We start from the raw sequence: 57671 nt of genomic DNA, 5'->3' as shown, positions 1-57671 counted from the left end.
TCGGTGCGGGGTGCGATCGCCCTTTTAATCGATTATTAACAGTTAATTGTTAACACTTGAAGCCGGCGGCCCGCTAAAGCCGGCACTTGCTCTTGTGCGTCGGAAACTGCAAGCCTCGTGCAGCGGGCGAAGCAAGACCCGGCTTTTCGGGAACAGTTGCTCAGGTGGGAGAAAACGGCTTCGGAGTGCGATCGCTCGCTGTTCGGTAATGGGGGAAGCGGTGCGGTTTGGGATGCCCTTTTCTGGGAATGAATACACACAAAGTCTTACCCCCATTAAAAATCTTCCAACCAGATCTCGATCTAACGTTGCGGTTAATTAGAATATAGTTCAGTGTCCTCCTTCAAAAGGTTACACAACTCATCCAAATCTTTCTTACTATGTTCAATCAGTTTTTCACCTCGCTTCTGTAGGTACTCAATATTACTGGGACTTGCGTTGTCGATTTGATCGTGACCATTATCGCTACTCAATTGAAGTTGAAAACGATAGTAGTTTCGGTTATTTTCTTGATCTCCTTTAGTCACCATTAGCTGAGCGAGTTCATACGCAACCGATTCACTTTGGCCATCTAGAACAACGTTAAGTAAGGGAAGTGCCCATTTTATTTGTCCCCAATTTTTCACGTCTCTATACTTATATTTCTTAGTGAGTGAGCCAGTACCCAAAGAAACAACAAGGGTTTCAGTACGTTGTAGTTCTTCACCAGTCTTTTTCTTGTAAGAAATCATCGCCTCCATCATTGCAACTGAAGAAGGATTATTTGCAAAAATTCCGCCGTCTACCAAAGCGTAATATCCCTCATCGGTATGATGTCCCGTTTCGAGTTGGTAGGGTGGAAAGAATGTGGGTGCAGCAGAAGTTGCCATTGCTGCTTCCCACATTTTGAATCCCGTACATACTTTCCGGCTATCAAAACTCTTGATTTCCTCTGCGTCCCGATTGCTTGTAAAAAAAATTGGTGCTCTGAGTTCGATATCATAGCTCGGAATGAAAATTTCTCGTAATGCCTCTTCAACCTTAGCTTCACCTAAAAGATCCTTTAAAACTTGTTGCCTACCTTTTGGGTTGTGCTTGGGTTGTAGCAAATCATCAAAATCCAGTGGAACATACTCATTAAAAATCTTTTGTCCATATTTGCTATAGAAATTTACAAGTTCGGCAGCGGTATACTCGGGTTCACGATTGATGCTAGAGTCTGAGTTCTTTCTCGTTAAACCCAGTGCTAAAATTCCTCCTGTTGAAGTGCCTGCAATAAAATCAAACATTGTTGCTATGCGTTTTCCTGTGCGTTCTTCAATGTAGTTGAGAATGATCGCAGGAATAATACCCCGAATACCACCACCATCAATTGAGAGAATTCTTCTCTTGAATTTAGTACCCATTACATTTACTCCTTTAGATATTGCTTAAATTCTCAATTGAAATGAACCAAACTCATACAGCATCAAAATACCAACAGCCAACGTCATCATATAGTTTCCGGTTGCATCGAAATAATCAAATCGAGTCAACAGTTAACACTCAACCATTGAGTTTTTCAACCCCGATTCAACAGCCAACACTCAACAATTATTTCGCTCGTGCAACCGGAATTTATATGAATCCAACCCGTAATTAGTTCGGTAACTTGCTGAGGGCGTGCCAAGTTCTGTAGCCGACAATTCCATCTTGCGGTAAAGCCTTGCTGAGTTGCAATTGTCGCACTGCTACATCTGTCATCGCCCCGAAGAATCCGTCAATGGAGCCGAAATAGTATCCATTTATTTTCAAGACATTCTGAACAATTTTAACAGCATTACCAGAACTGCCCTTCATGACTACCGGCATATTCACAGGTGCACCAGAGTATAGTGCTTCCCAAGTGATAGGGCCGACAATCCCATCTTCTTTTAAAAAGACGCGGTGTTGATAGCCTTTGACGGCGTTTTGAACTTGGACGCCGAAAATACCGTCAATCGGCCCGAAATAATATGCCCAATGATATAGAAGCTGTTGTAGTTCCTTGACAGCTTGACCTGTTGAACCAGTTTGTAAAGTGGGTTTGTTTACTCCAGTGGTTTCAGCAAATGCCAGAGTTGATTGAGCAGTAGTATCGGCGACGAGCGCCATAGTTTCATTGTTCAAGCTTCTTTCTTCGGTGTACATAATGTGGTTGCTCTCAAGATTTAAGTTTTGTTCTTTGATATTTCAGGTATAACTGGTGGGATTTGTTAATGCACAGTCACTTTTTCGAGTGTCACTCATTTGAGTGTCACTCGTTTGAGTGTCACTCGTTTGAGTTAGTCCCAGTGTTAACTGTTAATATCTCTTCCGGCTGCGCCGGAATGATATACTGAAAGAATGTTAAGAGTGCAAGGAAGACAAGTTATGCCTAAACGTCTAAAGTTGGAGCCTCCTCAAACTCCCGAAAGAAGAGTTGTCTAAACTTTATCGTCAAGCATCGGCTCCAATTGAACGGACGCGCTACCAAATAATTTAACTTTTGGCAAGCGGACGAGTTATAGAAGATGTTGCTTCGGTCACGGGCTAATGTCGTAACTCGATATATCGCGAAAGTTCGTCGTTACAACGAATTAGGTGCTGAGGGATTGAAAGACAAACGTCATCAACATCGCGGGTGTCAACCTTTACTTCCTCAAGCGGAACAAGCACAAATGAAGCAAAATTTACAAACTCCTTCCGCTGATGGAGGATTATGGAATAGTCGTAAAGTGGCTGACTGGATAAGTAATTTACGCTCACCGTCCTGTCAGTGTCCAAAGATGTTGGGACTATCTACGTTTGTTAGAGTTAAGGTTACGAGTACCACGACCAGAACACGAACTATCTAACCCAGATGTCCAAGCTTCTTGGAAAAAAAACTCCGCAAACGAGTGCAACAAATTCAATCTCAGCATCCATTGGCAACAATAGAAGTGTGGGGAATGGATGAACATCTTCTGGGACTAAAAAGCCAGCATCGCACGCTAACTCTTGAGCAAGGGTGGAAGAGCAGGCATGATTAATTTTCCGAGGTGTCTAAAGGATTGTTTCTGTTTACCAATCTTGGCTGCGTAGCCGGCGACCCGCTAAGGCCCGCACTTGCTCTTCTGCGTCGGAAACGGCAAGCGATCGCAACAACGGCACAACTCCCGGATTTTCGGGATAATGTTCAATAATCGCTTCAAGTGCTGTAAATCGCGGATTGTAAGGAAAAGAACCGTTTTGATTGTCAACATCGCTCAAAGCCCGATCGCGCAAAAACTCAAACATTTCCGGCTCGTCTTTCCATCCCCGCATTAACTCTACCAGGGCGATCGCCCGCACCTGCGAATCTTCATCTTTTTGAGCTCTAATTTTCAGCCACTCGAAAGTTTGAGACTGATTGGTCCACCCGCGCACTAACTTTTGCAAAGCGATTTGCCTGACAGCCGGACTCTCATCGCCCTCTGCTTTAGCCTCCAGCAGCATCCAAGTTTCAGGATTGTCTGGCCAGTTGTAAGCGAGTTCAAGCACCGCCGCTTGCCGCACCACCGCTTCCCCAGAATCGAGCTGAATTTTCAGCCAAGACAAGGTTTCCGGGTCGTCGGGCCACCCCCGCACGATCGCCCGTACCAGCACGCTCAGCAGGTGAGAATCATGCTCACAGTCTACCCGGCTTTTGAGGAAAGGCAGCGTCTCGGCCCGGTGAGACCAGCGTTTTGCGATCTCTTCCACCGCAGTTTCTCGGACGTTCAGGTGTCTGTCTGACTCGGCGAGATTTTGCAACCAGCCAAAGACTTCGAGACTGCCTGACGCCAGTGTGGCGACAGCTTCCACTACTACTTGCCGCACAGTCCAGTAATCCTCGGAATCAGCTATTTTTTGCAGCAGGGGCAGGGTTTCTGGGTGGTCGGGCCAACCTGTGGCTATCTGTTTTAGGGCTATTTCGCGCAGGTCGGCGTCGCGATCGCCCAATGCTATATTTTTCAAAAAAGTCAGAGTTTCGCGGTTCCCGGGCCAGCCAGAGGCAATTGCTTGCACTGCTGCGCGCCGGACGCTGGAACTCGCGTCGGACTCGGCTTTAGTTTTCAGGAGCGGGTAAATGTCGGGCTTGCCGGGCCAGTGCGAGGCCAATTCTTCTAAGGCTGCTGTCCGCACTTCTTTGCTGCTGTCGGATTCGGCTAGGGTTTTCAGCAGCAGGCAAACGTCGCCTGCGGCAGGCCAGCCCGCTGCCAACTCCCGCACCGCTACTGTTCGCAAGATGGAACTTCCTGTCTGGGCAAGGTTTTTGAGCAGGGAGGCCGTGCCTAAAACGCTGTGCCAACCTCTGGCTATTTCTTGCCACGCACAGACTCGCACTCCCAAATTTTCGTCGGATTCGGCGGCGTTTCTCAGGAGCAGCAAGGTATCTGTGCGATCGGGCCAATTAGAGGCCAACTGTTCGAGTGCTGCGGTGCGGACTGCGGGACTTTGATCAAACTCAGCCAGGAAACTCAGCAGCAGCAAGGTATCGCTGCTGTCTGGCCAACCAGAAGCCATTTCTCGCACACAGGTTGATCGCACTGCCCAGCTTTGATCGGATTTGGCGAGGTTTTTGAGCATCAGGTAAATTTCTGGCTGATCTGGCCAACCACGCGCTATTGCTTCGACTGCTGTGGCTCGGACTTCGCCACAGTCGGTGGAGTGAGCGAGTATTTTCAGCCAGGGGAGGGTTTGCGGGTCGTTTTTCCAAGTTTGGGCGATCGCCGCGATCGATCGATTGCGAATTTGATAAGTTTCCTGCAATTCTTGAGCGCTTTGATAAAGAATCAGGAAACCCGTACCGTATTGCGATAACTTTTTTAAAGCGTTTAACAGTTTTTTGGCGGTTTTTTTATTAACATCATTTTTAACTTTTAACAGGCATTGCGCTGCTAAAAACAAATTAATAAATTTTTCTTGTTGACCGTTTTGATCCGTGAGATATTCTATAATTTGGCTCGCTGTTTCTTTGTCGAGCCTAGCTGCAATTTCTCTGAGCACTTCGTGCAAAGATTCGTCCCGCCAGTGCTGGCCGAAAACTTGTATGTTGAGTTCGCCCCAAGTCAGTTGACCGATTTTGAGTTGGGCATGGATTAACTCTGCTACAGTCTGGGGATTATTTTCGGAAACAAGTTTTTTTAACAACATACCGATACCCTGCCCCTGAAGTTTGTTTGCATTGAAAATCCTCGCATCAGCTCCGATATTAGTTGAGATTTTTTGAGCGAGCCTGAAGTATGGAACCAATCGACTCTATTTTAGACGAAAAATACTGAGTCGGGAGGGCCCCAATGCAAAATCCGCCAGCACCCACAGGAATGTTAGGTGTTGGCGGAGGGCGATCGAAGAATTAAGCAGCGAAATCTAGCTAACAGCTACTTGGACGCGATCGGCAGCAACCCGAACCGTAAAAGTCGGAATTTTTACCGTTTCATCGTCCAAACACTGGCCCGTAGCCAAGCTAAAGTTTTGCTTGTAAATGGGAGAAGCAACTTTGAGAGTGCCGTTGCGATCGCCCACAAGTCCCCGCGACAACACAAAAGCCTTGCTAAACGGATCGTAATTGCTAAGCGCATAAACTTCATCCCCGTTTCCGACTCGGAAAATCGCCACTTGTTCCCCTGCAACTAAAGCGCAAACTCCAGTATAAGGGGCGATCGCATCAAGAGAACACACATCTACCCAAGTTGTTACTGTATCGGAAACTTGTAATGATTGAACCATTTTCTTTTCCTGTTAATTTACTTCAATCTCGTTCCCAGTCTCCGGCTGGGAACGTAGGTTTCGAGGCTCTGCCTCACGGTTTGAGGATACCTCGCCTCGCGGAAGGAGGCAGAGCATCCCGGAATTCATTCCCAGGCTCTGCCTGGGAACGAGATTAATTTACTTCAATCTAGTGTTCTTGTTCCCCCCTTATTAAGGGGGGCTAGGGGGGATCTCCGGGTTTCCTAGGCTCTGCTTGGAAACCCGATTATATGGGTTATTCCGAAACTCCAGCCAGAGCCTTTTCATGTTCGTTAGCCGGCCGCGTTTGTCCCCGTTCCGCAACACGAACAATACTCGGATCAGGCAAATCGGAATTCACAAAATGCTGGAACCGCTGCACCTTTTGTGGGTCTTCAATCGTCGTTTTCCACTCACATTGATAAGTATTCACTAAATGTTCCATCTGCGCTTCTAATTCAGCACAAATGCCCAGATAATCCTCAATTATTACCTGTTTCAAGTATTCAATCCCGCCCTCAAGTTTGTTCAACCAAGTAGCAGTGCGTTCTAATCTGTCTGCCGTGCGGATGTAGAAAACCAAGAATCGATCGATATACTTAATCAGCGTTTCCTTATCGATATCAGTCGCCAGCAAAACCGCGTGCTGTGGCTTAATGCCGCCGTTGCCGCACACATACAAATTCCAACCATTCTCTGTCGCAATGATCCCAAAATCCTTGCTTTGAGCTTCCGCGCATTCGCGAGTGCAGCCAGAGACAGCAGATTTGAGCTTGTGGGGCGATCGCAAACCACGATACCGCAATTCAACTTCGATCGCCAAACTCGTAGAATCCTGCACCCCAAAACGGCACCAAGTGCTGCCAACACAAGATTTTACAGTACGCAGAGCCTTACCGTAAGCGTGTCCCGACTCAAATCCCGCATCAATCAACCGACGCCAAATATGCGGCAATTGATCCACGCGAGCTCCAAACAAATCAATCCGTTGCCCGCCAGTAATCTTAGTATAAAGCCCAAAATCCCTGGCAACTTCCCCCAAAACAATCAACTTATCGGGAGTGATTTCTCCCCCCGGTATTCGCGGCACCACCGAATAAGTACCGTCGCGCTGAATGTTTGCCAAAAAGTAATCGTTCGTATCTTGCAAACCGACGTGAGACTTCTCTAAAATATGGTCATTCCAAGTAGAAGCTAACATCGAACCAACAGCCGGCTTGCAAATTTCGCAGCCCTTACCTTTGCCGTGTCTTTCAATCAACTCCTCAAAAGTTTTAATCTCTTGAGAGCGCACTAAATGGTACAATTCTTGACGAGAATATTCAAAATGTTCGCAGAGGTGATTTTTGACGGCAAACCCAGCTTTCTTCATCTCGGACTTGAATATATCCGTCACCAAAGGCACGCAGCCGCCGCAGCCCGTACCAGCTTGAGTGCATTTTTTGACACTGGGAACATCCGTTAAATTGCGATCGCGAATCGCTTCACAAATCTGCCCTTTGGTAACATTATTGCAAGAACAAATTTGAGCCGAATCCGGCAAACTGTCTACTCCAAAACCCGCCGGCACTCCCCCTTCTCGCGGTGGCATTAACAAATCTTCGGGATGCGGTGGCAGAGCAATTTCATTTTGCATGAATTGCAGCAAAGTGCCGTAAGCCGAAGCATCTCCCACGAGAATTCCGCCTAAAATCCGGCTGCCGTCTTGATTTAAAACTAATTTTTTGTAAATGCCTTGGAAGGTGTCAGTGACAACAATTTCTTTAGCATCGCCCGACTTGGCAAAAGCATCACCAAAACTCGCCACATCCACACCCAACAGTTTGAGTTTTGTGGACATATCCGCACCAGTAAAAGTGCTTGTAGCGGGGGCATCCTGTCGGCCATCGGCTGCACGGCTCAAAATATCTGCTGCTACGCTTGCCATAGTATACCCAGGCGCAACTAAGCCGTAGATGCGATTTTGATACAGGGCGCATTCTCCGATCGCATAAATGTCAGGATCGGAGGTTTGGCAGCTATCATTAATCACAATGCCACCGCGTTCTCCTACTTCTATACCGCAACTTCTGGCAAGTTCGTCGCGGGGGCGAATGCCAGCAGAAAACACAATCATATCTGTTGCCAATTCCGAACCGTCAGCAAACAGCATTTTAGTAAGTTTACCATCTTCGCTGACAATTTCTGTGGTAGATTTGCTGGGATGAACCGAAACCCCTAACTCTTCTATTTTGCTGCGGAGAATTGCACCGCCCATATCGTCAACTTGCACGGGCATCAGTCGCGGCGCAAACTCAACAACGTGAGTTTTTAATCCCATATTTTGCAGCGCGTTAGCACATTCTAGACCTAACAAACCGCCGCCAATTACTACACCAATTTTGCAATTTTTAGCGTAATCGGACATCGCTTCCAGGTCGTCAATTGTCCGGTAAACAAAAGTTCCTGTAGCGTCTTTGCCTTTAATTGATGGCACAAATGGATAGGAACCAGTGGCCAGAACAATTTTGTCGTAGGGAACTTCTAAACCGTTGGCTGAAGAGACTATTTTTTCTTCGCGATTGATGGCTATTGCTTTGTCGCCGATGTGAAGCTTGATGTCATTTGTGTGATAAAATCCAGGTGCAACTAAAGATAAATCTCCCGCTGTTTTGCCAGAGAAAAATCCGCTGAGGTTTACGCGATCGTAAGCAACGCGCGGTTCTTCACAAAAAGTAATTAAATTCCAGTGTTTGGCAGCCTCTGAGCTGACCATTAACTCCAGGAACTTGTGACCTACCATGCCATTGCCGATTACAATGAGGTTTTTTTTGGCTGTCATTAGAATCTCTTTTATCCCGTTTATCAGTCGTTGGGTTTATTAATATAAGACTTTATTGTAAACTTTTGTACTTATATATACAAAAAATGGATGTTTATGCAATTGTCGAATACTCCCGATTGCATTTTTGCATGATGTGTGCTGACAGTTGATAGTTGACAGTTAATAGTTGACAGTGGACAGTTGACAGTTAATAGTGGACAGTTGATAGTTGACAGCGCCGGAGATTGTTCGCTAAATATCCACTGTCCACTGTCCACTGTCATACTATTTTCTTAAAGATGTGATAGAGATAAAATACCGCCAGACATTGATAATTCTGTCTTTGAGTTTTTACATAAGTCTTGCATAACTTTTAAAAAATGGTATCAATCGTCAATTGTCCACTGTCAACTGTCATTGAGTTTTTGTTTGGTTGTTTTGATGATGCTGGTTAGTAGTTTTAGGAGTTCTTTTAGGTCGTTTAAGATTGATTCGCTTTCTTTTGGAGTGAGATAATCGGTTTCTCGAAGTAGCAATATCCAGTATTCTGTTTCGTTGGCTTCTTTGAGGGCGATAGCTAGTTTATGAATGAAATCGGCTTTGCTTTCGGCTTGTTGGGCTTCTCTGACTAATGCACCGATAGCTGTTCCAGATCGTAGTAGTTGTTTTGACAATACATATTCTTTTTTATTGACAAACAAGTATTTATATAGGTTAACCGTTCGGACGGCAAAGGCAAAAGATTTATTTTTGAGTGGTGAGTTATCAGTCAACTGTCAACTGTCAACTGTCAACCGTCAACTGTCAACTGTCAACTGTCAACTGTCAACCGTCAACTGTCAACTGTCAACTGTCAACTGTCAACTGTTTAAGCTCCCATGCCCGAATACTGCTTCAAGCCCTGCCGCCAAAGCCAGCGATTCCACACAAAAAACACCGCACTCCAACCCAACATTACCAACAAACCTCGGCCTACATCTACGGGCAATCCTATCAAGATTGAAGCGGGAAAATGAATCAAATAAGGAAAAGGCGTCCACAAAACTACTTCGCGCACGGGTGCGGGAAACACTTCTAGCGGCGCGATAAGTCCCGATAAAAAAAGGTAAATTAGAAACCAGAATTGCTCGATCGCACTTGCCCTTTCCAGCCAAAAAGCAAACAGCGCAAAGGTATACTGTATCAGGAACCGCAAGCAAAAAGCCAAGACGATAACCAACAAAAATAGCAAAAACCTGCCCAAACTCGGCAGCCAAAAAGACTGCGGGTAAAGTGCAAAAAACAGCAGCACTAATCCCAATACAAACGGCAGCCTCGCAAACCTTTCGGAAACGTGAGAGGCAAAGTGATGCCATACCGGATCGAGAGGCTGCAACAATCTATTAGATAGCGTGCCTTGCACTACTTCCTTTTCAAATTCCCAAATCACCCAAACTACATTTGTTTGCCTGACAATGAAAGCCGCTAAAAAATAACGGGTAAAGTCGATCGACTTCAGCCCAAATTGACCAGTCTCGGCCGCCTGCATCCAGACACCCATCAAGATAAACGGCAAAGCTCCCGACAGCGCCCACAAAAACAATTCTGCCCGGTATTCGAGCATATAAGCGTAGTAGGTAATTAGTAAAGTTTTAGCAATTCTGATAAATCGTGTCATATCAATTTTAGATTTTTTTGTGTGATAATTAGCCCCTCGATCCCCCCTAACCCCCCTTAATAAGGGGGGGACTGGAAACGGTCAAAGTCCCCCTTCTTAAGGGGGATTTAGGGGGATCGAGGCTTGGATATAAGCCAGAATCTCAAATAAATTTAGGCTTAAGATATCACCTATGAGCCGATTCGGGGAACGATAACGCCAGCCAAAAACATTACACTTTCCCCGTGCGAAAAACGCGACCGATTACCTCTTCAATGGGCGGATCGGTAACAGTCAAATCTATCACATCCAAGTCCGACAAAATCTTCGCCACACTCACCGTCAGCTCCTCCCTTTTTACCAAAAACCGCACAGATTGTCCCTCAATAGATTCTACCTCTCCGTAAGCAAAAGCACTATCTTTTGCCAGCGGCTTAGCTAATTTTACCTGAACTTCCCGATAAGGTGCAAACCTATCGAGCAATCCGTCCAAACTGCCATCATAAACTAATTGCCCTTCATGGATCAACAAAACGCGCTTGCACAAAGCAGTAATGTCAGCCATGTAATGGCTCGTCAAAAGCACCGTTGCTTGATAGCGCTCGTTATATTCTCGCAGAAATTGCCTGACGCTAAACTGTGCGTTTATATCCAAACCTAAAGTCGGTTCATCTAAAAATAATACCTCCGGCTGATGCAGTAGTGCTGCCATCAATTCAGCTTTCATGCGTTCGCCCAAAGAAAGCTTTCGTACCGCCTGATTTAACTTGCCTTCTAGTGACAGCATCTCTGTCAATTCTCCGACTCGTCGCCGATAATCTGTATCGGGAATGCCGTAGACAGCGGCATTGATTCGCAGAGAGTCCAGCACAGGTAAATCCCAAATTAACTGCTGTTTCTGCCCCATGACTAAGGTGATTCTTTGCAGAAAATCTGCCTCGCGCCGGGAAGGAGTACGATCGCACACTCTCACGGTACCAGCAGACGGATAAATCAAACCAGTCAGCATTTTTAGCGTAGTAGTTTTGCCCGCACCGTTAGCGCCGAGAAACCCCACGACTTCCCCCGGTTCAATACAGAAAGAAACGCCCTCAACTGCTTTGATATTGCGGTAAGTGCGACTAAAAAAGTGTCGCACTGTGCCTTTAAGTCCCGGTTCTTTAATCGCTACCGGATAAACTTTGCTCAAGTCTTCAACTAAGATAATTGGCATCGGCTCAAATTTTAACTTTTATTTTAATCTAGGGTATTTCCATCAGGCTTGTGCCAAGATGGAGGGATCAATCTGTCTAGTAGGGTGCACCAGCGATTGCTCGATCGCTCCATAGACATAGTAACTGTGTTCTGGCGCACCCTACTCAACTGTAGAATATTGCACAATATCCATAATCACATCGCACAAAGTTTACAACTATGGTACTCACTCCAGATAATTCAGACACCTCTCGTTTGTTAGGAGACAATTCTTCTGAAAATATTACACTTGTACCAGGACAACTTGCTAGTTTTCCTGGGGGAGTTTGGATGCTGGGCGGCAATGATACTCTCAGGGGCTCTTCAGATGTAGAACGAATTTTCGGCAACGATGGTAAAGACAGTCTGTTAGGCGGTGTTGGCAATGATTCTATTTACGGTGGCAAAGATGATGACGATGTTTTGGGAGAAACTGGCGAAGATTTCTTGACAGGAGATAGAAATAGCGATTTCCTTGATGGGGGTGCGGGAAATGATTTGCTGCGCGGTGGACAAGGTGTTGATTTGTTAGTGGGCGGTGACGGTAATGATACTTTAATTGGCGACAGAGAGGTGGATATTTACCAAGGTGGTGGGGGGAGCGATGTATTTGTTTTTAGAGTCGATCAAGCGGGAAGCAGATTAGTTGGAATTGAAGTTCCTGACGCGGTAATTGTTGATTTTGATAAGTCTAGTGATTCGATTGGAATTAGTGTGGCATTTACCAGCAGCAATATCTCCTTGGAAGAGGTAAGTTATAGCTTGAACGATCCGAGACTGCTGTTGATAAATCCTGCAACTATAACGGGGGGAACGAATTTGTTTGCCAAGGGCGGCATCTCGCAGCGAAGTCTCGATCCCGATGGCAACGGCCGTGTGGAAGCTACTAATATTAGATTCGGTTTTACTAATGCTTTGTTGGGTACAGTGTTGAACGTGACCCCAGCAGATTTAAACGGTCGTTTTATTAATGCTAGTTCTTTGCTTTAATTCGTTGCTTATATATCTTTAGCAGAGTGCGCTGGGCGCACCTTACTAAATTAATCTCTGGTAAAATCAACATCAACGAGTGCAGACTGTCGAGAAATAGTGAAAAATTTATGTGTCTCAATTCAGGGGAAATTCTGCGCGCTCGCTATCAAATTATCGATCGATTAGGTCAGGGAGGTTTTGCTACAACCTATACGGCTAACGACGCTTTAGGCAGCCTCTGCGTCGTCAAGGAAATTCCGCCGCCTCAATCCAGCGATCCGCGACTGTTGGAGGAAGCACAACACCAATTTGAAAAAGAAGCTAAAGCCCTGAAGGATCTCGATAAGTGTCCGCGCATTCCCAAGTTAATCGATCGCTTTCAAGAAAATGGAAAATTTTACTTAATTCAAGAATACATTGAAGGAGAGCCGCTGAACCAAGAACTCGCTGCAGGCAAAAAGTTAGGAGAAAAGCAAGTCATTGATTTATTGCTGGACATTTTAGAAATTTTAGATTGCTTCCACTCTCAAGGTATTATTCACCGCGATATTAAACCGTCCAACTTAATCCGGCGCAAGCTGGACGGCAAAATTGTAGCGATCGACTTTGGGGCCGTAAAAGCGATCGGCACTTTGGCGATCGAGTCTGGGAACATCACTCAAACTCGCGCTGTTGGTACAGAGGGTTATATGCCGGCCGAACAGTGGAAAAATCAGCCAAGATTCAACAGCGATATCTATGCTGCGGGAATCATCGGCATTCAAGCGATCGCTGGTTTAGAGATTGAGGAACTTTTGCATGATAAAAAAACTGGCGAACTCGTCTGGCACTACTCAAGTGACGATCGCCCCATGCTGCAAATTAGCGCCAAGCTGAAAAAAATCTTGAATAAAATGGTGTGCTACCACTTTAACGATCGCTATCAATCTGCTGCTAAGGTGTTGCAGGATTTGCTATCGCTAACAGCATTGCAGTCGCCGCCGAAACGCAGTAAATATCTCTTTGGCTTGTTGGCATTGGCAGCTACCACAGTGACAGCGGGACTGGCAACCCTTAGTTTTTTACACATTATTAAGCCTCCAACTTGTCCTTTAATTCAGGGAGATGCTTTAAGTTGCGGCGAAGAAATCCTAGTCAAAACTTCAGAACCTCGGTTAAAGCAAAAGGGAGTTGAGGAGTTTGCAAATTCAAATTATCAATCAGCTTTAAATCTTTTCAAAAAATCATGGAACGAAGAAGACAGCATAGATCCAGAAACTTTAATTTACATTAACAATGCGTTTTTGGAAGTAAACAATGCCAATTATTACACAATTGCTGTTGCCGTTCCTATCCTGAAAAATCAGGAGGGTTCTGTAAAAAATGCAGATTCGGCAAAAGAACTTTTGCGCGGTGTTGCCCAAGCCCAAACACAAGTTAATTTAGGACTTGTAGCTAATAATAAGAGCGATCGCGACTTTCCTGGTCAAGGCTGGCTCGAAGCCAAAGCTATTAACGGAAAAGGTCTGAAAGTCATCATCGCTGACGATGCGAATATCAAATTAGAGGCAATTAAAACGGCAAATGCACTGGTAAAACAGCCGGATATTTTAGGAGTAGTCGGTCACTATGCCAGCGATATGACAGTAGCAACAGTAGATATTTACGACCAAAATAACCTGGTTTTGATGTCTCCTGGAAGCACAACGGAAGAACTGACAGAAAAGCAGAGAAAAATTTTCTTTCGTACATCTTATTCTAGCAGGTTTGCCGCTCAAACTTTAGCAACGTATCTGCGAGAAATAGGTTTCAATAAAGCAGCAGTTTTCTACAATCCCGGCAGTTCGTCAGGTTCTTATTTTACGCGATCTTTCAAAAAGTATTTTCAAGAGGACAAAAAAGGAAAAATTGTCAAGATTCGCGACTTTGATTTATCTACAAGCAACTTCAGCGCCCAAACAGCTTTAAAGGAAATTCAGCAAACAGGAAAAACAGCGATCGTGTTAGCTCCCGATGGTCAAGTTACTAATTCCTTAAACAGCGCGCTCGCTATGATAAAAGCCAACCGCGATCGCAATTGGATTGCCGGAATTTGGGTACTCTACAAACCTAGAACATTAGAAGCAGCAACCCAGCTAAAGTCTTTGGAAAAATTAGTCGTATCTGTCCCCTGGCATCCGTCAAGCAGCCGCAACAAACAATTTCCCCAACAGGCTCAAAAGTTGTGGAGAGGAACAGTAAACACCGATACAGCCTTAGCTTACGATGCAGCTATTGCACTAATTAAGGCAATGGAAATGCAGCAGCAACCCAGCCGCGAAGGAATGCAGAAAACCCTTTCCAATCGGAATTTTAGTGTGGAAGGAGGAACCGGAACTATTCAGTTTGGAGAGGATGGCGATCGCCAAAATCCCCTCAGCGAATTGGTACATATTGTCAAGTGTCCGAAACAGCAGTTCGGCCTTGCCTTTGTTCCTGTCAAATATCCCACAGCCACTGCCGCAGGTTTAAAGTGCGATTGAGCTCGTTTTTCTGTTGACTAATGACTCATGACTAATGACTAAAATTATAACTTGCCCTTTTCCATTGCCCACTGCATCAAACCGGGGAATAACCGATAAGCTTCCGACGCTACAAAAGCAGGGCCGACGGTAACTTCTGCACGCTGATTTTGCACAGCATCCCAGATAGCTTTAGCAATATCTTCCGGCTGAGTTGCCCAGTCAGATTTGAGCATTTCGGTCATTTGCTGGCGGCGCAATTCGACTGCGGGTTCGTCTCGATCGCGAAATTGAGCTCTTTCTAAAAAATCGCTATTAATCAGACCCGGATGCACGGCGCAAACGTGAATACCTTGAGGCGCTAATTCCAATCGCAAAGTTTCTGTTAAACCGGTTACTGCATATTTGCTGGCACAATAAGCAGTCATTTGAGGCAAAGGCATTTTGCCACCAATGGAACCAACATTGACTATTGTCCCTGTTTTTCGTTCCAAAAAATGTGGCAACATTTCTTGAATTGTGTTAACGCAGCCCCAAAAATTGGTATTCATTAATTGCTGCCAGTCTTCGGAGGTAGTGTGCTCGATCGCCCCCGTGAGACAAATGCCGGCATTGTTAACCAAAACATCGATGTTGCCACAGGCATCTAGGGCTTTTTGGACGATCGCCCGCACTTGTTGAAGGTCGCCAACATCCCCCGGAATAGCTAATACCGAATTGCCTTCTCGCTGCACTTGAGCCGCTGCTGCTGCCAATCTCTCTGGCCCGCGTGCCACCATCACTACATCGTAACCTTTACTTGCAAATAAAATTGCTGTTGCTTTGCCACTTCCTTGAGAAGCGCCTGTAATCAAAACTGTAGGAGCCATAGATAGTTATAAATTTTAAGTGGGTAATTGGTTTTTTGCGGTATTGAAACTATAACAGAGGTCAGGTAATTTTAGGCGCACTCTACATTGATTTTTTTTGAGTATAGTAATTTTTCATGATTGGCGATCTGGATTTTTTAACGAACCCCTTTCGTCGCGTTAGGCGAAGCCGCGCGTAATCGCTCTTGTCGCGAAGGAAGAGAGAAGAGGAGAGGAGAATAAGAGAATAGAAATTATTCATAATTTGTGCGAAAATTGCTTTGTAAATTTTCCCAATGCCCAATGCCCAATGCCCAATGCCCAATGCCCAATGCCTAAAAAATGAATATTCCGAAAAAACCGTCGAATTGGTCGATCGCCCTATTGTTAATTATCGGCGTTTTAGCCGTCTCAACTTCATCAATCTTAATTCGGCTGGCGAACCAGAAAGCAGGCGCGGGCGGCCTCGGTTTCAGTCTGGTACTCGCCGCCTCTCGTCTGACTTTATCTGCCTTAATTCTGCTTCCTGCTTGGTCGAAAATTCAGTGGAACGCCCTGCAACCGGGAGCTCGGCGCTATGCTGCTGCTGCGGGTTTGTGTCTCGCCCTGCACTTTGCCCTCTGGATCACCTCACTTTCTTATACTTCGATCGCCGCCTCAACTGCCCTTGTCACCACTAATCCTGTCTGGGTAGCACTGTTGTCGCGCTTCTGGTTCGGGGAAAAACTCAGCAAAATGTCGATCGCTGGCATTACTATAGCCCTGACTGGGGGAATGGCGATCGCCCTCGGAAGTGCGGGCGCAGCCCATGCCGGCAACAGCAAACTCCTGGGCGATTTCCTGGCTCTGGCTGGTTCCTGGGCTGTCAGCTTGTATTTGCTGCTGGGGCGGGAAGCTCAGCGGCGGGGATTGGGAATTGGCGGTTATATCGCGATCGCCTATACTATTGCTGCGATCGTCCTGCTGCCTCTCCCCTTCGCCTTCGGCACTACTTATACTAATTACCCCGACATTGTATATTTTTATATTTTGTTAACCGCCGCTTTGCCTCAGTTAGTCGGCCACACTATTTTGAACTGGGCCGTAGTGCAGATTTCTCCAACTCTGGTAACTCTTGCCATCTTGTTTGAACCGGTTGGGGCGAGTTGGTTGGGTTATTTGCTGTTGGGGGAAGTGCCCGCGCCGGCGGTACTCGCAGGTGCTGCGGTGCTGCTGTTGGGGGTAGCAACCGCTACTGTCGGAGCAAAAAAAATTACTGTCAACAGTTAAGAGTTAACAGTTTTCGACATTGCCACTACAGTTGCCGTGAGTCAGATTGACACTCCTCGCGCTAAAGCGACGGGGATTCTTAAGACTTTCCAGCCTTAATATCCCTATTGTCGGGGTTTCCGGGCGCAATCCTTTTGCCAAAAATGGCGGTCTGCTATCCTAGTCTTACAAGGAGCTTCCTCGGTCGTGACTTTCCTCCAGTCTGGGGGTAGGTTTTAACGTCTTTTACTGACGATTTAGACGATTTAATCGGTTCAGAACCTTAGTATTGGTTGTGATTAATTATTTTGAGCATCCGTACTGCTGTTAAGCTAGATACTTGATTTATCAAAATTCGCAACTTTCGACTCTTTTGACGATAGCACACTAGCCAGACATTTGTGCAATTGGTAGAGTAGATCTGATAGGCAGGATAAATCCTACCATACCCTTTCATCCCTGGACTAAAGTCACGGGGTTTTCAGGGTATTTTCTATAAAACAAATTCGGGCTTAAAAAAACCAATAACTCATCAGTGAAATATCGATTCAAAACTATCAAATGTCTGAGTAATGACTAATGATACTCGGCTGCCTTTAGGAGAATAAAATTATGCTGCCAGAACAACTACAGCGGATCATTGGCTACTTTATCGAAGAAGCCACAGAACAGATCCAAATTATCGAACAAGGCTTGCAAGATCTACAAAATACCGTGCCAGCTCCCCAAAGAATACACCAGCTCATCCGAGCCTCGCACTCGATTAAGGGGGGAGCAGCTATGCTCGGATTTAGCAGCATTCAGCGCATTGCTCATCGGTTGGAGGATTATTTAAAGCTGCTGAGAGAATGTCCGATCGCCATTGATAGCAGGCTACAATCGCTCTTAACCGAAGTTTTTGATATCTTAGCAGCCCTCGTGTCCAAGGTTTCCAAGGGTTTTGGGCTCAACCACGAAGACGCAAACCAAATGCTCTCCCTCGCCGAACCGGTTTTTGACGAACTCGACGCTTACCTGAGATTGCGAATTCCCACTCGCCTGACTGTGAGAGCTACTACGGACGAACATATTCACGTTTTCTCCGGTTACTGCACCTCCCTGAGCGAATTTTCCTCGGCTATCGCTTCGCGCGTCGGTTTGCTCGGAGGCACTATTACCCGCCACGAGCAGGATAGCCAGGGCATACGCCTTTGTATTGACATTTACCTACCGCCTTACACCAGGATCGAAAACATCCGCCAAGGTGTCGAACTCTCCGGCGCTATTATCGGGAATGTTCAGACGCAGCGCGATTTTTCGCTGCTGGCGACTGCGGATTATCCGGTTTACCAAAGTGCGATCGAACCTCCCGCAATTTGCATCGGATGTCGCTACTATTACGGCAGAAGCGATGGCGGCTACCTGCTCAATTGCACGATCCATCCCCGCGGCCCGGAAACAGAAGATTGTCGCGATCGCGAACCGGAATAACCGCTGAATACTCAGCTCTCGGAAGCACGATTTGCCACCCGAAAAACTCTTCTGAAACCAATATTTTCCCTGAAATTTTTCACATTACCCCCTGCCAAATTCTTTTTGAGTTCCTAGATAACAATATCTTTCTCTCTTAGACAACTAAATCCTTCTTTCTCCTGAAAGCTCCCCTAACAACTGATACCGCAACTCGAATTAATTGCATCATGCTTGCAGGATGAGCGATCGCCCAGACATTGATTGTCAGACAAGTGATTCCCATAACTAGCAAAATGTATGTCGGAGGCATTACTATCCCGATCGCGAACCAGGTAAAAACGTGAAATATCATTGCTGTAGCCCAAAGGCTTGCCACACCCACAGACGCCCAAACTTGTATTCGAGGTCGGTTTAGCCCTGTCAAAATCGCTGTCTGCAAAGTAGTCAGCAAGTTTGCCGGAACTAAGAAGGCACAGATAGCTATGCAGTAGGTATGAGAAAATTCAGTAACTGTATTGAAGTCGATCATCAGTCTAATTGTCGGGCCTGTTGGGTATACTTAAAGAGCTTAGCGTGACTTGACTTTCATATCTTGTCACCCTCACCTTAACTTAATATTTCCGTAAGTAGGCCGCTCTGGAGACGCATTTCTATCCCCATTTTCCAGCAGGCAAAATTTTACCACAAATATTAAAGTTTTGGGAAATTATTAAACATACTTGAAGAATGGCAACAATTGCTATGATAATTAACATCGGGAAGCGATAGTATAGAAGAGCCAAGTCAGTAAAATTCCTAGAAGGCTGAGGCGGCTTGAACAGCAACACATACTGCAGGCTGGTTTTCGACTAAATCATTTTTGATTCGCTGAGTATCGGATGATTGATTCTCCGTGTCCGTCAAGGGATCGAGTCCTTATGCGATCGAACAATATGAGATTATTATGGAAAAGCCAATTTGCTCTCAAATCTCAAATCAATAGAACCCTCTCGAAATTTTACAGCGGAAGACAAAGAAAATGGATCAACAAATCACAATTCCCGCACTCGAAGAAGTTGACTTGACAAACTGCGACAGAGAACCCATTCATATATCGGGACACATTCAGCCACACGGGGTGCTACTTGTTGTACGAGAACCTGAACTAGAAATAGTGCAAGCCAGCGAAAATACGCAAGATTTGTTAGGAATTGATGCACAAAGTGCGATCGGTCGAAATTTGAGCTTATTATTCAATCGAGTTCAACTAAAAAAACTCAAACTTTGTTTGCTTAATGAAAACTTAAAAACCGTTAATCCCATTAAACTCTCTGTCACAAACAAAGGTAAATATTTAGAATTTGACTGCATCCTCCACCGAGTAGAAGAAGTATTGATCGTCGAGTTGGAATTAGCCACCAGCCCAGAAAATCTTTCTGTTTTTAGTTTTTATCATTCAGTGAGAGCCACTGTTAGCAAAATTCAAAGCGCCCAAAATCTCAAAGAATTATCTCAAATAACTGTAGAAGAAGTCAGAAAAATATCGGGTTTTGATCGAGTTATGCTCTATCAATTTGACCACGAAGGCAACGGCGCTGTGATCGCTGAAGCTAAAGCAGAAAATATCAGTCCTTTCTTGGGATTAAACTACCCCAGCTCAGATATTCCCAAACAAGCCAGACAACTGTATACGTTAAATTGGCTGAGGTTGATCCCAGATATTAATTATCAACCCGTCTCCCTTGTTTCAGGAAACAATGCTGTTTCCATCCAGCCCCTAGACCTCAGTTTCAGCGTGTTGAGAAGCGTTTCTCCCATTCACATAGAATACCTGCAAAATATGGGCGTTGCAGCTTCGATGTCGATCTCGTTAGTCAAAGACAAAAAACTGTGGGGATTGATTGCTTGCCACAACTATACACCAAAACACCTCAACTATGAATTGCGCGCAGCTTGCGAATTTATCGGGCAAGTAATGTCCTTAGAACTGCAATCAAAAGAAGGAAACGAAGACTACGACTACAAACTACACTTGAAATCCATTCAAACCAAAATTTTTGAAGACATATCCACCTCCGAAAACTTGTCACAAGTGTTAGGTCAATGTCAGCATAATTTGCTAGAAGCAGTCAACGCCCAGGGAGCCGCAATAGTATTTGGAGACAATTGCTATCAAGTAGGGCAAACACCTCAAGGAGAATCCCTCAAATACTTAACTCAGTGGGTGCAAAAGCATTTAAATAAAGAAATTTTTTATACAGACTCCCTCACCAAATACTATCCCGAAGCTGAGGGATTTAAAGACACTGCCAGCGGGTGTTTAGCCATAGCAATATCGCCCACTCAGAAAATATACGTTTTGTGGTTTCGCCCGGAAGTAATTAAGACCGTAAATTGGGCGGGCAACCCCAACAAAACAGTTCAAATAGATGAAGATGGCAGCCATCGACTGTCTCCTCGGAAATCCTTCGAGCTGTGGCAAGAAAATGTCAGGTACAAATCGTTGCCTTGGAAACAATGCGAAATAGACGCTGCATTGGAACTGAAAAAAGCAATGATTAATATAGTGCTGCGCCAAGTGGACAAACTCGAAAAATTAAATACAGCACTAGAAGCATCAGTCGCCAGAGAACGCGAAAAAACTGCTAATTTAAAAACAGCAATGTCAGAGCTTAAGCGGGCGCAAACTCAATTGGTACAAAGCGAAAGAATGTCAAGTTTGGGACAGTTGGTGGCGGCGGTAGCTTATGAAGTTACTAACCCGATTAACTTCATCTACGGCAATCTTAGCTATGCTAATGAATACAGTCAAAAAATGATCAATTTATTGCAGCTTTACGAGCAGCACTATCCGTCGCCTTCGCCGGAAATTCAAGCACAAATAGAAATAGCAGAATTAGAGTTTATAGCTGAAGACTTGCCGAAGTTGCTGGGTTCAATGAAAGTAGGAGCTAACCGCATCCGCGAGATAGTTCAGTCGCTGCGAAATTTCTCTAGAATTGACGAAGCAGAGATTAAACCAGTTGACATTCACGACGGATTGGACAGCGCTTTATTGATTTTGAGCAACCGACTCAAACCGAAGCCCGATCGCCCAGCAATTCATCTCATCAAAGAATATGGATCTCTGCCTTTGGTTGAGTGTTACGCAGTTCAAATCAACCAAGTATTTATGAATGTACTGGCAAATGCAATTGATGCTCTCGAAGATGCCTTTGTCAACAATAATTTATCGTCACACTGCGGGGGCAAAAAAGAGCCAGTTAAGTACGGACAAATTCGGATTGTGACTGAACTTTGTTCCGGAGAAAAAGCCGTAGCAGTTCGGATCAAGGACAACGGTTGGGGCATGGAAGAAAAAGTTCGCCAGAAAATTTTTGAGCCTTTTTTTACCACAAAACAGGTTGGCAAAGGTGCGGGGATAGGTTTGGCGATTACCCACGAAATTGCGGTGGAACAACACGGCGGCAAATTGACTTGCATTTCAGCCCCCGGAGAGGGAACGGAGTTGATTATTGAGATTCCCTTGAACCAAACTCATCCCAAACCCATTGTGAAGTGAAAAAAAAGTCCGCCTAAAAGCGAAGCTATCCCGTTCGCGCGTGCCTTCGGGAAGGCTAGGAAATAGCCCAAATTCAAAAATCGAAAATTCGATTAAAATACAAAAGCAGCTAAGTAGATTTGAGCCAATTCAGAGGAAGTTAGTATGACTGAAAAAAAAACCGCCCAATGGGATGCCGGCAGGTTTCTCAAAACCTTGGCTTATTTCGGCGTCATTCCCTTCATTGGCAGCATTAGCTGGCTGCAACAACTCTTTGGAAGCAGCAGCAAAACTAAAAAAGACCAACCCAAACTGATACTGGTAGCCGGTGCCACCGGCGGCGTCGGGAAACGAGTTGTGAAGCGGCTGCAACAGCGGGGATATAGGGTACGCTGCCTCGTCAGAGATACCAAAAGAGCAACAGAAATTCTCGGCAAAAATGTCGAATTAGTCGAAGGAGATATTACTCTGCCAGAGACGCTAACACCTTTAGTAACCGAGGGTGTGGAAGCAGTTATCTGCTGTACCGGCACTAAAGTTCAACCGATAGAAGGAGACACCCCAACGCGGGAAAAATACTATCAAGGCATCAAATTTTATATGCCGGAAGTTGTGGATGTTCCCGAAATAGTCGAATACAAAGGCCTGAATAATTTAGTGCAAGCTGTTCGCCGCCAGCTAATTCAAGCAGGCGAAAAAATAATTTTCGACTTCACAAAACCCAGCCAAGATTTAAAAGAAACTTGGGGTGCCCTGGACGACATTGTGATGGGTGGCACCAGCGAAAGTTCGATCGTACTTACAGACAATACAGCCATATTCACAGGCAATGTTTCTACTGCCAACTCGGGCGGCTTTGCTTCGGTGCGTACCCGCAACTTCGATCCTCCGATCGATCTCGCAGGATTTAGCGGCCTCCTGCTGCGGGTCAAAGGGGACGGTAAGCGCTACAAATTAATTGTGCGTAGCGAGGCTAAATGGGATGGAATTGGTTATTGCTATTCGTTCGATACTGTTTACAATACCTGGATTACGATCGCAGTTCCCTTCGATAAGTTGATTCCTGTCTTTCGCGCGAAAACTGTCAAAGATGACTCTAAATTCGATCCCAGCACTATTTATTCTTTTCAGTTAATGTTGAGCAAGTTTGAATATGATGGCGCGCTCAACCCGAAATTTACACCTGGTATTTTTCAACTGGAGTTAGAATCTATTAAAGCTGATGGGGGACAGACTTTGCCGCGATTTGTGATGGTGAGTTCGGCAGGAGTTACCCGCCCAGGGCGTCCGGGAATTAACTTGGAAGAGGAACCGCCGGCAGTCAGGATGAATGATATGTTGGGGGGGATTTTGACTTGGAAGTTGAAAGGGGAAGATTGTGTGCGATCGAGCGGCATACCTTATACTGTTGTCAGACCTTGCGCTTTGACGGAAGAACCGGGTGGCAAAGCTTTAATATTTGAGCAAGGAGACAATATTAGGGGCAAAGTCAGTCGGGAAGATATTGCAGAATTGTGCGTGGAGGCTTTGGAACAACCTCAAGCTTGCAATGTTACTTTTGAGGTGAAAGAGGGGGAAAATGGCAGTTCTCCCGGAGACTGGCAGGCTTTGTTTTCGGGAGTTAAATAATTATTATTTGTAGGGGGCGAAGTCTAGATCCCCCCTAACCCCCCTTAATAAGGGGGGGACAAGAAATCTTTTCAACGACTCAGCGCCGGTGCGCCGAATAGCATCCTACAAATGCGAGTTTTATAACTGGTTCCCAGGCCTTGCCTGTTAACGAGTAAAATTACCAATTACCAATTACTATGCCTTTGACCTTTTTGCGACGAAACCTGACTCCTTATTTGTTTTTGCTACCTGCTTTATTTATTTTGAGTTTGACTGTTTTGTGGCCGGCGGTGCAAGCTTTTTATTTGAGTTTTACCAACTACGAATATGATTTAACTCAAATGCCGCAGTGGGTGGGTTTAAAGAATTTTGAGAGGTTGTGGGGCGATCGCACATTTTGGCAAACTTTGACGAATACGCTGCTGTATCTCATCTGCGTTGTGCCTGTATTGGTGGTTCTACCGTTGGGAATGGCGATTTTGTGCAACCAAAAACTTAGGGGAATGAACTGGTTTCGAGCCGCATACTACACGCCGGCGGTGATTTCAATGGTTGTCGCCGGGATTGCTTGGAAGTGGCTGTTTGCTGAGACTGGACTGCTGAATCAGTTGGGGGAATTGTTGGGTTTACCTCCTGTTTCTTGGCTGGCTAATCCGAAGTTAGCAATCTTTAGCGTCATGGCAGTTACTATCTGGAAAGGATTGGGTTATTACATGGTGATTTATTTGGCAGGGCTGCAAGCTATTCCGGCAGAACTTTATGAGGCGGCTGCTATTGATGGTTCTGATGGTTTGGGAAAGCACTGGGATATTACTGTGCCGCTGATGAAGCCTTATTTAGTTTTGGTAGCGGTAATTTCGGCGATTTCTGCTACTAAGGTTTTTGAAGAAGTTTATATTATGACTCAGGGCGGGCCTCGCAATAGTTCTAAGACTGTTGTTTATTATCTTTACGAACGGGCTTTTAAGGATTTGGAAATTGGCTATGCTTGTACGATCGGGTTGGTTTTGTTTTTGCTAATTTTGGGTTTGTCGATTTTGCAAGTTAGCCTTCAGGGTTTGACTCGCAATGATTAAGATTTATGACTGATGAGAACTCACGCACTCCGGGCCTCATAAACTCGGTTTCTCGTTCTCATCCCTGTGATTACCACGACTTTGTTACATTCAGAAACCGGGTTTATTGGTCTAATTTCTACTAATTTTCGACTGGAATATCGAAGTAATGCGATCGCTCACGGCTTTGGACAGGTCTTATTGGCGAAGTCACAGCTATAAATATAGGGTTTTTGCCAGCTCAGAGGAATTTCCAACAAATCCCTGGTTCCGGTCATTCCCTGTCCCAGAAACAGCATGACAGCGATCGAGTTCAAGATGACATGGACAGTGCGCCAGCGATTCGATCGATCTTTGTAGATGTCTTGAATAATGGCAAGGGAGAAAACCATCAGTAGCGCAGCGGTGATCCCAATGTAGTAGTGAGACCAATACCATTCATTAGTCCGCCGATAAACGCCATCTTGAGTGCCAAGAATCACCAAACCAGCACCCGTCAAGGTCGCAAATATGCCGCGCCATAACGCCGGTGTCGATCGATAGAGCATCACCAAAGAGGCAATAGTCGCCACAAACATCAGCACAATGAAAATAACCTGAAACGAGTTTTTGCTCCAAACCTGTTCGCTCAAGATATGCTCAAAAATCGCGTAGCCTAAACCCAACAAAGTCACTCCTACCACAGAACCCGACAGAATTCGACCTGCTTTGACGTGTTCTTGACCGACTACAGGTGGAATTTTGCTCTTATCCCCGGATGCAATTTGCTTGCGACGCTGCATGGTTTGCCACGCCATATTGAGAACAACACCAAGCATAGGAAAAACAATCGCAACAGCTAAAATAGGATGCAGCAAAGCCAGAAAATCTTTAAATTCCATAAATCACCTTTTTGTTGAGGAGGGTTGGCTTCATCAACCTGGTTTTTGCCATACATCATATCATATCCGGCCATCTAACCCACAGTAAGTTGATAGTCAGGACTAATAATAATTGTTCATCGGCATAGAGAAAACTGAAGTCCTGACTACCAACACGCTTTATTAAGGGTAACTCACCGAATATGTTGATCGCTCAGAAAATATAGCAGTTGTCAATTGTGTGAGGTACAGCTTTTTAAATTACGCAATAACGCAATTACAATTACCTTGTTCTCAGGGAAATGAAAACTGCTGGCGGTAATGTCAGTGGCGGTTAGCGACTAATTTCCTGCATCAATTTGAGGTTAGCGGAACAGTTCTTTATTATTCAGAATAGCAGGCCAATTTTTGTTTCCTGAAGCAATGTGACCAGGGATATCCCCCATCCACTGTGCTTGTACTTTCTTGTCGTAGTTGAGATAAAGCTTCCCATTAACGATTTTCCAGGCGTCAGGCTGGCTCACAACAAGATGCGCTTCACTGGTTCCCTGGGCGCAATATCCACCGTATTGAGGAGCATACTTTTCAGGATTTTTAGCAAACATATCACGGTTTGCTGCACTAGCAAACATCCAAGTTGTTCCACCCCAATTATGTTTAAATTGGCTAACTCCCATAACTAATTTGCTTTGGGTGAAATAGGCTACGACATCCTGACCATCAAGAGCCATACCATTTTCGGTGTAAAACTGAGGATGAACGGTTGTTGTGCTACTTTTACCGGCGCAAGGATTGGCTTTACCAGCACAAGGATTGGCTTTACCAGCACAAGGATTGGCTTTACCAGCGCAAGGATTGGCTTTACCAGCACAAGGATTGGCTTTACCAGCACAAGGATTGGCTTTACCAGCACAAGGATTGGCTTTACCAGCACAAGGATTGGATTCTGCAATCTTGAATGAAACGGTTGTAGAGTTTGAGTTTGTGGCCGCCTTGAAGTTGGCGTAGCTAACATTAGCTGTTGCCAAACCTAGAATGGTGGCAATGGCGATGGTGGTAATGTATTTTACTTTCATGTGTCTAATTTCCAGATAAATTGTTAATAGTTCCATGCCAGATATTTGCTTGAGACTTCTTGCTCTCTGGCAATTTTTCTGGCTTTTTGTTGTCCTCAAGACTTGAGGTTGTTTACATTAACACTCAAAAACATGAGTGCTAGATGAGGAAGAGATGGATGGGAGATAAAACTATGAATGCTTTATATGTCCGTTTCTTCAGCAAAAATTCATCTGGGAATTAGGAAGGCATCATCTACTTGCCAGGAATGTCTTATAGAGTGGAGATTAACCCTGACTATCTTTTAGTAGTGCAGTAATTTAACCGCGAGTTGAGAAATTATGACAGGAAAAGACTGGTTGGTGACTGATGATGGACAGTGCCATGTTTGTGAGACTACAAGTCAAATTGAAGATTTTACCCATCCCTACCGACTTTACCGCTTTCTAACTGACTTGGAAGATGTATTAGAGCGAATTAGTGATGATTATTTACGACTCCAGGCAATTTGTCCCCTTGTCCGCAGATTGTTAGATAGTTCTTCCTGGCTTCAAATTGCTCTCCTTGAGCCTGACTCTGAGACAGGCTGGGCAGTACAAACGCTTTATGATGAACCATTTTTTCCTCTGACGGTGCAGTTGGTTGCTTGGGCTCCGGGTGCAGTTTCTCCGATTCATAATCATGCCAGTTGGGGATTGGTGGCGCTACTTGGTGGACAGGAAAAAAATACTTTTTGGCAGCGATCGCCAACTCGCAAGTTTCCCGATAAAATCACAACAGTGGGCGATATTTTGCTTGCACCTGGTGACGTTTTGTGCTTGATGCCTGATGCGATTCATCATGTGGAAGCCCTCGGAGATGAACCAACAATTAGTTTTAATCTTTATGGTGAAGCAGATTATGCTCGACGATTTGAGTTTAACCAGATTAAAGGCACTGCGGAAAACTTTTAAGCGAGCATTCTGATGGATCTTTTTATCTACATTTCTGGACTCACTCATACCAAATAAACCACCTTTGGAGGACGGGCAAGATGCCCATCCCACCTTTGGAGGACGGGCAAGATGCCCATCCCACAATTGCTGCTTTTGATTGCTCTAGTTGGAATTTGTCTAATTTTCATACTTAATTACTATCACTAATACTTACAAAAAAAATGAAGCAATTTCCCCAATTTAGAGCTGTCGTCAACCATCTCACTGGTAAGCGAATTTCCACTTCTTCGCTTCAGTTTCGATTGACCCTAGAATTGCTAGTGCTGTCGATTTTAGGACTTAGCAGTGTGGCATTTTGGGCTGGCTGGCAAAGGTCGCAAAATCTAGTTGGTGCCCACAAACAAACGCTGGAATATATTGGAATGCGTTTTCCCGAACAGGTTGAACTTTATAGTGAAATGGGTTCACTAGAAATTGGCTTGACTCGAAGTGTTCATAAAGCTTCTACAGGAGGAATTATGGTGTGGGTGAAGCGAAAGGATGGGATGCTTTTGGTGAATTCACCTGATATGGATATGCAATCTTCTAAAATTACGAAGATGATCTCGTTGACGGAAGTACCTGCTGAGCCGACTTTTGTTCAGGTGGACGATCGCTACTTGGTGATATGTAGTACAACTCTGAGGATCAAAAATGAGTTGCTGGGTACGGTATATTTCTCTCAAGATATCACTGATGAGCAACGTCAATTAAATGATGGGATTCGCAGTCTAATTGTTGTCAGTATTTTAGTAATCTTAGTGTTAATGTTGGCGATCGCCAGTCGCATTCGTCATGCTCTCCATCCTTTGGAACAGATGAGTCAGGTAGCTAGCACTTTGTCTGCTGATAATTTGCAGGCGGCAAAACTCCAACTGCATCAGGCTCCTGATGAGATTTTAGGACTAGCGCAAACCTTTAATGAGATGTTGTTTCGATTGTCGGGTTCTTGGGAGCAACAACGCCAATTTGTCGGTAATGTTTCCCACGAATTACGCACTCCTCTGACGGTTGTAGTTGGTTATTTACAAAGTTTGCTGCGTCGCAGCACTAATTTAAGTGATTATCAGCAGCAAGCACTGGAAACAGCGGTTGGGGAAACTGAACGCACGATTCGGATGTTAGAAGATTTGCTGGATTTGGCACGGGCTGATAGTGGCAACTTGCACTTTCGTTTGAATCCGGTGATCCTGAATACTCTGGTGGCTGAGGTAGCAGAGATGAGTCAAAAAGTTAGCAATCGAAAAATTATTTTGGTGTCAAATGATGAGGATGTTGTAGCCTGTGCCGATCAGGATCGTTTACAACAGGTGTTAATTAACTTAGTTGATAATGCAATCAAGTATTCTGCTCCCGAACAACCAGTTGAGTTAGTCTTAGAAAAGAAGGAACAACAGGTGATGATTCATGTGGGCGATCGCGGAATTGGGATTTCTCTGCCCCATCAAAACCGGATTTTTGAGCGGTTTTACCGGGTGGATGAGTCTATGACTCGCTCTAGGGACGGTACAGGGTTGGGATTGGCGATCGCCAAAAGCCTGATCGAAGGCATGGAAGGACGTATCACGATCAGATCTAAACCCGGAGAAGGTAGTATTTTTACTATCACCTTACCTGTCTGGAATCCGCAGCTATGAGCGATCGCATTCTCCTTGTTGAAGATGACCCTAAACTGGCAAAGTTCATCGAATCTGAACTTAGTCTTGAAGGATATCATGTCACCGTCGCCCCCAATGGATTGGATGGATTAACCCTCGCCCGCACGGCTGAACCGGATTTATTGATTTTAGATTGGATGCTTCCGGGTATCTCTGGATTAGATATCTGTTTGAGGTTGCGATCGACTGGCGTGCAAGTACCAATAATTATGTTAACAGCAAAGGATGAAGTACCCGATCGCGTAACTGGATTAAATGCTGGAGCCGATGATTATGTGACTAAGCCTTTCAGTATGGAAGAACTTCTAGCGAGGGTGAAAGCACGTCTGCGCCGAACTCAACCAAATGACCCGGCTCAGCTACAATTTGAAGACCTAATCTTGAACGGTTTAACCCGTGAAGTTTATCGAGGCAGTCAACTAATTGAACTCACTGCCAAAGAGTTTGATTTGTTAGAATTTATGCTGCGAAATCCCCGTCAAGTCATTACCCGCGATCGAATTCTAGAAAAAGTCTGGGGTTACGATTTTATGGGCGAGTCAAATATTATTGAAGTGTATATTCGTGCGTTACGGATTAAATTAGAAGCAACTAACTCCAAACGCCTGCTGCATACTGTTCGGGGAGTTGGATATGTGTTGCGAGAGCAAAAGTGATGAGAGGCGGGTTTACAAATACTTGGGATATTAACTATGGATAATGGTCAACCCGCTCCTATTATACTACCTATTTTTTTGTACCAAATAGACCTATAAATCCGGTCGTTCCTGATAATCTTCCGCAGAACTCGGGTCTAATTCCCACCGACTTTCATCTCGATGTTCAAGCATATCTGTTGTGTGCAAAATAGCTCCGTCCGCCATTTCTATGCCCGCAGCGGCTCCGAGTTCATCAACAATATCCAGGTCAGGAGTAGGCGCAGTTCCGCCCACCGATTGCTCGCCAGTGGCACTTTCTTGTTCCGCCGCAGCATCGCCATCTCCACCGCTGACTTGGGAACTGCTGGAACCGTATTCCGAACTGCTATCGTTCAAGGTTGTGATTTCATATTGGTTCAATCCCGGTTCAGCGATGACGCCGGTGCCGTAAGATTCGGTAATTTCTTGAGGCAAATCGCCCAAATTATCCCGTTCTGTTGTTGTTTTTGCGTTGGGTTTCTTTTGCTGTGCCACGATACTTGCTCCTGTTTGTTTTTGAACTAAATTAAATTAAAAATGTCCGAATTTGGCTTTAAATGAATTGTTTTTAGTAATGGGAAATGGCTATAAGTAACTGTAATTATAATTGCTATTTAAGCTTTTAGCTTCTATCCCAGGAAATATATTGATTCGGCTCAGCTATTTCATTGGGAATACAAAAAGCGATCGCCCGTTTGAAAAGGGCGATCGCTTTTTAATAGGGAGGCTAATTCTATTCGGGAAAATCAGGAATTATCCATTTGGGGGGTTCCGTCCGTTTCCTTCTCACCGCTTCCTCTGCTATTTCTAGCATTTTATCCAGAGAAGTATTTTCAATAAAGTTGGACGTTGCTTCTGCGTATTCCCGCTTCGGGCACTTGTCGCCCAGAACGCAGCCATTGACGCAAGCTACAGCACAATCGACAGTGTTCTCCACCATAACTTTTTTCCTTTCACGGTTCCAACAACTAATAGGCAGGTACTCTGGGTTAATTTGTCAAGAGACTGCTCTATATCTTTATTTTACTTCACAAATTGTCATCAAAGGTTGATCGCCAGCGCAAAACTGTTATAAAATCAAAGCAACCTACCTAATCTGCCGATCGTGAACAATTTTCTGCGGCGCTTAAAACTTTTACCTTGGCGAGAAATGCTGCAAATTGCCGCCCTCGTCAACTGCATCGTGGTTGGATTGGAGTTATTTTTAGTGTGGGGCTTGATTCAGTCGGAAGTATTCCGGAAGGTCTTTACGCTTCTCGGAGGTCCCTCGCTGGGAATATTGATACCTTTTGCTGCTGCTGTGGGAATGGGAGCTTTAGCAGTCTACTTTTTAGAGTATTGGCAACAACAATTTTTGCTCAACCGAATTAGTTTGTGGGTTTTAGTTTTGTGCGTGCTCTTGGGTTTGGTCTTAAAGTCATTCCTACCCATACCTCCTTTATTAGCAAGTTTATCGGAAGCTGCACTAATCGGAGTTACGGTGGGAGTTTTTTGGAAGGGCCGGCCTTATTGGCGATAGTCATGCCATTTTAGATTTTAGATTTTAGATTTTAGATTGGCTATGACTGATGAAGATTCGGGTTTGGGGCTTGTCTAAAATCGTATTCTTTTTTGAAGATAGTATCATCAGTAATTCGTCATTGGTTATTAGTCTATAGGTAGGTGTGCAATGCACACCTTACCACTTAAAACAAGAAATTCCCTCTTCCTTCTTCCTTCTTGCTTCTGCTTAGGGCAGCCAAAAATCGGGAATGAATGTTTTAGTCAAACTGCGAGTAAACTGATTAATCTTTCTCCCGATTTGAATGTGCGGTTCGTCAGCTTCCACGGGAATAATTGCCGCTTTGTTCCCAATTCTGAAACGCGAAATTACCAAATTTGCCGCTTCCAAACCAGTAACATAAGCTTTTTCCTGCGACCAAGAACCGTGGCGAGTCACAACCCAATCGCCGCTCATCAATACATTATCATAACTTGTTACCGCAGGCAACAAATATTGATAGCTGCCAGGGGCAAAATGCGTCACAGCCCGCGACAGCCGAATCGCGCTGCTGTCAATTACTTTGGCATCCCGAAAAGCCGGAATGCAAGTGGCTAAATCCCGCTGAACTAGAGAAACAATTTCCTCATCTTTGAGGGGGATTAATTGATTTGCGTGATAAAAATCAGCTTCGACAACTGTTCCCGGTTCGTCGCGGAATTCGTCGTGCAAAGCATTCAAATCAAAAAACGTCCATCCCGTAGTCGAACTAAACCCAAAACAGGCATTAGAAGGCAGCGGAATGTCAATTCTTTTGTCAAACCACAGGCGAACAGCTAACACGTCAACGGCACCCAAATTCATCACATCCCGAAACTCTTGGCGACTTTGCAAAGCTGGGCTGCTGCTGATAATTTTTTGCATTCCCGTGACGCCAACTGCAAAAATAACTGCATCTGCCTCGAAGGTTTCTTCGCCGCAAACAACGCCTGTTGCTCGGTTGTTGCTGTCAACTATTAAATCAGTAACTCGCTGCTTTGTCAATACTTTTGCACCGATTTTTTCCAGGCGCTCAACCCAGGGGCGAAAGATTTTTTCTCCGACAGTTCCGCGACACCAAACTACATCAAAATCTGGTTGGTGTGCTAATATGAAATAATAAAGCATTCCCAAAGCTGCGGCGGCAGAACATTGTTCTCCTGGTGCAAATAAACCTACTAATAACATCGGTTCAAAAGCATCGCGGTACAGTCTTGCAGAAACGCCAAACTGTTTGAATAGTTCGCGGGCTGTGACGCGATCGTACCTGCGCCAAGCTTCGTCGGAATTGTCGAAATCTAGGACGGCGTAGAGTAAGGGCAAGGCTGAAAGCCGATCGACTAATGGCAGCCTTTTAAATCGCGTGTAAAGAAAGGTTCCTAACGGTGTGGGAAGGATCGGTTCGTCCTGAAAAATCGGCGATTCTACTTCCAATCCGGCCGGTGAATACTGACAAGAACGAGTCCAAGGCGTGAAGGGATCGAGTCCTAATTCCTTGACTAAGGAAAAGATGTTTTTGTAGGGATACCAGAAGCCATGAATGCCTGCTTCTACGGAACGCCCGCCGGCGGTTTTCCACCCTGCAACTAAGCCTCCCGGATAGGGGCCAGCTTCTAGGAGGGTGACATCATAGCCTTGCTGGGCTAGGTGATAGGTAGCGCCTAAACCGGCCCATCCCGCACCGACGACGACTATTTTGGGGGTTGACGATTCTCCTGACATTGCGTACCTCTTGATAATTTATTAATGATGACATAATTCATAAAATGCGGATTTGATATAAAATGTGTTGCATTATGTGCTAACTTTCGCTTGAGTGAATAATGAGTGTCAAAAACCGCCAGCAGACTAACCTGTTGCTACTATTATTTCCCGCTACGGCATGGCTGATGGTTTTCTTCATTTTGCCCGTGCTAATTGTACTGTTGTACAGTTTCTTAGAACGCGGTACTTACGGGGGCGTTACTTGGATATTTACTCTCAGCAACTACCAGCGTTTGTTCAGCGGACTTTTCTTGGGGGTAATTGGGCGATCGCTCTGGCTGGCTTTTCTAACAACAGCCACTTGCTTGTTAGTTGGCTATCCCCTAGCATTCTTCATCGCCACCCGTTCTCCTCGCTGGCGAAATGCTTTGCTTTTGCTGGTAATTATTCCATTTTGGACTAATTTTTTAGTGAGAACCTACGCCTGGATCATACTGCTGCGTAGCGAAGGAGTAGTTAACACAGCCTTGCAAAGCCTGCAAATTATTAGCGAACCGTTAAACTTGCTTTTTACGCCTTTCGCTGTGGCGATCGGTCTTATTTACGGCTATTTACCTTTCATGGTTCTGCCTTTATATTCTAGCATAGAACGCTTCAATTTTGTATTAGTAGAAGCCGCTCACGATTTAGGGGCTAATGATATCCGCACTTTCTGGCGCGTATTTTTACCCTTAACAACTCGCGGTATTGTTGCCGGATCAATTTTAGTTTTTGTTCCCGCCGTCGGCGCTTTCATCACACCAGATATATTGGGGGGTTCTAAAACAGTTATGGTGGGAAATTTGATTCAAAATCAGTTTATGAAAGCCCGCGATTGGCCTTTTGGATCGGCGCTTTCTATGCTGTTGACGGTAATCATATTGATTCCGGTGTTAATTTACTTCCGCGTGTCTGACGAAACTTAAACAGGTATATTGAGATTTACAGGTGGGGGCGGGTTTATGAGATTATTGGCTTGAGGCGATGATTGTTGGTAAAACCCGCCCCTACAGGCTAACCTATTTTTGACTAATGACTAAACTCGATTTACTCGTGCGGGCGATCGGCAAAAAGTGGCTTTGGGTACAAGCTGTACTAGCATTTGCCTTTCTCTACTTGCCAATTCTCATCTTAATTATTTACTCCTTTAACGCCTCCAGATTCAATGCCGTTTGGCGCGGCTTTACCCTGGATTGGTACCGCAGTTTGTTTAGCAATGCAGGCGCAACGATTGCTACGAGTAGCAGTGCCGGAATCTGGACAGCACTCAACAACAGCTTGCTAATTGCAGCTATTTCGACTGTGCTAGCAAGCATTTTTGGTACAATGATCGCGCTAGCACTGGAACGCTTTCATTTTCCGGGGCGCAAAGCTGTAGAAGCTTTACTGTTTTTGCCCATTATTATGCCCGAAATTACGATCGGCATTTCGCTGCTAGTTTTCTTTACCCTAGTATTTCGGATCGTAGAAAATCTCACGGGAATTCGCCTCAATCTCGGCTTACCTACCGTAATTATCGGTCATGTTGTCTTTAATATTTCCTTTGTGACTATTACTGTCAGGGCGCGTTTGGCGGAACTCGATCCTCAATTAGAACAAGCAGCTTTTGACTTAGGTGCTAACGAATGGCGGACTTTTTGGCGCATCACTCTCCCTCTAATTTGGCCCGCTATTTTCAGCGCGGCACTGCTGGCTTTTACTCTGTCGCTGGACGATTTTGTCGTGACATTCTTTACCACCGGCGTCGGTTCCATGACGCTGCCGCTATTTGTTTACGGCATGATAAAATTTGCAGTGACGCCAGCAATTAATGCCATTTCAACTTTGATGTTGTTGGCTTCCTTGTTGCTGGTTGTATCATCGCTAAGAGTTCATAAAAGTTAAAAAAATAGCTTTTTGTGTCATAATTAATGTCGTCTGCAACTAACAAAACCTATGAAACGCCTGCTGACTTTCCTACTTTTGTTCGTGATGAGTGCAACATTGGCTTTCGGCTGTAGCCCCACAGGTGGCAACCAGCAGCAAGTCCTCAGCATTTACAATTATGCCAGTTATATCGCCCCAGAGGCGATCGCCCAATTCGAGAAAGAGAACAATGTTAAAATTCAATACGACACTTTCGAGAACAGCGACGCACTCTATGCCAAACTCAAACAGGGTAACCCCGGTTACGACTTAATATTTCCCGCCGATTACATGGTGAAAATCATGATCGCAGAAAATATAATTGAGCCGCTGAATTTAAACAATATTCCCAACCAAAAGAACCTAGAACCTAAGTTTATCAATCAAGCTTTTGACCCGGGAAATAAATATTCCCTGCCCTACCAGTGGGGAACCATGGGAATTGGCTACAACGTGAAAACAACCCAGGGAGAAATTAACAGTTGGGCGGCGATGTTCGACCCGAAATATACCGGAAAAGTCGCGTGGCAAGACGATGCCAGATACACATTTGCAGGAGTTTTAATGTATTTAGGATTTGACCCAAATACAACCAATCCCGAAGAGATTAACAAAGCCCGCGATTTGCTGATTAAAAGTAAAAATATCATTGCAGCTTTTGTCCCCGATACCGGGCAAAATATGCTAGATCAAGGAGAAGTAAATTTGACAATGGAATGGAGCGGTGATATTTTCCAAGTGATGACAGAAAATCCTAATCTTCGTTACGCTATTCCCAAAGAAGGAACAATCATTTTTTCTGACAACATGACCATTCCCAAAGGTGCGCCCCAGAAAGAGTTAGCGGAGAAATTTATTAACTTTATTTTGCAGCCCGAAGTAGGCGCCCAAATTTCCAATTTTACCCACTTCGGATCGCCCAACAAAGCAGCAATTGATCAAGGTTTGATCGACCCGAAAGATTTGAATAATCCTCAAATTTACCCGCCGGCTGAGGTTTTTGGCAAAATGAAATTATTGGAGGATGTCGGGAAAGCGACTGCATTGTACGATCGAGCTTGGACGGAAGTTAAAGCAGGGGCTGGAAAGTAGATATAAAACAGGTTTCTGCCGGGGCTGCTTCACTTAAATTTTTAGTGTGCATTGGAGTTGCACCATCGTTAAGAACGGGCAAGATGCCCGTTCCACAAGAAAATTAAGTTTTGTGGAACGGGCATCTTGCCCGTTCCTAAACAAGTAATTGAGAAGGGTGCAAGATATCAGTTTAACCGGACTCGAACTCAGATTTTTATCACTCATACATACTAACACAATGCACGCTGTCGAAGTTTTAGACGTTTCCAAAGTATTTAAAAGTGTCCGCAGTCAAGATTTCTTAGCTGTAGATAACATCAACCTGCAAATTTACGATCGAGAATTCTTTTCTTTACTCGGCCCTTCCGGCTGCGGCAAAACTACAACTTTGCGAATGATCGCGGGTTTTGAAATTCCCACAGCGGGCGAAATTTACATTCACGGCCAACCGATGCAAAATCGCCCACCGTTTCACCGCCCAGTAAATACGGTATTTCAAAATTATGCTTTATTTCCGCACATGACAGTAGCACAAAATACCGCTTTTGGGTTGGAAATGGAGAATTTACCTCAGACAACAATTCGCGCTCGCGTTGCTGAAGCCTTAGCATTAGTACAGTTAACCGAGGTAGGAAAACGCTATCCCCGCCAACTCTCAGGGGGACAGCAGCAGCGAGTAGCACTAGCAAGAGCATTAGTCAAACAGCCGTCTGTTTTGCTGTTGGATGAACCCCTAGGAGCGCTGGATTTAAAATTGCGTAAAGAGATGCAATTAGAATTAAAAAAAATGCAGCGAAAATTGGGAATTACGTTTATTTATGTGACTCACGATCAGGAAGAAGCGCTAACAATGTCGGACAGAATTGCAGTGATGGATGGAGGAAAACTGCAACAAGTCGGCACGCCTGTTGATATTTATGAATATCCTAAAACGCGGTTTGTTGCTGATTTTATTGGCGACAGCAATTTTTTAAGTGGTCTAGTAGTAGAAAAGCAAAACGGTAAAATAATCGTGTTGGTTGACCAGCAGTTAGCCGTGTTAGTTGCAACAGCCGAAGATATCCCCGCTGGGAAAGTTGTTACCCTAGTGTTGCGGCCAGAAAAAGCTGCTATTTATCCGGCTAATTATGACGCTGAAAATAGCTGGCCCGCAATCATAGAAGAGGCTATTTATATTGGCACTGACACGCGCTATACGGTGCGGTTGACTGATAAAAGTTCGATCGCCCTTCGCCGCCAAAATTTGCACAGAGATGACTTGCAGCGATACCAAGTCGGCGACAGCGTTCGAGTTTCCGTGCCGCCGGAAAGTATTTGCATTTTTTGACACTCAAGCGGGCTGAAGCCACTGAGATTCTGCGGACAGAGTAAGATTAGGTAGTGTCCAAAGTCTAACTATCGCTACCGTCGTCAATCGCCGTCTAAGCAGTAAAGCTAAGTCCAAGCGACGTGACAATGGAAGACTTAGTGGAGATTTTGGAAGATTGAGGAGCGGATTGAAGATGTAATTCCTTCCCGCTAGAAGATAATCTACTTCTTCCTTCTGCTTCCTCCTTCTTCCTTCGCGTCCTTGGTGTCTTCGCGGTTCAATAATATAGACAGTATTGGTGCTAAACTCGCGTTTGACTTTGCAAAATTTCTTCCAACAGCCGCTCTTGACTTTTCGCAGGTTCCTTGCAAGTCAAACACTCGCAAACTAACCCGATAACACCTTCAGGCAAATCCGCCTCAATCTGACAGACAGCAGTCGGATAATACTGCGAAATCAAGCCAGAAATTAGATCGGGAGTCGTGCGAATCAGGGTAGAGTGCTGATACCAGTCGATCGCCGAAAGTAGACTAGGACAAGCTTGCGGAGCATCTTGTACAATACTGCTGAAAGCTTGCAAACCTTGCTCCGCGCGATCGAGATATTCCAAATTCTGCCCCAGCAGTGCGAGACGAACCAAAGAGGCGATCGCAATTCCATTCGCCGCCGGAGTTGCATTGTCTATATAGCTGCGTTCCCGCACCAACAAATCTCCGCTAGCATCCTTAGCAGTATTGTAATATCCTCCCAATTCCACGCTCCACAAAAACTCATCAAACTCTTCTTGCACCTGCACAGCTTTCTCCAACCAAAACTGAGAATTCGGCAACTGTTTTGCCTCTTCCCCGTTGCCTAAAGTCAAACTCGCTTGGTGCAAATCCAACAAAGCTTTCACAAACAAAGCATAATCTTCCGACTGCGCGGTTACAGCAGATTGTCCGTCATAATTCAACCGCTGAAACCGCCCATCCGTCCACTGATTATCTAAAATAAAATTAGCAGTTGTCACAGCTAATTCCAGATATTCCAAATTTCCAAAAACCGCTGCAGCGCGGGCCAAACCAGAAATCATTAAGCTATTCCAAGCAGCAATCATTTTCGTGTCAGTAACTGCGGGAATTCTACCCGGCCAACTTTCGTTTTTAGCTTCTTGATTGTTCCGGGCTGGCGGAAAGGTTTTTACAGTATCGGGATTGCCACCGTAGCGAACTTTAAAGAGTTTAGCCAAAGCCGATTCTACCGTGTCGCTCAGTTGTCCTGGATGGCGGCGCTGCAATACATTCTTGCCTTCAAAATTGCCGCTGCGATTAACAGTAAACTGTGCTTTAATTTCCGCCAATTCCTCAGCAGTTAATAGTTGTTCCAGTTCGGAATAAGTCCAGACATAAAATGCTCCTTCTTCCGGTTCAAGTTCTTCAGAAGTGTTAAAGCTGTCAGCATCCTGTGCAGCATAAAAATAGCCTGTTGGCGCAATCATTTCTCGCTTCAACCATTCTACTGTCCCCGCGATCGCAGTTTCAAAAGCCGGTTCCTGTATTCCCGCGCTCCACAAATTTGCTAAATACTCAACAATTTGACCGTTGTCGTAGAGCATTTTTTCAAAGTGTGGCACAGTCCAAGTCGCATCAACCGTATAGCGGTGAAATCCGCCTCCTACGTGGTCGTAAATGCCGCCCAATGCTAAGTCTAATCCGCGCTGAGTGCAGACTTGTTTGCTGTCGTATTTTGATTCAAAATTAAATCGCGTTCCCCGCAGTGCTAGCTCAGCATAAGGTATCATCGGAAAACTGGGACCGGGGTTGCTGCCCGCAATAATTCCGGTGTTGATTTCTAACCCTTTTTGGAAGAGTTCGCGATTTAATTCGGCGGTGACTCCTGACAGCGCTGCCGACTGTTGGAGGTTGCCTAAAATCTCTGCTTTGAAGGCTTCTACTTTGCCTTTTTCTGTGTCGTAAAAGCGGCGAATTGCTTGCAAAACTTCTAAAAATCCCGGTCGTCCGTAGCGGGGTTCTACGGGGAAATAAGTGCCTCCGTAGAAGGGAACTCGCTCGTCGGGAGTGAGAAAAACGTTGAGCGGCCAACCGCCTTGACCGGTCATCATTTGCAAGGTTTGCATATAAATGCTGTCGATATCCGGGCGTTCTTCACGATCGACTTTTATCGGTAGGAAGTGCGAATTCATGTATTGGGCGATCGCGCGATCGGAAAATGCTTCTCCTTCCATCACCGTACACCAGTGGCAGCTAGAGTAGCCAATTGACAGGAAAATCGGTTTATTTTCGCTTCTGGCCGTTTCTAGGGCTTCGTCGCACCAGGGCCACCAGTCGATCGGATTTTCGGCGTGTTTCCGCAGGTAAAGGCTTTGGGATTGAGCAAGACGGTTGACCATAATCAAATATACTTTTACTCGTGCTGGGTAAGCTTTTAACAGTTGACAGTTGACAGTTGACAGTTGACAGTTGACAGATGAGTGCGAAGTTTTTAGGCTGGGGCTTAAATCCCCTGCCTAAAAACAATCCACCTAAAGGTGGGGGTTTAAATCCCCTGTGCTTCGGTCAGTCCTCTAGCAGTTTAGCGCGAGATGTTTTAGTTGAGTTGTTGCTGATAATTATGTTTTAATATTAAGGCTGATTATCTCGATCTAAAATGAGCTTATCATCTCGGAGAACCTTCAATCAACAGCTAGGACAATTTTTGCTGAGCGCTGCTGTTCCTCCTGCTGTTATCAAACTGAGCCAAACTGCATCCTCGGAGCAAGCTTTATTAGAAACTAATCTTGACAATTTCCTGGCTAAAGCAGACCCAGAAATAGAATTATTAGTCCCGACATTTTTAGGTAACGACAAGCGTCGTTTCTACGGCAGAGGTGTTCCGAAAAGCTTGAATTTAATCGACAAATTTCCACTCGGCAGCGGCCGGACTTTTCTGGGAAGGCGGTCTGTAGTTTGGAGCGGTGCCGGTTGGACAGGACAGCCGACAATTACCAGAGACGGGGGAAAAACTTATTTAATTATAGGGGCTTATGACCACAATTTGCGAAAAATAGATATTGCTACCAATAAAGAAGTTTGGCGCTATAAATTTGATGATATAATCAAAGGATCATCAACGATTTATATCGATGAAAAAGCGAGCACTGAAAATAGAATTGTGATTTTGCAAGGCAGCCGCAGTGGCGGGGGTGGCAAAAGTGTCGTGCCGAGTTTTAGGGCAATATCTTTTAGAACTGGCAAGGAACTTTGGAAATTGGACATCAGGAAAACGCCCAGCTACAGCCGGGATAATGACAGCAGCGCTTTGGACATCGGCGGTGGAGTTTTGTTCAATGCGGGGGAAAATGCGATCGGCTATTTTCTCGATAGTTCCACAAGCAATGTAAAAATCAAACAAGGCATCAAGCAGCCAAATATCTTGTCGGAAGTACAGCTTTATGCAGCAGCAGATATCAGCAAACACGGCGGCAACTTGGTAGCGGAGTCATCGCCATCGAGGCTCAAAGATAGAATATTTATAGCTGCTGGTTCCGGTCATATTTACGGTATTAGCATTGAAACTAAAAAGATAGTTTGGGATTTCTATACTGGTTCAGATTTGGATGGAAGTGCTGTAATTTCCAAATCAGGAAAACTGTTTTGTGCCATTGAAAAACAATACATTCAGGGCAACGGCGGCGTGCTGAAGCTGAATCCCAACAAAGAACCGAATGCCAGCGTCGAATGGTTTTTGCCGACGGGGAATCGCCGCCTTTCTAGCTGGGAAGGCGGGATAATCGGCTCTGTGGCGTTGAATGATGAGTACAATCCAGGGGAGTTTCCGGCGGTGTTTGCCACAAATGCGATCGACGGCAATTTATACATCGGTTCCCAAGATATGATTACAGGTGAAAAAACTTCTGTGCCTTGGCGAAACCAGTCTTACGATACTCCGGTAATAGTATTTAAAAAAGCGATTGGTTCTTCAATTTCGACTCCGATTTTTACCGATGGCAATAAACTGATCAGTGCGGGATACAACGGTGTTTATTTGTTCAATTTGAATTGGGAACGAGCGAAGTCGGGGGATAAGAATGCTTTGAAAAATGCTAAAGGGGAGTTTTACCGTTTGAAAGTAATAGAATCGGGGAGATTTAAGCCGGGTTTGTCATTTGAGGCGACGCCTGTAGTTTGGGACGGAATTGTGAGGATTTGCGCCAGGGATGGCTGGATGTATACTTTGGGTTAGTTATTGGTATTTTGTACCTCTATCGGGAACAGGCAAGATGCCTGTTCCACAATAAGTAAACTCTGTTGTGGAACAGGCATCTTGCCTGTTCTTAAAAGGGTGTTGAAATCCGCCACCTATTCCTACCTGCGGTTTAACTGCGGTTATATGTATGATAGAAATAATTTCGGAAATTATCGGAAACTCGTTATGGCAACTCATGAAACTCAAATAAGTCAAGTTTACGGTTCAGAGGATGCTCAAGGTATTTTACAGCTTGCGATCGCACGCCGACAAGATGAAGGGGAATTATCCAGAGTGCAGCTTTTCGAGATTGCAGCGGAATTGGGCATTTCCGAACAGGATATTGTGGCGGCGGAACAACAATGGTTAGCAACTAGAGGAGAATTTCAAGAAAAGCTGGTTTTTAACACTTACCGTCGTCGCAAATTGCAGAAAAATGTGACAAAGTATGGCATAATCAATACTTTTTTAGTTTTATTTAATCTAGCAGCAGCGCACGAGCTTTCTTGGTCGCTTTTTATTTTACTAACGTGGGGCTTGGGATTGTCGCTGAATGCTTGGAATGTGTATCAAACTGAAGGGGAAGAGTACGAAAAAGCGTTTGGGCGGTGGCGGTTGAAGAAACAAGTCGGAGAGTCTATTGGTACTGCGACGAATAAGTTTATGAAGTGGTTGCAGTCGTGATTTTCTATTAATAAAAAAGCGATCGCCCTTTATTTTACGTCATACTCAACAGCGATCGCCCTTTTCGTTCCCAAGGCGCGAGCCCACTTTAAATCCCCGACTTCTCTTTATAAATCGGGGATCTGCGTGTTATAATTGCTGCGACGCTTCCACCTTAGCAGCATCTGCAACCACAGGATGAATTAATACCGATCGCAAACCTTGACGAATTTCCGAAATCAAATACCTGCGCTGCAAAATCTGCCATTTTTGCCAAGCCCCGTAGCGATTTTCGGCCAACAAACCAGCCAACTTCGGCAACTCTTTTTTCAAATCGCGATCGACAAAATCTGTCAGAAACTCCCCTAAAACTTCACTGTCTTGAATATCGCCCAAACATTCCTGAATAGCTTTCACATCTTCGACATAAACTTCGTAACTCTCGCCGTAAAAATCGCCAAACAGATTCATCAAATAGCGAACCCGCTTCGCTTGCTTCCGCAAATCGTGCAGAATTGTTCCCTCCGCTGCTAACTTTTGTTCGACAGCCTCAGCATTCAAATCCTTAGCAACTTTAACTTTGCCATCCTCATATTCCGTACCCAACAGCCAAGCCGGATGCAGGAAAAACTCACTGACTTGAGGTAACAGTAAATCCGGCAAAACCTCAGCAATTGGCAAATGTTCGATCGCCTGATACTTCGGTTTTTCCAGCCAATTCTCGATCGACTGCTTCAGCGATTCGTAGCTTTTGTGCTCTAAAATCGCCCTCACTCCTTTCAAAGCCCGCTGTCGCTGTTTGAGCAAATTCAACAAAGCCTTATCCAAAACTTCCTGTTCGTGGGCCGGCACATTCGGGTAATATCGGTTTTGGAGACTTTCGAGCATCACATCCAAATCCCTGAGCGTTCCCAGAATCCGCCCCACCTTACCAATTTTGCTTTCAGAAGCCTCTTTTGGCCAATCTAAAACCGGAGCAAAACCAGTCACAGCCGATCGCAAACGTCTCAATCCCACGCGCATTTGATGAAGTTCTTCGGCATCTTTGTCTTTGAGAACTTCAGCCTCGTGCTCTACACTTTTGCGGAAATATTTTTCAATCGCCCCAGATGCAGCGTCTCCGAGAGTGTTAACTTGAGTTTTAACTTTTGCTGATGTTTTTACGTTCATGGCAGATGTAGACTCCACTTTCCTGATTGATTTTAATTTTGATTTCAAGGCTTTGCTAATAAGGGGTTATATCCTAGCACATACTTTTAATTTAGGAAGCGCCGCCACAATAAATCTTAATATAAAGTGCTTGACAATTTCTACAAAATCAGCATTTAGCAATCTAAAATCTAAAATCTAAAATCTAAAATCTAAAATAAAATTACCCTCCCTCACCCTTGAGCTAATAAAAATCGCATTTCTGGCGCGCTTTCCCCAATAGGTTAAGAGCGCTGCAAACCGATATTTATTCGCCAAAGGGTGAGAGAGGGTGCGATCGGGAAGACAAGTTTTAAATTAAATCAAACCCGCCCAGCTTGTCCCACTTCAAAGAGGCAGTTTAGCCTTTCCAGTCTTTCGCAGATTGTTCAAGCACGTAGGTTGCTACATCCTCGATTTGTTCGGGCTTCAAGCGACCGGCGAAAGCAGGCATAGCACTTTTGCCCTTAGTTATCTGAGTGGTAATAGCTTCGATGGAATTCATGCCGTACTTTTCAAGAGCTTCCTTTTTCAAGGTTTTCATGCCCATAACCACGTTGCCGCCACCGATGTGACAAGCAGCACAGTTGGCGCTAAAGATTTTAGCTCCGTTAGCAGCATCTCCTGCCAAAGCAGGGCGGCCAAAGCCGACGGTAAAAATTGCGAACGCTAACAGGGCGATCGATAAGAGTCTTTTCAACGCAGTTCTCCTCTAATGGACACGCAAATGGTGATTCTTTAGATATTTTACCTGGTGAAATACCTAGCACTGACCTTTTCTACAGTGTAGGCTTCGTGTCTCGTTTGCCGTTGCTCTGTTGGGTATCTCATTACAGAGATTCGTCACTGAAGACGATCCGAGTCTTACACAGCATTTCTGGGCTTTTACACCCTTTATCCCTTCGTAGGGAACCCACGCAGAAGCCCTGTTTCCCAAGGCAAAAACTATTTTCGTACAACAAACTTGGATTGTATTTTATGGTGGGACGTGCCTTACCAACCAGCGGTCTGTTCTTTCCCCCTTTCTCTCGCAGTTGTCCAAGGCCAAGCATATTACTGCTACTGTAGCCTGTTGTTTGCAGTCGAGTGGGTGGGTCGCAACCACTTATATCTTACACGTTTTTTTGCTAGAGAAACAGTAAATTGTCGCTCTTTTTCATAGACCTTGCTTGGCTTATATCCCGACGCCCAATTGAGTACAATTACAGCGTGGGACTTACGCCAAATTAGTTAAAACAGGCGCGATCGCGCAGTCGTATCGCCTTCTTCCGAGTAATTTACCACTTTTTGGCAGTAGCAGTTCAACTCTCAAAATTCTCCACGCCCCAGCCCGGAGCTTTCTGAGCAGCCCGGATCACAAAAGCCGCTAAATTTTCAATCTCAGCCTGTGGCATCCAGCTTTCCGGCACTTGGCGGCACCAAAAAGTCTCCTCAGTACCGTCATAAGTCATCGGTTCTCTCAGATACGCCACCAGACTATTGATGTTGTTGCGGGGAGGCGTTGCCCCTTTGAGGTCAGCCAAAGACAGAGATATCGTCGGATCGGGCAAATTAGCTCCTCCGACGTGACAATTCAGGCAATTTTGCTGGAACAATACCTTGCCCGCAGACAAATCCTGAGCCGAAAACAAGCGAGTATGTCCCTCAGAGTCCAACTCCAGAGCCACAGGTTCGCTGGCTTGTAAATACCTATTCACGTAAGAATCGGCAGCAGCCAAAACAGGTTGAGGAGCCAACAGCACGAGCGGCAAAATAATTAACATCCCCAACAGAAAGCAGACAAAAGCACCACGACGCAGCATGAGGGACTACAACCTTTTGCGATAATCAATGAGCCGGAGTTCAGTTGACAGTTGACAGTTGACAGTTGACAGTTGACAGTTGAGTGCGACCTCTACCTAGAAGGAAGAGGATTGAAGTAATGAATCGTCTTCTTTTAATTTCTCCCGATCAGGGTTCCGGCTTTAAACCAATTTTTTCTGGTAAATTTTAGATTTCAGATTTTAGAGCGAAAAACGACCAGCCAGCAATTCTTGCCGAACTTCAGCCCTCTCCCCATCCAAAATCCAAAATCTAAAATCTAAAATCTAAAATCGATTAACGAGCGCCTTTGCCACCAGCCCACTGCCTGGAGACAATTTTTGGCTGCAACAGAATGTGACCGGCAATCGCGTACAAATCGTCATCCGAGAGATTTCTCATCTCAGCGAAAATATCCGCACTCTTCATGCTCGGATGCAGTTCCGAAATTTCCTCAAACCCGTCATAAGTGGTGGGATTTTTCATAAAGTCCACCAGCGACTCAATATTATTCCGGGGCGGGTTGGCCAAAGCCAGAGTTTCCGGGCTCAAATTCACGTTCGGGTCAGTTTTTGTCATGCCTGCAGCGTGACATTGAGCGCAAGCCGAATTGAACAGGCGTTTGCCTTGCTGAACTTGTTTGAGGCTCAGCACCACCGGAGCACCCTTGTCATTCAAAGTCACAGTGCGAAGTTCAGGACTCAGTTCGACAGCCATCGCACTGCTGACAAATAACTGAAAGCTCAAGAATACAGCGGTCAGAGCAATGAAATATCTTTTAAGCATGGTTCTCCTTAAAAAAATCCGGCAAATTATTGAACGCTAAGAGATCGTACCTGGCAAACAGATGTGTGTTCAAAATTCCCTGATTCTGCAACAACTGGCGAAAGTTTGTGCAGCCCTACCTTTAAAGGTAGAGGAATTTTGCGATCTAATCTGCAAGAAGTTTTGAGTCGCGCCTTTTTTCGAGAGTGGACATAATTGCCTTAACATCCTCCAAAGCCAAACGGGTTTGAGGGTGCTTGTAGGCAATTTCTAACTCATCGCACAAGCGGATCACTTCTTCAACAGGGACGTTGAAGTCCTCTGCTATTTCTGCGATGGACAGGTCTGCAAAACCCATAATTTTTAGGTCGCTGACAGGTCAAAATTGAGTTGACGGCTATTAACTGAAAGCCGGACAATTTTAGAAAGCGCTGTTAGCTTGTTCTGTTAGTTTGTTCTGAGATATTGTTTGATCTATCGCAAGCCAACTAACCGCTAACTGCTACTAGGCATTTTTGCCCAGCCAAACTCCAGGGCCAATCAACTTCCGATCAATATCATCCCACTGCTGCGTCGTTATTACCAATAGGACTTGGGCGGGCGGGGTTCAAAACCCGGTGTCTGCGTGAACGTCTCGTTACCAAACTCAATATTGTTGGTAGAAGCCGGGTTTTTGGCAATTCCTCAGAAATTTCTCTCTGTGCCCCGCACTCACCAACAGGCAATCCTCTGGCGCAACAGCTTAGGGAGAAAGTTTGAAAGCGTGAGTCTGCGGGGGCAAAGCGTGGTTATCGCTGGCTTCGAGGGCGGGGAATTCCGAGCCGGCCAAGAAAGGCTGGGGCTGGTGGAGGCTGATGAGCTGACCAAGAGTTTTCTTTAATTGAGTCCGGGGTACAATCAAGTCTACAAAACCGTGGGCGAAGGAGTATTCGGAAGTTTGATAATTTTCCGGCAGCTTTTCCCGCAGAGTTTGCTCGATTACCCGGCCGCCCGTAAAGGCCACAGTAGCTTTTGGCTCTGCAATTATAATGTCTCCCAGCATGGCAAAACTGGCGGTGACGCCGCCGGTCGTCGGGTGGGTCAAAATTGGGATGTAAAGCAGTCTCGCTTCCCGGTGGCGTTCCAGAGCCCCGGAAATTTTAGCCATTTGCATCAAGCTGAGCATTCCTTCTTGCATTCTTGCACCACCGGAAGCGCAGACAATGATCACGGACAAGCGTTCCCGCGTGGCCTGTTCGATGAGGCGAGTCAGCTTTTCTCCGACTACTGAGCCCATGCTGCCGCCGATGAACTGAAATTCCATGACTCCGAGGGCGACTGGCAAATTTTCTAGTTTGCCGATGCCTGTTTCTACGGCGTCTAGGTGGCCTGTTTTTTCTTGAAATTCTCGAAGTCGATCGCTATATTTTTTTCGATCGCGAAATTTCAGAGGATCGGTGGCGTGCAGTCCTTCGTTAATGGGTACCCAGGTATTGGGATCGATCAACTGCTCGATGCGATCGTCACTGTAAACTCTGATATGATGCCCGCATTCCAAGCAAACCATTTGATTTGCTCGCAGGTCTTTGGTATAACTCAGGGCATCGCAAGCTTCGCATTTATTCCAAAGTCCGTCCGCAATTTCTCGTTCCGGCCGTTCTTGGGAGTTCGGTACTGATTTTCGTCGATTTGCAAACCAATCAAATAAAGACATTAAAACTTGGTAATTGTTAACTGTTGACTGTTGACTGTTGACTGTTGACTGTGGGCTGTTGACTGTTGACTGTTGACTGTTGACTGTTGTTATTTGTGAGTTGTTAGCTGCTACCAATAACTAATAACTAATCACTAATAACCAATAACAACTGACAATAAACAACAGACTTGACTACTGACTCTTGTCCTCTTCAATGGGACTGATGAGGATCAATGCTGTTCGCTGGTGTTCTGGAAGAACTTGCAGGGCTGTAGCACTTCCAGCACCCAAATAAGATGCTATGCCCAAGTCTACAATCCGGGCTGGGATTTCATGAGCTGCTAGGAGCTGCTGCATTAATTCCGCTTCCCAACGAAAGCTAGTGGTTTTAAGTGTAATCCAAGACACGGAACAATTTTACCAATTTTTGAGACAATATTATGTTTGATCGCGCCTGACTACCTGCAGATCAGAAACTAAAATTCGGGAAAAACAACTGCAAGTAAGTAGATAAGATCGCTTCGCCCCACAGAGCAGTAATTGCTGCACCGAGAGCCAGAAAGGGGCCGAAAGGCATGGGTTGACGCCGATCGAGCAAGCCGAGGGCGATCGCCCCGCCACCGGCAAAAGCTCCGGCTAAACAGGCGATGAATCCCGCTAGCAGCAAGTATTTCCAGCCCAGCCAAGCTCCCATCAAGGCGGCCAATTTGGTATCTCCGGCGCCCATAGCATTCTGCCCCAGTCCGATCGTCCCGGCAAGTCCGATTGCATCAAACAGCCACAACCCGACAACTGCTCCCAGGATGCCGTCGAGTACCAGATAGTTTACCGAGTCGATCGAACTAAATGTCGGCCACCAACCTTTGCCCATCTGGAAAACCAATCCGACCACCAAACCCGATCGAGTTAAAGAATTAGGCAAAGTCATTGTATCGCAATCAATCAAAGACAAAGCCAACAGCCAGCTAAACAAAGCCCAAAAACCAAGAGTTTGCACTGTTACGCCAAACCGCCAGAAGATGAGCAAAAACAGCAAACCCGTAGCTGCTTCCACCAACGGATAGCGGGCAGAAATGCGACTGTGGCAGTGATTGCAGCGTCCGCGCAGCCACAGCCAACCGAAAACGGGTATATTTTCGTAATTTCTGAGTTGATTTAAACACTTGGGACAGCGAGAAGGAGGATGGATCACCGACAAACCCGCAGGCAAGCGATAGACTACCACATTTAGAAAGCTGCCAATAGCAGATCCGAGAATAAAGATGATCGCGCTGACAAGGGAATTAAATATAATTTCCATTAAGTTATCTGTTGACTGTTGAATTCTCTGATTTGTTAGCTGTGAGTTGTTAGATTGTGTGCAGTCTATTACCAATGAGGTGTTATCGTTCGGAATCCAAGTCCTAGTCATGAAAGATGCGGACTAAAGTCCTCACTACGAACCTTTTTTGGGAATCATGCGATGTAGTTTCGCTTTTGAATTGTTACCAATTATTAATCACAAATTATCAATTATCAATCACCAATTATCAATCACCAATTCCCAATTCCCAATTCCCAATTCCCAATTCCCAACTGTCAACTGTCAACTGTCAACTGCCTAATACATTTGAGATTCAATTTCGTCAAAAGTAACAAAACGTTCACCGGGCAATAAAATCGGCTGCGAAGCAAAAATTATCTGGCCTCGATCGCTTCCTTGACTGACAACTACACCCGCCGGACGCTGCATCTGATCGGAATGCACTTTCAGATACATACCATAGGCAGAGCGAGCAGCTCTGATCAAATCGGGAGCTAGCAAGCTGTGACTTTCGGAAGTTTCTATAGTGGGTTCTGGGTTTGGCTGATATGGAGTCACTGGAAACTTATCATAATGGTATAGGTCGAGTTACTGGTGTGGCCTCTCGATCGATCGAACAAACCTTATTTTTTAAGAATAAACTTAGGTGGAAATTAATAGATTAACCTACAATCCTCCCTTGGCTGCGATCGAACTGCGGCTGCGATCGCTCCTTTCGGCTCAACTTTACGCTGCTGCGTGGGTAGATCCGTCCCCCGCAACGCTAATGGGGGTTTTCGATCACCTGCGAACTCTGCGCTACATCCTCCACGACTACGTGCCCAGGCCCGTGTCCGAATCTCCGCCCAACCCCGGCGAAGTGCGCTACCAATGGCAAACAGGCACCTTGCTGTTCACGGATTTGGCAGGGTTTACCTCGCTGTTGGAAGCGAATGCGACCCAGGGGCGCAAGGGAGCTGAAAGCCTGCTGGGCGTGATTAACGACTATTTTGCCTCGATGATTGAAATTGTCAGCAAATCGGGCGGGGATTTGCTGGAGTTTACCGGAGATGCCATGCTGGTGCAGTTTCTCTCAGGGGTTTACCAAGAGGATACAGCGAGGGCGGTGCGGGCGGGTTTGCGGATGCAGCGGGCGATGGCTGAATTTGCCAATATTGAAACGGCGCGGGGAGTTTTGTCTTTGAGGATGCGGGTGGGCATCCACTGCGGCCGCTACATTAGTGCTGACATCGGTACCCCCCTGCGGATGGCTCACGTACTACTGGGGCATTCAGTCCAGCAAGCCAAGCAAGCTGAGGGTTCTGGAACTGTGGGGCGGGTGTGTGTGACTGAAACTGCTAGAGAGTCTGTGGGAGAGCAATTTCGTTTTGAAGCCGGGAAACAGGGTTATTTTTTGGTGGCGGACGATTTCACGGACGATCTACTCGGAGAGTATGATATCACTTTGACTGGGCGGCGGATGCCGAGTTCGGTATTGCTCGATCGTAGCGTTGCGGGCTTGGTAAAAGAAATCGGGGAAGCTGTGAATCGGCTTGAACCCCTTGCTAGTTATATTCCCAAAACTATCCTGAGACTGCTGGTGGAAAATGCAGACAGGCGCAAAATCCCGCCGGATTTTCCCGAACCGACGGTGATGTTTGTCAACTTGATTGGTTTACCGGAGTCTGTGGACAAAGCTTCGCCGGAGGAAGAAGTCCATCTGGTAGTGGGTTTTTCTCGGGTGTTTGCGTCGATCGATGCTGTAGTGTCAGCTAAAGGGGGCGTGTTGCAAAAAGTAACGGCGCACTTAGACGGTTCGGATATGCTGATTTATTTTGGCGTGCCCGACGCTCACACTGATGACGCCAGCCGCGCAGCTAGTGCGGCGATTGCGATCCGAGATCTGATTGCAGCTTTGCCTGCGGTAATTATCGGCGGTCAAGAGGTGGAAGTAAGCTGTCAAATTGGACTGTCCCTGGGGCCAGTGTTTGCTGCTGAGGTTGGGGAACCGCGAGGGCGCAGGGAGTTTAATATCCTCGGCGATACGGTGAATACGGCGGCTCGGTTGATGAGCAAGGCGGGGGAAAACCAAATTTTGATTGCTGAAATGGTGTTTGAGTCGATCGGGCTAAACTTCATTTGCGAGGCTTTGGGAGCTGTTGCTCTGAAGGGGAAATCTGCTCAAACTCCGATTTTTGCTTTGCAAGGTGCAAAAGGGGAGAAGGGAAAAGGGGGCATTTAAATAACTTTGCTGGGTAATAGTTGTACAGGTTTTATGGTTCACAAAGGCAAGTACAGGACAACCGCTTTCCACTGTGACTACTAAATGTTATTTTTATAATTTTTTACGATACTTCTTCGTCATATCAGTTCCGGTTGCATCGGAATGATTTAACCGCAGAGAACGCAGAGAACGCAGAGGGAGCTCAGAGAGAGAGGAATAATTCCGATGAAGGGCGGAATTAATATCACTCGCAGATCCTAAATTCCGATCGATACTTCACCATTCCGCTGCAATCCTGCAAAGCTCCACTTTCTAACTCGAACACCATAAAAGCCTCATCGGGCACATCATATTCGCATCCCAAATTCTTTCTACTAGCAGGAATGAACCCAAAACGCGAATAGAAATCTGGATGACCAAGCACAACCACTGCCTGAAATCCCGATCGCCTGCACTCTTTTAAACCCTGCTGGATCAGCAGTGTTCCTATACCTTGGCGCTGATAGTCGGGAAGAACTGCGACTGGTGCCAACCCCAGAATCGACAAATTCCTAGAACATTTTCCTTCAACGGTAACCAAACTGAAGAAAATGTGTCCGACAATGCGATCGGATTGTACCGCAACCAAGGAAAATGTAGCTCCAATTCCCCGTAATTGATCGACTAAATTTGCCTCATTTTCTCGCCCGAATGCCGCAATATTAACGTTGCGAACAGCTTCTAAATCTTCTGGCTTTTCGGTACGGATATCCATAGCTTAGATTAATGGTTGTGCTGTCGCTCTGGCAGACGAATTACTACAGAAACTGTTTCTATCTTGCGATCGCGATATTAATCAAATTATAGCGCCCCTGAAGCCTTTTTCGTCTTTTTGAGTTATATATTTTTGGCAAGCAATTATACAACGACTTGCAGATGAATGCCAAATCGTCGCCAAAGTCGATCGCTTCCAATAGACAAGATTGCATTCAACCGCTTTCACTTGCTTCAATAATCTGCGCTTATCTGTGTTTATCTGCCTTACATCTGCGATTTCTCGATCGATCAAAGACTTATGCAATGCAAGTCTAATCTTCCCCCGATACGCCGAACCGCTTAACTGTCATTATTGCGGTACAAGCTGACCGGAAGACAATCGCTTAATGCCCTCCATCGCTGTAGTTTCTCCGGCTTTGTCACCGCCCTCACGAGCAATTTTTAAAGCTCCCTCATAGGATTCTAAAGCTTGAGGATATTGACCGAGACTTTCATGAATTGCGCCCATATTGTTGAGCAAGCGTCCAATACTTGTCTGGTCGCCGATTGCTTCTAACATCGGTATTGCTTGCTGAAAATAGATCAGCGCTTGAGTATCTTTGCCGAGTTTGCGAGAGGTAAGTGCCATGTTGTTGAGGAGACGGCCGACGCCAGCCCGGTCTCCGATTTCCCGGCGAATTGCTAAAGCTTGGTGGTAAAATTCCATCGCTCTATTAAAGTCGCCGATGTTGTAGTAGACGCCGCCCATGTTATTGAGGGTACGGCCTAAATCGCGCCGATCGCCCGATGCCGTGCGAATCGTCCGCGCTTGCTGGTAAAATTCGATCGCCTTGGCGTAATTGACCTGTTCTGCGTACACGGCCGCGATGTTGTGGAGGGATTCTCCAATTTCAATTTGGTCGTCCGTAGTTTTGGCAAGTTCCAAAGCTTCTTGGTGCAGTTTCATCGCTTCGGAAAAATTGTCCCCAATCCGGTTAACGAAACCGATGAGATTGAGAGTGCGCGCGATACGACGCCCTCCGCTGATTTCTCGGTGAATGACTAAAGCTTGCTGCAGAACTTCCAAAGCTTTGGGCCTCAAACCCATTTCGCCATAAACTTCCCCCATATTATTGAGGGTTTCTCCGATTCCCGCTTGGTCGCCAAGTTGCTTGCGGATTGCCAAAACTTGCTCAAAAGTCTCGATTGCTTCTCGAAACAAACCCTCCCGGTGCTGTTTTACTCCTGTTTCAAAGAGTTCGTATGCTTGCGTTTTGGGGTCATTTGCCTGGGCGAGTGAAGCGAAGCTATCCCGTAGGGAATCGCTCGCTTGGGTGCGCCTCGCATTGATAATTGGGGCATAAGCCCCAGCGTCTGAAATTGCCAGCAAGCTGAGTGCGGGCGATAAGACAATACTTATAGCTGCGAGATAGCTGAAGTGGTAAGAGCGGCTGTGCACCGATCGAGTCCTCCAATAGCTAAGTGATAACTATTAAGATAGAGCTTTTTGGGGTGTTCCTGCCAAATTTTTTCTCAATCCCTAGGTTCTGACTGGGTTTTTGTCTTGCCAGACTGCCATAATCAGCGGCATATTGTTGAGAGCGGATATGACAGCAAAGTTTTTGCTGGGTGGAAGCGATGCTTTTTCAGAGCTTTGCAAGATGATGTCCTGTTGGTCAAGCGTGATCCAAGCAATTCCTGACAAAACTTGAATTTCTCGATGAGTTTGAGGCAATCTGTATACCTCGTTTTCCATCAGAATAATGCGATCTGGCGCTGCACATTCGGAAGATATTTGAAGCATAGCATCTCCTACTTGCTAATGGGTAATTGCTAAGGGGTAATTGCTAATGGGTAATTACTAATCGAAGACTGTATTTCACTTCATTTCCACGCAACCCACACACTACTATTGGCAATAACGCCGATCGAGCCAAGCGCGCATTTCATCCTCAGTTGCCACACAGGTAGAACGACCTGTAGCTCGATCGCAACCGTGCCACCAAGTGTTACCATAGCGATCGCACGTCTGCCAAATTCTCAGTTCGTCCTCACCAGAAATGAGGTAGAGCAAAAACTGCCCAATTTTATTTATAGCTGAAAAGAGAGATAGCCCTTTCTGTTTTTCGGAGAGTTTAGCTCGATCGGCAATCGAAAAAAACCTCATCATTCGGGGATTTATCTGACTTTTATAAGTAGACATAGCCAACACCTTAAAGTAATAACTCCCACAAAAAATGCACCAATAAAAATACAAAAAATAGCTTTAACTGCAATACTTTTATCGCAATTACAGCACAATATTGTTGTCGTGCAAGTCCTGTAAAAGTCTATCTGTTACCTGATAAACTAACCTTAACTCTGTGGCAATTGAAAATCAAAGCATTGCTTGCATAGGTTGTATGAATAAAATCGATATATCGAAGCCCTTGTGACAATTTGGGTACTACTGGCACAAACGCTATGAACGAAATCAATACGCGGCGGATGAAACTCTCTCAGATTCAAGCTTTGATAGCTGTAGCAGACTGTGAAAACTTTAGCGAGGCGGCTTTGCAATTGGAACTGTCCCAATCCGCCGTCAGCCACGCCATCGCCTCTTTAGAAACAGAATTGGGAGTGCAATTGTTCCACCGGGGGCGACACGGTGCTCAACTGACGCCAGTGGGGGAAAGGGTGGTGAGTCACGGGCGTCAAATAGCCTGCACCTTAGAAATGATGGTCAAAGAAGCGGATTTAGAAAAAGGTTTGCAGGGAGGCCAGGTACGGATAGTTACTTTTCGGAGTGTCGCAACTCATATCCTACCGGGTATTATTGCTAAATTTCGCAGTTGCTTTCCCAAAATTACGGTTAGCATTACCGAAGTTTATTATACCCGAGCTGTGGAAGAGGCTTTGCGATCGGGCAAAGCAGACATCGGCTTTGTCTCTCTTCCCATCTCCGATGAATTTGAAACTAGAGAAATTTTGCGGGATAAATATGTTGTGTTGTTGCCGCCAACTGCCAAATTGTCAAGTGCTAAGATTACCTGGAAAGAATTAGCGGCTTATCCGTTGATTTTGCAGCCGGCCGAAAATTCTTGTTCTGTACCGCTGCGAAAATATTTGACAACTTCGGGGTTTCCCTTAAATATCGCTTACGAACTCAGCGAAGACTCAACGATTGTCAGTATGGTGATGCAAGGTTTGGGTACAGCAATTCTTCCCCGTTTGGCTGCGGAACCGATACCTACTTCGGTGAAAGTTTGCAGTTTGCCTGCGGATTTTGAAAGGGTAATTGGGGTGGCTGTTTTGAGGGATGGGTTGTTGATTCCGGCCGTGTTTGCGTTCTTGGATTTAGTTAAAAGTTCCGCAGAGGTTGATAGTGATGGCGATTTTCCAATTAATCCTTCTTAACTGGTTAATTGGTTATTGGTTATTGTTATTTGTTCTTTAACTGGTTCCCAGGCAGAACCCATTGGTGACAACTTCCTAATTTGTCACCAATGTCAAGTGGGATAGGCAGACAGATATAACTGCTGTCTGATCCTGGATTTATGCTCATATTTGACAATCCTCAAATCCTGGTTCTCCCTGGCAGGAAAATAGGCGATATGCTCGGACGTTTTGCCACAAGAATAGGCCTGGTTAAAGTGATAGAATCCGCGAAAAAACATTTCTAAAGAAATCTGCTCAGTAGAGAGTTCTAATTCATCAGCAACCGCATCAGCCACATCCATTAATACCACTTCAGTTGAGGCGAGCTGGTAAATTCCGATCGAGAATATGATCGGGATTGATTGTACGTCGTTTTCCCATGTTGCTCTTCTTTCACACCTTACAGACCAGATTACCTTACACCATCGAGCTGCAGGCAAGCCTGAAGTTGTCACCAATGGGCAGAGCCAGGGAACGAGTAAAAATTGCTGACTTGAGCTTGATGACTTGCTTTTGGACTCAGCTATTTAGGTAGCTGGGTAATTTCCTTTGTCCAAAGTCCAATCTAATCCGATTTTTTATGATATAATATAAGCTAGATTTCCATGAAATCTCCTGCTTAAGGGGAGCTAGTCTGGGATCTTCTCTCTCAACAAGGTGAGGGAGCATCTACTCTTTTGCAAATTGTTTCTTGCGGTGCATATCTGAATTTTGCTGTTTTAAACTACAAGGTGTCTTGTAAAAATGCATCATCCTATTAAGGCAACGGATCTTAGAACCTTGGTAAACGAAACGGTTTTGCCAAGGTATTCAATTTGCACCTTATTAACTGATAAAGATCTATATCAGGAAATGTTAGAGTCCTTTGCCAAAGCTGGTTTTGCTCCCGATATTACTGAGTATTTGTATATCGATAATAGCATCACAAATGCAGCCGATGCCTATTCTGGGATTAACGAGTTTCTGAGGATGGCAAAAGGTAGGTATATCATCATTTGCCATCAGGATATTGTATTGGTCAATCACAACCTTGCCCAATTGGAAAATTGTATTGCTGAATTGAATAAACTTGATCCGAAGTGGGCACTGTTAGGAAATGCAGGGGGAAAATCCCTCGGATCTCTCTCGCTAAGGCTTACAGACCCCCATGGCGATCATAACACTGAGGGATTTCCCGTGAAGGTTCAATCATTGGATGAGAACTTTATCCTAGTACGCAAAGATGCTAATTTGGGGGCATCTAGGGACATGGATGGATTTCATTTATATGGGTTTGATTTATGTTTTATGGCTGCCATGCGTGGATATTCTGCATATGTTGTGGATTTCCATATTCATCACTTGTCACCAGGAAAAATAAGTCAAGATTTTATCAAATGTAGAAGTCGCATTATTGGGAAATATCAACAGTTGTTTTCGGGAAGGTTTTTCCGAACAACCTGCACATCGTTCTATCTTTCGGGTAATGCCATGCTCAATAGTATTTTCAATCATCCACGTATCATCAAAAGGCTTGAGGATGTCTACCAGAGGTTTGGATGGTGATAAGTTTCTCCTGTTCACTACAGCGCTGAAGCATTTGGAGTTTGGACAAAACCTAAAATCACTCTATAGGTAGTGGCTAAATCCTCATCTTTGATGGAGAAAGGTCTACCTATAACATTTGTCCAAACTCGAATAAAGTATGGTTCAGCTCGGTTTTGAGTGGGATTCAGACTTGATCAGCAACACCTTGCCAGAGGATCTAAGGATCGAAAACTTAATAACTTAAGCACCTCCTACAGTCTTCTCTTCTGTAAGTTGCGATATCAGAGGAGGCAGAGCCTCCGGATCTGCATTACCAGGCTCCGCCTGGTAACGAGCAATCGCTTAAGTTATTAAATTTTCATTCCTAAGGAGATTTATAACAAAGAAATTTTAACTGGTTCCCAGGAAGAGCCTGAGAACCCATGTCTAGAGCCTCTGCCTCGCGAGAGGAAAATTGGAGGCAGAGCCTTCGGATCTGCGTTACCAGGCTCTTCCTGAGAACAAGTAAGTAAATCGCTCAAAAAGTCACTTTTAAAGCATTAAGTGCGATCGCTTATTTATTGTTAATGCGCTCAGCCACAAGGCTAGAACTATCGCCTTGATGGAATTTGACTCGACCATCTACCGAGTTTTTATCCTTTAATTTGAGCCAACCGCTACCAGATGCAGGATCGTTCTCGTCATTACCGTCCCATGTAAACTCAAACCGCTGATCCTTTCCATCTTTTACGACTTCGCCGTCAATTTGACCTGATATAGTCATTTCAAATAAGTATGAGACACTCTTTCTGCACAATAAGCACGAATAACTTCATCAAGAGATGTGCCA

At 45.3% G+C, this 57671-nt stretch carries 54 protein-coding genes (1 of these 54 running past the window's edge); 23 read left to right on the top strand and 31 right to left on the bottom strand.

What is annotated here, in order from left to right; translation table 11 throughout:
- Positions 1-39, top strand: partial view of a pentapeptide repeat-containing protein gene (locus QUA44_RS20515; RefSeq protein WP_333250764.1) — the 3' portion only. The gene continues 1671 nt to the left of window position 1, outside the view; the window shows 39 of its 1710 coding nt (coding positions 1672-1710); its start codon lies off the left edge, out of view; the stop codon is at positions 37-39.
- 78 nt (positions 40-117) lie between these two features.
- Positions 118-252 (top strand): hypothetical protein, encoded by a 135-nt coding sequence (locus QUA44_RS20510; protein ID WP_333250766.1) that lies wholly within the window; start codon positions 118-120, stop codon positions 250-252.
- 62 nt (positions 253-314) lie between these two features.
- Here the strand turns inward: QUA44_RS20510 and QUA44_RS20505 are convergent, their stop codons facing one another.
- Both QUA44_RS20505 and QUA44_RS20500 read right to left on the bottom strand, forming a co-directional pair.
- Positions 315-1385 carry a patatin-like phospholipase family protein gene (locus tag QUA44_RS20505; protein ID WP_333250768.1) on the bottom strand — a complete coding sequence of 357 codons (1071 nt, stop codon included), beginning with the start codon at positions 1383-1385 and terminating at the stop codon, positions 315-317.
- A 232-nt stretch (positions 1386-1617) separates the two neighbouring features.
- Complete coding sequence (locus QUA44_RS20500) at positions 1618-2148, bottom strand: peptidoglycan-binding protein (protein ID WP_333250770.1); 531 nt, start codon at positions 2146-2148, stop codon at positions 1618-1620.
- A 585-nt stretch (positions 2149-2733) separates the two neighbouring features.
- On the opposite strand from QUA44_RS20500, the gene QUA44_RS30770 reads away from it, so the two are divergent.
- Complete coding sequence (locus tag QUA44_RS30770) at positions 2734-2916, top strand: winged helix-turn-helix domain-containing protein (protein WP_445243657.1); 183 nt, start codon at positions 2734-2736, stop codon at positions 2914-2916.
- A 123-nt stretch (positions 2917-3039) separates the two neighbouring features.
- Here the strand turns inward: QUA44_RS30770 and QUA44_RS20495 are convergent, their stop codons facing one another.
- The 6 genes from QUA44_RS20495 to QUA44_RS20470 all read right to left on the bottom strand — a co-directional run bounded on the left by QUA44_RS20495 (position 3040) and on the right by QUA44_RS20470 (position 11361).
- The gene (locus QUA44_RS20495) at positions 3040-5133 is read right to left on the bottom strand and encodes a HEAT repeat domain-containing protein (RefSeq protein ID WP_333250772.1); all 2094 of its coding nucleotides are present in this window, start codon (positions 5131-5133) and stop codon (positions 3040-3042) included.
- Positions 5134-5349: 216 nt separating this feature from the next.
- Positions 5350-5709, bottom strand: a complete 360-nt coding sequence (gene nirD / locus QUA44_RS20490; protein WP_333250774.1) for a nitrite reductase small subunit NirD — start codon at positions 5707-5709, stop codon at positions 5350-5352.
- Positions 5710-5965: 256 nt separating this feature from the next.
- The gene (nirB, locus tag QUA44_RS20485) at positions 5966-8530 is read right to left on the bottom strand and encodes a nitrite reductase large subunit NirB (protein ID WP_333250776.1); all 2565 of its coding nucleotides are present in this window, start codon (positions 8528-8530) and stop codon (positions 5966-5968) included.
- Positions 8531-8919: 389 nt separating this feature from the next.
- Positions 8920-9285: a four helix bundle protein gene (locus QUA44_RS20480; protein ID WP_333250778.1), complete on the bottom strand. Its 366-nt coding sequence runs from the start codon at positions 9283-9285 to the stop codon at positions 8920-8922.
- A gap of 95 nt (positions 9286-9380) precedes the next feature.
- Entirely contained in the window at positions 9381-10169 is a 789-nt protein-coding gene (locus QUA44_RS20475) for an ABC-2 family transporter protein (RefSeq protein ID WP_333250780.1), read from the bottom strand.
- Positions 10170-10380: 211 nt separating this feature from the next.
- Positions 10381-11361 carry an ATP-binding cassette domain-containing protein gene (locus QUA44_RS20470; RefSeq protein ID WP_333250781.1) on the bottom strand — a complete coding sequence of 327 codons (981 nt, stop codon included), beginning with the start codon at positions 11359-11361 and terminating at the stop codon, positions 10381-10383.
- A gap of 200 nt (positions 11362-11561) precedes the next feature.
- Between QUA44_RS20470 and QUA44_RS20465 the strand changes: the two genes are divergently transcribed.
- Both QUA44_RS20465 and QUA44_RS20460 read left to right on the top strand, forming a co-directional pair.
- A complete protein-coding gene (locus tag QUA44_RS20465) occupies positions 11562-12371 on the top strand; it encodes a calcium-binding protein (RefSeq protein WP_333250783.1) in 810 nt (269 codons plus the stop codon).
- Positions 12372-12481: 110 nt separating this feature from the next.
- The gene (locus tag QUA44_RS20460; protein WP_333250785.1) at positions 12482-14854 is read left to right on the top strand and encodes a bifunctional serine/threonine-protein kinase/ABC transporter substrate-binding protein; all 2373 of its coding nucleotides are present in this window, start codon (positions 12482-12484) and stop codon (positions 14852-14854) included.
- Positions 14855-14898: 44 nt separating this feature from the next.
- Here the strand turns inward: QUA44_RS20460 and QUA44_RS20455 are convergent, their stop codons facing one another.
- Positions 14899-15702 carry an SDR family oxidoreductase gene (locus tag QUA44_RS20455; RefSeq protein WP_333250786.1) on the bottom strand — a complete coding sequence of 268 codons (804 nt, stop codon included), beginning with the start codon at positions 15700-15702 and terminating at the stop codon, positions 14899-14901.
- A gap of 321 nt (positions 15703-16023) precedes the next feature.
- Between QUA44_RS20455 and QUA44_RS20450 the strand changes: the two genes are divergently transcribed.
- Together QUA44_RS20450 and QUA44_RS20445 are read left to right on the top strand one after the other, a co-directional pair.
- A complete protein-coding gene (locus QUA44_RS20450; RefSeq protein WP_333250788.1) occupies positions 16024-16950 on the top strand; it encodes a DMT family transporter in 927 nt (308 codons plus the stop codon).
- Between the two features lie 591 nt (positions 16951-17541).
- Positions 17542-18399 carry an Hpt domain-containing protein gene (locus QUA44_RS20445; protein ID WP_333250790.1) on the top strand — a complete coding sequence of 286 codons (858 nt, stop codon included), beginning with the start codon at positions 17542-17544 and terminating at the stop codon, positions 18397-18399.
- 136 nt (positions 18400-18535) lie between these two features.
- Here the strand turns inward: QUA44_RS20445 and QUA44_RS20440 are convergent, their stop codons facing one another.
- A complete protein-coding gene (locus tag QUA44_RS20440) occupies positions 18536-18910 on the bottom strand; it encodes a hypothetical protein (protein ID WP_333250792.1) in 375 nt (124 codons plus the stop codon).
- Between the two features lie 489 nt (positions 18911-19399).
- Between QUA44_RS20440 and QUA44_RS20435 the strand changes: the two genes are divergently transcribed.
- From QUA44_RS20435 to QUA44_RS20425, 3 genes are all read left to right on the top strand, one after another.
- Positions 19400-21922, top strand: a complete 2523-nt coding sequence (locus QUA44_RS20435; RefSeq protein ID WP_333250794.1) for an ATP-binding protein — start codon at positions 19400-19402, stop codon at positions 21920-21922.
- Between the two features lie 144 nt (positions 21923-22066).
- On the top strand, positions 22067-23530 hold the full coding sequence (locus QUA44_RS20430; RefSeq protein ID WP_333250796.1) for a CIA30 family protein: 1464 nt from the start codon (positions 22067-22069) through the stop codon (positions 23528-23530).
- 179 nt (positions 23531-23709) lie between these two features.
- On the top strand, positions 23710-24588 hold the full coding sequence (locus tag QUA44_RS20425) for a sugar ABC transporter permease (protein ID WP_333250798.1): 879 nt from the start codon (positions 23710-23712) through the stop codon (positions 24586-24588).
- Positions 24589-24746: 158 nt separating this feature from the next.
- Here QUA44_RS20425 and QUA44_RS20420 read toward each other — a convergent pair whose 3' ends face one another.
- Positions 24747-25448: a DUF4079 domain-containing protein gene (locus QUA44_RS20420; protein WP_333250800.1), complete on the bottom strand. Its 702-nt coding sequence runs from the start codon at positions 25446-25448 to the stop codon at positions 24747-24749.
- A 344-nt stretch (positions 25449-25792) separates the two neighbouring features.
- A complete protein-coding gene (locus QUA44_RS20415) occupies positions 25793-26539 on the bottom strand; it encodes a YHS domain-containing (seleno)protein (RefSeq protein ID WP_333250802.1) in 747 nt (248 codons plus the stop codon).
- Between the two features lie 285 nt (positions 26540-26824).
- On the opposite strand from QUA44_RS20415, the gene QUA44_RS20410 reads away from it, so the two are divergent.
- The 3 genes from QUA44_RS20410 to QUA44_RS20400 all read left to right on the top strand — a co-directional run bounded on the left by QUA44_RS20410 (position 26825) and on the right by QUA44_RS20400 (position 29771).
- Positions 26825-27436 (top strand): cupin, encoded by a 612-nt coding sequence (locus QUA44_RS20410; protein ID WP_333250804.1) that lies wholly within the window; start codon positions 26825-26827, stop codon positions 27434-27436.
- Positions 27437-27639: 203 nt separating this feature from the next.
- Positions 27640-29094: an ATP-binding protein gene (locus QUA44_RS20405; protein WP_333250806.1), complete on the top strand. Its 1455-nt coding sequence runs from the start codon at positions 27640-27642 to the stop codon at positions 29092-29094.
- Positions 29091-29771, top strand: coding sequence for a response regulator transcription factor (locus QUA44_RS20400; protein ID WP_333250808.1), 681 nt, complete (start codon positions 29091-29093; stop codon positions 29769-29771). Before QUA44_RS20405 ends, QUA44_RS20400 begins: the two co-directional genes overlap by 4 nt.
- 93 nt (positions 29772-29864) lie before the next feature.
- On the opposite strand, the gene QUA44_RS20395 is transcribed toward QUA44_RS20400, so the two are convergent.
- Entirely contained in the window at positions 29865-30287 is a 423-nt protein-coding gene (locus QUA44_RS20395; RefSeq protein ID WP_333250810.1) for a DUF6335 family protein, read from the bottom strand.
- Between the two features lie 238 nt (positions 30288-30525).
- The gene (locus tag QUA44_RS20390; protein WP_190740439.1) at positions 30526-30732 is read right to left on the bottom strand and encodes a hypothetical protein; all 207 of its coding nucleotides are present in this window, start codon (positions 30730-30732) and stop codon (positions 30526-30528) included.
- Positions 30733-30897: 165 nt separating this feature from the next.
- On the opposite strand from QUA44_RS20390, the gene QUA44_RS20385 reads away from it, so the two are divergent.
- On the top strand, positions 30898-31311 hold the full coding sequence (locus QUA44_RS20385; RefSeq protein ID WP_333250812.1) for a peptide chain release factor 1: 414 nt from the start codon (positions 30898-30900) through the stop codon (positions 31309-31311).
- A 210-nt stretch (positions 31312-31521) separates the two neighbouring features.
- Here QUA44_RS20385 and QUA44_RS20380 read toward each other — a convergent pair whose 3' ends face one another.
- Positions 31522-33033 (bottom strand): FAD-dependent oxidoreductase, encoded by a 1512-nt coding sequence (locus QUA44_RS20380; RefSeq protein ID WP_333250814.1) that lies wholly within the window; start codon positions 33031-33033, stop codon positions 31522-31524.
- A gap of 101 nt (positions 33034-33134) precedes the next feature.
- Between QUA44_RS20380 and QUA44_RS20375 the strand changes: the two genes are divergently transcribed.
- From QUA44_RS20375 to QUA44_RS20360, 4 genes are all read left to right on the top strand, one after another.
- On the top strand, positions 33135-33980 hold the full coding sequence (locus QUA44_RS20375; RefSeq protein ID WP_333250816.1) for an ABC transporter permease: 846 nt from the start codon (positions 33135-33137) through the stop codon (positions 33978-33980).
- Between the two features lie 106 nt (positions 33981-34086).
- Entirely contained in the window at positions 34087-34938 is an 852-nt protein-coding gene (locus QUA44_RS20370) for an ABC transporter permease (RefSeq protein WP_333250818.1), read from the top strand.
- A gap of 51 nt (positions 34939-34989) precedes the next feature.
- Positions 34990-36051, top strand: a complete 1062-nt coding sequence (locus QUA44_RS20365) for a spermidine/putrescine ABC transporter substrate-binding protein (protein ID WP_333250820.1) — start codon at positions 34990-34992, stop codon at positions 36049-36051.
- A 220-nt stretch (positions 36052-36271) separates the two neighbouring features.
- Positions 36272-37360, top strand: coding sequence for an ABC transporter ATP-binding protein (locus QUA44_RS20360; protein ID WP_333250822.1), 1089 nt, complete (start codon positions 36272-36274; stop codon positions 37358-37360).
- A 283-nt stretch (positions 37361-37643) separates the two neighbouring features.
- On the opposite strand, the gene QUA44_RS20355 is transcribed toward QUA44_RS20360, so the two are convergent.
- Entirely contained in the window at positions 37644-39731 is a 2088-nt protein-coding gene (locus tag QUA44_RS20355; protein WP_333250824.1) for a thioredoxin domain-containing protein, read from the bottom strand.
- 257 nt (positions 39732-39988) lie between these two features.
- On the opposite strand from QUA44_RS20355, the gene QUA44_RS20350 reads away from it, so the two are divergent.
- Positions 39989-41563, top strand: coding sequence for an outer membrane protein assembly factor BamB family protein (locus QUA44_RS20350; protein WP_333250826.1), 1575 nt, complete (start codon positions 39989-39991; stop codon positions 41561-41563).
- A 189-nt stretch (positions 41564-41752) separates the two neighbouring features.
- Positions 41753-42250 carry a 2TM domain-containing protein gene (locus QUA44_RS20345; RefSeq protein ID WP_333250828.1) on the top strand — a complete coding sequence of 166 codons (498 nt, stop codon included), beginning with the start codon at positions 41753-41755 and terminating at the stop codon, positions 42248-42250.
- Positions 42251-42379: 129 nt separating this feature from the next.
- Here the strand turns inward: QUA44_RS20345 and QUA44_RS20340 are convergent, their stop codons facing one another.
- The 9 genes from QUA44_RS20340 to QUA44_RS20300 form a co-directional block, all read right to left on the bottom strand.
- On the bottom strand, positions 42380-43399 hold the full coding sequence (locus QUA44_RS20340) for a CHAD domain-containing protein (RefSeq protein ID WP_333250829.1): 1020 nt from the start codon (positions 43397-43399) through the stop codon (positions 42380-42382).
- Between the two features lie 379 nt (positions 43400-43778).
- Positions 43779-44117 (bottom strand): cytochrome c6 PetJ, encoded by a 339-nt coding sequence (petJ, locus tag QUA44_RS20335; RefSeq protein WP_333250831.1) that lies wholly within the window; start codon positions 44115-44117, stop codon positions 43779-43781.
- A 601-nt stretch (positions 44118-44718) separates the two neighbouring features.
- Positions 44719-45219 (bottom strand): photosystem II cytochrome PsbV2, encoded by a 501-nt coding sequence (gene psbV2 / locus QUA44_RS20330; protein WP_333250833.1) that lies wholly within the window; start codon positions 45217-45219, stop codon positions 44719-44721.
- Between the two features lie 295 nt (positions 45220-45514).
- A complete protein-coding gene (psbV, locus tag QUA44_RS20325) occupies positions 45515-46003 on the bottom strand; it encodes a photosystem II cytochrome c-550 (protein ID WP_333250835.1) in 489 nt (162 codons plus the stop codon).
- A gap of 145 nt (positions 46004-46148) precedes the next feature.
- Positions 46149-46340 carry a translation initiation factor IF-2 gene (locus tag QUA44_RS20320; protein WP_333058460.1) on the bottom strand — a complete coding sequence of 64 codons (192 nt, stop codon included), beginning with the start codon at positions 46338-46340 and terminating at the stop codon, positions 46149-46151.
- Between the two features lie 384 nt (positions 46341-46724).
- Positions 46725-47675 carry an acetyl-CoA carboxylase, carboxyltransferase subunit beta gene (gene accD / locus QUA44_RS20315; RefSeq protein WP_333126800.1) on the bottom strand — a complete coding sequence of 317 codons (951 nt, stop codon included), beginning with the start codon at positions 47673-47675 and terminating at the stop codon, positions 46725-46727.
- Positions 47676-47849: 174 nt separating this feature from the next.
- Positions 47850-48065 carry a hypothetical protein gene (locus QUA44_RS20310; RefSeq protein WP_333250837.1) on the bottom strand — a complete coding sequence of 72 codons (216 nt, stop codon included), beginning with the start codon at positions 48063-48065 and terminating at the stop codon, positions 47850-47852.
- Between the two features lie 61 nt (positions 48066-48126).
- On the bottom strand, positions 48127-48957 hold the full coding sequence (locus QUA44_RS20305; RefSeq protein WP_333250838.1) for a prepilin peptidase: 831 nt from the start codon (positions 48955-48957) through the stop codon (positions 48127-48129).
- A gap of 300 nt (positions 48958-49257) precedes the next feature.
- On the bottom strand, positions 49258-49518 hold the full coding sequence (locus QUA44_RS20300; protein ID WP_333250840.1) for a hypothetical protein: 261 nt from the start codon (positions 49516-49518) through the stop codon (positions 49258-49260).
- Positions 49519-49606: 88 nt separating this feature from the next.
- On the opposite strand from QUA44_RS20300, the gene QUA44_RS20295 reads away from it, so the two are divergent.
- Positions 49607-51181, top strand: coding sequence for an adenylate/guanylate cyclase domain-containing protein (locus tag QUA44_RS20295; RefSeq protein WP_333250841.1), 1575 nt, complete (start codon positions 49607-49609; stop codon positions 51179-51181).
- Between the two features lie 226 nt (positions 51182-51407).
- On the opposite strand, the gene QUA44_RS20290 is transcribed toward QUA44_RS20295, so the two are convergent.
- The 4 genes from QUA44_RS20290 to QUA44_RS20275 all read right to left on the bottom strand — a co-directional run bounded on the left by QUA44_RS20290 (position 51408) and on the right by QUA44_RS20275 (position 54101).
- A complete protein-coding gene (locus QUA44_RS20290; protein WP_333250843.1) occupies positions 51408-51917 on the bottom strand; it encodes an N-acetyltransferase in 510 nt (169 codons plus the stop codon).
- Positions 51918-52268: 351 nt separating this feature from the next.
- Positions 52269-53357 (bottom strand): tetratricopeptide repeat protein, encoded by a 1089-nt coding sequence (locus QUA44_RS20285; RefSeq protein WP_333250845.1) that lies wholly within the window; start codon positions 53355-53357, stop codon positions 52269-52271.
- Positions 53358-53438: 81 nt separating this feature from the next.
- Positions 53439-53702, bottom strand: a complete 264-nt coding sequence (locus tag QUA44_RS20280) for a hypothetical protein (protein ID WP_333035521.1) — start codon at positions 53700-53702, stop codon at positions 53439-53441.
- A gap of 105 nt (positions 53703-53807) precedes the next feature.
- On the bottom strand, positions 53808-54101 hold the full coding sequence (locus QUA44_RS20275) for a hypothetical protein (RefSeq protein ID WP_333250847.1): 294 nt from the start codon (positions 54099-54101) through the stop codon (positions 53808-53810).
- A gap of 260 nt (positions 54102-54361) precedes the next feature.
- On the opposite strand from QUA44_RS20275, the gene QUA44_RS20270 reads away from it, so the two are divergent.
- Positions 54362-55294, top strand: a complete 933-nt coding sequence (locus QUA44_RS20270; protein ID WP_333250849.1) for a LysR family transcriptional regulator — start codon at positions 54362-54364, stop codon at positions 55292-55294.
- A gap of 92 nt (positions 55295-55386) precedes the next feature.
- Here the strand turns inward: QUA44_RS20270 and QUA44_RS20265 are convergent, their stop codons facing one another.
- A complete protein-coding gene (locus tag QUA44_RS20265) occupies positions 55387-55617 on the bottom strand; it encodes a hypothetical protein (RefSeq protein ID WP_333250851.1) in 231 nt (76 codons plus the stop codon).
- A 442-nt stretch (positions 55618-56059) separates the two neighbouring features.
- On the opposite strand from QUA44_RS20265, the gene QUA44_RS20260 reads away from it, so the two are divergent.
- Positions 56060-56860 carry a hypothetical protein gene (locus QUA44_RS20260; RefSeq protein WP_333309883.1) on the top strand — a complete coding sequence of 267 codons (801 nt, stop codon included), beginning with the start codon at positions 56060-56062 and terminating at the stop codon, positions 56858-56860.
- Between the two features lie 535 nt (positions 56861-57395).
- Here the strand turns inward: QUA44_RS20260 and QUA44_RS20255 are convergent.
- Entirely contained in the window at positions 57396-57605 is a 210-nt protein-coding gene (locus tag QUA44_RS20255) for a hypothetical protein (RefSeq protein WP_333250855.1), read from the bottom strand.
- Positions 57606-57671 lie beyond the last annotated feature (66 nt).

The organism is Microcoleus sp. N9_A2, assembly GCF_036701775.1.
In the GTDB taxonomy this organism is placed as follows: Bacteria; Cyanobacteriota; Cyanobacteriia; order Cyanobacteriales; family Microcoleaceae; genus Microcoleus.
The sequence above is the reverse complement of the archived record's forward strand: the minus strand, read 5'-3'. Positions and strand labels throughout refer to the sequence as shown.

Coding starts and splice junctions, on each gene's coding strand:
- QUA44_RS20505 (WP_333250768.1), bottom strand. CDS start 1,385: ATGGGTACTAAATTCAAGAGAAGAATTCTCTCAATTGATGGTGGTGGT.
- QUA44_RS20500 (WP_333250770.1), bottom strand. CDS start 2,148: ATGTACACCGAAGAAAGAAGCTTGAACAATGAAACTATGGCGCTCGTC.
- QUA44_RS20495 (WP_333250772.1), bottom strand. CDS start 5,133: ATGTTGTTAAAAAAACTTGTTTCCGAAAATAATCCCCAGACTGTAGCA.
- nirD (WP_333250774.1), bottom strand. CDS start 5,709: ATGGTTCAATCATTACAAGTTTCCGATACAGTAACAACTTGGGTAGAT.
- nirB (WP_333250776.1), bottom strand. CDS start 8,530: ATGACAGCCAAAAAAAACCTCATTGTAATCGGCAATGGCATGGTAGGT.
- QUA44_RS20475 (WP_333250780.1), bottom strand. CDS start 10,169: ATGACACGATTTATCAGAATTGCTAAAACTTTACTAATTACCTACTAC.
- QUA44_RS20470 (WP_333250781.1), bottom strand. CDS start 11,361: ATGCCAATTATCTTAGTTGAAGACTTGAGCAAAGTTTATCCGGTAGCG.
- QUA44_RS20465 (WP_333250783.1), top strand. CDS start 11,562: ATGGTACTCACTCCAGATAATTCAGACACCTCTCGTTTGTTAGGAGAC.
- QUA44_RS20460 (WP_333250785.1), top strand. CDS start 12,482: ATGTGTCTCAATTCAGGGGAAATTCTGCGCGCTCGCTATCAAATTATC.
- QUA44_RS20455 (WP_333250786.1), bottom strand. CDS start 15,702: ATGGCTCCTACAGTTTTGATTACAGGCGCTTCTCAAGGAAGTGGCAAA.
- QUA44_RS20450 (WP_333250788.1), top strand. CDS start 16,024: ATGAATATTCCGAAAAAACCGTCGAATTGGTCGATCGCCCTATTGTTA.
- QUA44_RS20445 (WP_333250790.1), top strand. CDS start 17,542: ATGCTGCCAGAACAACTACAGCGGATCATTGGCTACTTTATCGAAGAA.
- QUA44_RS20440 (WP_333250792.1), bottom strand. CDS start 18,910: ATGATCGACTTCAATACAGTTACTGAATTTTCTCATACCTACTGCATA.
- QUA44_RS20435 (WP_333250794.1), top strand. CDS start 19,400: ATGGATCAACAAATCACAATTCCCGCACTCGAAGAAGTTGACTTGACA.
- QUA44_RS20430 (WP_333250796.1), top strand. CDS start 22,067: ATGACTGAAAAAAAAACCGCCCAATGGGATGCCGGCAGGTTTCTCAAA.
- QUA44_RS20425 (WP_333250798.1), top strand. CDS start 23,710: ATGCCTTTGACCTTTTTGCGACGAAACCTGACTCCTTATTTGTTTTTG.
- QUA44_RS20420 (WP_333250800.1), bottom strand. CDS start 25,448: ATGGAATTTAAAGATTTTCTGGCTTTGCTGCATCCTATTTTAGCTGTT.
- QUA44_RS20415 (WP_333250802.1), bottom strand. CDS start 26,539: ATGGAACTATTAACAATTTATCTGGAAATTAGACACATGAAAGTAAAA.
- QUA44_RS20410 (WP_333250804.1), top strand. CDS start 26,825: ATGACAGGAAAAGACTGGTTGGTGACTGATGATGGACAGTGCCATGTT.
- QUA44_RS20405 (WP_333250806.1), top strand. CDS start 27,640: ATGAAGCAATTTCCCCAATTTAGAGCTGTCGTCAACCATCTCACTGGT.
- QUA44_RS20400 (WP_333250808.1), top strand. CDS start 29,091: ATGAGCGATCGCATTCTCCTTGTTGAAGATGACCCTAAACTGGCAAAG.
- QUA44_RS20390 (WP_190740439.1), bottom strand. CDS start 30,732: ATGGTGGAGAACACTGTCGATTGTGCTGTAGCTTGCGTCAATGGCTGC.
- QUA44_RS20380 (WP_333250814.1), bottom strand. CDS start 33,033: ATGTCAGGAGAATCGTCAACCCCCAAAATAGTCGTCGTCGGTGCGGGA.
- QUA44_RS20375 (WP_333250816.1), top strand. CDS start 33,135: ATGAGTGTCAAAAACCGCCAGCAGACTAACCTGTTGCTACTATTATTT.
- QUA44_RS20370 (WP_333250818.1), top strand. CDS start 34,087: ATGACTAAACTCGATTTACTCGTGCGGGCGATCGGCAAAAAGTGGCTT.
- QUA44_RS20365 (WP_333250820.1), top strand. CDS start 34,990: ATGAAACGCCTGCTGACTTTCCTACTTTTGTTCGTGATGAGTGCAACA.
- QUA44_RS20360 (WP_333250822.1), top strand. CDS start 36,272: ATGCACGCTGTCGAAGTTTTAGACGTTTCCAAAGTATTTAAAAGTGTC.
- QUA44_RS20355 (WP_333250824.1), bottom strand. CDS start 39,731: ATGGTCAACCGTCTTGCTCAATCCCAAAGCCTTTACCTGCGGAAACAC.
- QUA44_RS20350 (WP_333250826.1), top strand. CDS start 39,989: ATGAGCTTATCATCTCGGAGAACCTTCAATCAACAGCTAGGACAATTT.
- QUA44_RS20345 (WP_333250828.1), top strand. CDS start 41,753: ATGGCAACTCATGAAACTCAAATAAGTCAAGTTTACGGTTCAGAGGAT.
- QUA44_RS20340 (WP_333250829.1), bottom strand. CDS start 43,399: ATGAACGTAAAAACATCAGCAAAAGTTAAAACTCAAGTTAACACTCTC.
- psbV2 (WP_333250833.1), bottom strand. CDS start 45,219: ATGCTGCGTCGTGGTGCTTTTGTCTGCTTTCTGTTGGGGATGTTAATT.
- psbV (WP_333250835.1), bottom strand. CDS start 46,003: ATGCTTAAAAGATATTTCATTGCTCTGACCGCTGTATTCTTGAGCTTT.
- QUA44_RS20320 (WP_333058460.1), bottom strand. CDS start 46,340: ATGGGTTTTGCAGACCTGTCCATCGCAGAAATAGCAGAGGACTTCAAC.
- accD (WP_333126800.1), bottom strand. CDS start 47,675: ATGTCTTTATTTGATTGGTTTGCAAATCGACGAAAATCAGTACCGAAC.
- QUA44_RS20305 (WP_333250838.1), bottom strand. CDS start 48,957: ATGGAAATTATATTTAATTCCCTTGTCAGCGCGATCATCTTTATTCTC.
- QUA44_RS20290 (WP_333250843.1), bottom strand. CDS start 51,917: ATGGATATCCGTACCGAAAAGCCAGAAGATTTAGAAGCTGTTCGCAAC.
- QUA44_RS20280 (WP_333035521.1), bottom strand. CDS start 53,702: ATGCTTCAAATATCTTCCGAATGTGCAGCGCCAGATCGCATTATTCTG.
- QUA44_RS20275 (WP_333250847.1), bottom strand. CDS start 54,101: ATGTCTACTTATAAAAGTCAGATAAATCCCCGAATGATGAGGTTTTTT.
- QUA44_RS20270 (WP_333250849.1), top strand. CDS start 54,362: ATGAACGAAATCAATACGCGGCGGATGAAACTCTCTCAGATTCAAGCT.
- QUA44_RS20265 (WP_333250851.1), bottom strand. CDS start 55,617: ATGGATGTGGCTGATGCGGTTGCTGATGAATTAGAACTCTCTACTGAG.
- QUA44_RS20260 (WP_333309883.1), top strand. CDS start 56,060: ATGCATCATCCTATTAAGGCAACGGATCTTAGAACCTTGGTAAACGAA.
- QUA44_RS20255 (WP_333250855.1), bottom strand. CDS start 57,605: ATGACTATATCAGGTCAAATTGACGGCGAAGTCGTAAAAGATGGAAAG.